Raw genomic sequence first — 57,671 nt, forward strand, 5'->3', positions numbered from 1 at the left:
CAATATAATTGAAAGAGTCATAATAACTCTGGTTAAAGCACTAGCTTTACTTACTTGTTTTTCTTAACATACTGTGTGTTTTGTTCAGTTTTCAAAGATCAATGTAATAATGGTGGGCCTAAGTGGACTCGAACCACCGACCTCACGCTTATCAGGCGTGCGCTCTAACCAGCTGAGCTATAGGCCCATTATGGAGCGGGTGAAGGGAATCGAACCCTCATCATCAGCTTGGAAGGCTGAGGTTTTACCACTAAACTACACCCGCATTATGAAGATGGTGCGCCCGAGAGGACTCGAACCTCTAACCTCTTGATTCGTAGTCAAGTGCTCTATCCAATTGAGCTACGAGCGCTAATTGAGCGACATCTATTAATGTAACATATTCTATCATGTGTTGTCAATAAGGTTTTTGGTGCGGTCGAGAGGACTTGAACCTCCACGGGTTATTCACCCACTAGGCCCTCAACCTAGCGCGTCTGCCATTCCGCCACGACCGCTTTATTAGTAAACTAATAAAGCAATAATAAAAGTGAGCCATGAAGGATTCGAACCTTCGACCCTCTGATTAAAAGTCAGATGCTCTACCAACTGAGCTAATGGCTCCTATTATAAGTGAGCGCATTTCATTTAAAGAATAGAAAACCTTCAAAACATAGGAGTTTTAAAGGATTTAAAACGCTATAATACGCAAGAAATAAAAATGGCTGGGCTAGCTGGATTCGAACCAGCGCATGACGGTACCAAAAACCGTTGCCTTACCGCTTGGCTATAGCCCATTAAAAATGGCGGTCCGGACGGGACTCGAACCCGCGACCTCCTGCGTGACAGGCAGGCATTCTAACCAACTGAACTACCGGACCAATATAAAATTGTAATGGTGACCCGTACGGGATTCGAACCCGTGTTACCGCCGTGAAAGGGCGGTGTCTTAACCGCTTGACCAACGGGCCATTGTTTTTAAAAAAATGGCGGAGAAGGAGGGATTTGAACCCTCGCGCCGCTTACACGACCTACACCCTTAGCAGGGGCGCCTCTTCAGCCACTTGAGTACTTCTCCGTAATGGCTCCACAGGTAGGACTCGAACCTACGACCGATCGGTTAACAGCCGATTGCTCTACCACTGAGCTACTGTGGAATAATGTTTTGTCGCATTAGCGACGTTAAATAATATACTATATAAGAGGTAGGATGTCAACTCTCTTTTCTAAAGTTTAACCGAAGCATGTAACCGCTTCATCACCCTAATAGCTCTATTTTACAGAATCGTTTTTGTTCCTGCAAATCTTTTGGACAACAATCAAACGACCTAAATAAATTTACCATGAAAAGGTGATGTTCGTCAACACTTTTCTATAAATTTATCTGTTTAATTTCCCCTTGACACTTCCCGCATCGGTAACGCTTAGGATCCATTCGCTTTTTGCGCTTATATTGAACCCCACAAACGCTACAGCTGTATAGATAGCGCTTCGTACTCTTCCGTTTTCTACTGCCCTGTCTTGCTGAAGGCAACGTTTGACAATGACGTGGGGATGCCGTAGCCTGCATCAGCTTCTTAAAGTCTTGATCACCATGACGGTAGCCCTTTCCCTCTAAATGCAAATGATAATGACAGAGTTCATGCTTAATAATCCCGATCAATTCCTTTTCTCCCAGTTCGATCACATATTTCGGATTGATTTCAATCGCATGCGTTGCTAATAAGTATCGTCCACCTGTTGTTCGTAACCGTGAATTAAAATAAGCTTTATGACGAAATGGACGTTTAAAGGTACGCACAGAGATAACTTCAACCCATCTTTGCAATTCATCTTCATTGATCATATCACTCACCCTCTCTTCATTTCTTCATTCTTATTATACATGCTCAGCCCATTTCCTAACGAAACCAAAAATAAGCAGCGCGTTTATCACATCACGTACGCTGCTTACTTTCACTGGGAGTTAAAATCAATTATTGTTTATCTGGCTTGATCATGGTTAAAGCGATTCGTTGTTTTTGAACGTCAACTTGATCGACCCAAACCGTTACAACATCGCCAACAGCAGCAATGTCCATCGGATGTTTCACAAAACGATTGGCCATTTTTGAGATGTGGACCAAACCGTCTTGTTTCACACCAATGTCAACAAATACTCCAAAGTCAACGACATTACGCACAGTTCCTTCTAATTCAAGGCCTGGTTTTAAATCTTCCATTGATAAGACATTCTTCTTCAGTAACGGTTGTGCATAATCGTCACGTGGGTCCCGTTCTGGTCTTGAAAGTGCTTCAATAATGTCCTTTAATGTTAACTCACCAATGTTTAACGACTCAGCAGTCAACTTAACGTCGAGTGCTTGTAGCTTTTCTACAAGTTGAGGTGTGCCAACATCATCTGTCGTTTGATTAATCATTTTCAGTACGGCTTTTGCATCTTTATAGCTTTCCGGGTGAATCGGGGTACGGTCTAACACTTCAGCACCGTCCATGATTCTTAAAAAGCCAATACTCTGCTCATACGTTTTTTGACCTAACCGTGGAATATCCTTTAATTGCTTGCGGGAAGTAAATTTACCAACATCATCACGATATTTAACAATATTACCTGCAACCGTCTTGCTTAAGCCTGAAACATACTGAAGCAGCGACACCGAGGCTGTATTCACATTAACACCGACTTTATTCACCGCCGTTTCAACGACAAATTTTAATGATGCATTTAATTCTTTTTGGCTAACATCGTGCTGGTATTGGCCAACGCCAATCGATTTAGGGTCAATTTTCACTAGTTCTGATAGTGGGTCACTGACACGTCTTGCGATTGACACTGCACTTCTTTCCTCTACTTGTAAATCAGGGAATTCTTCTCTAGCTAGTTTAGAAGCTGAGTAAACACTTGCTCCCGCTTCGTTCGCGATAAGATAAGGAATGTCTAACTGCTCTTCTTGAATCAGTTCCGCAATAAATTGTTCCGTTTCGCGTGAGGCAGTTCCATTACCAATCGCAATTAAATCAATCTGATGGCGCTTGATATATGCACTTACAGTTTTTTTCGCCCCCGCAACATCATGTTTAGGTGCGGTTGGGTAAATTACTCCCACTTCCAACATTTTTCCTGTCTCATCGACAGCTGCTAGCTTACACCCTGTCCGAAAGGCTGGATCGACCCCTAAAATATTGCGCCCTTTTAGTGGCGGTTGCAATAAGAGGTTATTTAAGTTCTTACTAAAAATATCAATCGCTTGCGCTTCTGCTTTTTCTGTTAGACCTGAGCGGATTTCTCGCTCAATCGACGGCTGAATAAGGCGCTTGTAACTATCTTGAATTGTCGCCTTCAAAAATTCAGCAACAGCTACACTGGTACGATCTTTAATCACCTTTCGCATAAGGTAATGGACAATCCGGTCCTCCGGCGGTTGAATGCTTGCCCTAATTACCCCTTCTTTTTCAGCGCGATTGACTGCTAACACACGGTGACTCACGAGTGTTTTTACTGATTCTGCGTAGTCGTAATACATCTCATAGACTTTTTTCTCGTCAAGTTCCGCTGCTTTGGCTTTTGTTTCAAGTTTTCCCTCTTTGACGGTCATTTGCCGGATATCTTCTCTAAAGGCTGGCTCATCGCTGACCCATTCGGCAATAATATCATTCGCTCCAAGCAAACAGTCTGCCGCGCTGAATAACTCATGCTCATCTGATTGGTAGTTAGCTGCCTCTCTTTCTAAATCAACGAGCGTTTGCTTAAAGATCGCTTCCGCTAACGGTTCTAATCCTTTTTCTTTCGCAATAGTTGCTTTGGTCCGGCGTTTTTGTTTATAGGGACGGTAAAGGTCTTCAACACGCTGAAGTTTTTCCGCTTTTTCAATGGCTTGTTTTAAGGTATCGGTTAATTTACCTTGTTCATCAATTAAACGTATCACTTCTTCTTTTCTTTCGCTTAGTTGTGTCGCATAGTGCCATTGGTCTTCAATGGTTTTGATTTCTACTTCATCTAAGCCACCGGTCATTTCTTTACGGTAACGCGCAATAAAAGGGACCGTGTTGCCCTCATCTAATAAACCAATCACCGTTTTTACCGTTGTTGGTTTAAGTTTAATCTGTTTTGCTACCTGTTCCATTAAAAAAAGTTGTTCATCTGTCATATGTATTCCTCCACTTCTCCACTCTAATTTTAACAAACTTTTCACCTTTTGCCTAAACGACCACCAAAAAAAGCTAAAGAACACCCCTGAAACGGATATCCTTTAACTTTATCATGTGTGATGCATCGGTTGATATTTCACAACTACCAAGGTCGTATCATCATCACGGTCATTAGCCATTAGCTCTTTAAACGTCTCGGTGATTTCATAGACATCCCTCATCTGAAATAATACGTGTGATAACTCTCGGGCATGAACACCATCAGAAAAGAGCGCAAAAATCATTCCCTCTTCTAAAGGTTCGGTGATTTCTTTCACTTTACGGGGAAAAACACCTAAATAACCTGAAATCGGAATGTTACGTTTTTTGAGCGTATCTTTACTGATCGTCATCAAGCCAATGTTTCCAATTGAACTGTAACGGTAGACACGTTCATCATAACGCAACCTCAAAACCCCTAAGACAACCCCGCGCTTTCCAACCAAGGCCTTATTACATAGGCGCATCAGCTGATCCGTTTGTACATCAGGATTTAATTTCACCACATCGATAACCGCTTGTGAAGACTCTTTCGCTACCTGTCCGCTGCCTAAACCATCTGCGACAACAGCCAAAAAACCAGCTTCTGATTCCACATAGAAATAACTGTCCCCACAATAATAGTTGCCTTGTTTTGATTTTTGGAAGACAGCCACGTCAACATGTCTGAATTCTTCCATTAATCGTTAACTCCAATTCCGTCAGCTTGTAATGCTTCACGTAGCTTCAACAATGCTCGGCGTTGAATTCTCGATACGTGCATTTGCGAAATGTCCAATAAATCACCGGTTTCTTTTTGACTGCGATTTTCGAAGTAAGTATATTGTAAGATTTTTTGTTCGCGCTCCGATAGAATGGGCAAGACTTTCTCAAGCAACATCCGTAAATCGGTTTGATCAAACGCTTCATCTTGTTGACCAATTAAGTCAAGAATCGACACCGTACTTCCGTCTGAGTCTGCTTCGATTTTTTTATCAACCGAAAGCGCCTTGTAACTTTGACCCATTTCCATCGTTTCAAGAATTTCTTCTTCAGTTACTTCTAAGTAATCGGCAATGTCTTTAACAGACGGTGACTTCTGATTAGAGGTTGTTAATTCTTCGGTTGCTTTTTTTATTTTTGGTCCGAGTTCTTTAATGCGACGTGGCACATGGACACTCCATGTTTTATCTCTGATAAAGCGTTTAATTTCCCCAATAATGGTAGGGATCGCAAACGACTCAAAAGATTTACCCATGGTGGCATCGTATCGCCTAATTGCTGCGAGTAAGCCCAACATCCCTACTTGAACGAGATCTTCATGAATCGAACTGTTTTTTGCATACTTACGGGCGATCGAGTGAACAAGATCTCGATAATGCAAGACAATTTTCTCTTGAATTTCTTCATCTTTTGGGTGTTCTTGTAGGTATTCAATCCATTGGTAAACCTCATCCGCACGTCTATTGACTGGTTGAGATTTGGTCGTCATCAAGTCCCACCTCATTTACCGGAAGATTTTTGGTCATTAATACAATCACACCGTAATCACTTTTAATTTGAACATTATCCATTAAGGCGTCAATTAAAAAGAGTCCAAACCCACCTTCACGTAAATTTTCGATTTTTTCGGATTGTTGATAAGGTCCAGTCGTTTTTCTTACTTCTTGTAAATCAAAGCTACCCCCGTGATCAGCTACCATCACTTCTAAACGGTCTTTATAGACGCCAAATCCAACGGTTACTTCTCCATCTTCATCTACTTCATAAGCATGCGTTGTCGCATTTGTCATCGCTTCTGAAATGGCTACTTTTAAATCTTCAATATCTTCATAAGAAAATCCCATTCGGTTAGCGATACCAGATGCACTTAAACGAATCACGCCGACATACTCCGGCTTGGCTGGCAGTTTCATTTCAATAAAATCAAAGTGTTCCATTTAGTTTCCACCCCGTACTGTTGTTTCGATTGTAATAATTGTATCTAAACTTGTGATTTTAAATAGCCGATGCACCCGTTCCTGTAAATTCACTAATTTCAACTGTGCATCATGTTCTTTCGTCGATTTAAGCGCACTAATAAACACGCCCAGTCCCGTCGAATCCATGTAACTAACCTCTGCTAAATCAACAATAATATGATGATCTTGCTTTGCGGTTAATGGCAATAACTTTTCTTTTAAAAGCGGTGCCGTATAAGCATCGATTTCCCCTTTTAAATGCAAGGTTGTTTCGTTTTCCTTTTCGGTCACGTCAACGTCTAAATTAATGTTCATGCAAGTACCTTCCTTTCAATTGCTCAATTGTTGTATGTAATTCCCGTACGAATGCTTCACTAAACATCTTTCCGTATAATGATCAAGGTAAAGTCATCGCGCAAATGAAAATCTTGCAGGCGTTCAAAGTGTTTATAGACATGTTCAACTGCTTCTTGAGCTGGTAAATGCATGTAGCGTTTGATCACATCAAGAACCTCATCGCGCTCAATAAAGCGATCACCTAAATGACATTCCGTTACCCCATCGGTCAGTAAGATAATACAATCGCCTGCTTCAATCTGCGTTACTTCTTGATCATAGGTAGCATTATTGGTCGCGCCTAAGACGAGACCTTTCGCCTCAATTTCTGAGTAGTGATCTGTCTCTTTATGATAATAAAAACCCGGTTCATGCCCGGCTGAGGCATAACTAAATGTTTGATCTTTCGGATTATAAAGCCCATAAAACATCGTTATAAACATACTTGGATCAACGTTTCTTTCAACCACGCGATTTAAGTTCTCAAGAATACGCGAAGGCTGTCTTAAATCTTCCGGAAAACTATCCATCGAATATTTTATCATCGACATCGCCAGCGCTGCTGGAATGCCTTTCCCGATGACATCCGCCAATGCAATCCCTAGCGTATGGTCATTGTCATAAATGAAATGATAGTAATCACCATTCATTCGGTTAGCCGGCACACTAATTGCTCCGATATCTAACCCTGGAATCTCCGGTTTTTTTGTTGATAGCAGTGTCTTCTGCATGTTTGCGGCCACGGATATTTCCGACTCTAAAGCGGACTGTTTTTCACGCAAATGCTGATATTCTTGTAGGGCAAGACCATAAGAAATCATCGCTTCTAATAAGAAATTCAGTGAATCATTTACTTCTTCGGGTAATTCTGGATATAGTTCTTTCAGTGCTTTAATGTGCACGTGTATAATTTCTTCAGGTGAAACATTATGTTGAACCGATAGTTTACTGAGTTGTTCCGCTTGGTATAAAGCAGTCTCATCGTGTGTCAATAAATATTCCTTCAACAGCTTACGGTAATTGTCTAAATCTAAAGCTACCGACTCCACCTGGTCACCCCCTAATCATTTATCTAACCCATTTTATCGTTTCGATTTCTGTCCCTTCGCCCCACTCGGTACGAATCTCAAAGAAATCCATTAAGCGCTTCACCCCAGGTAGTCCTGCACCTAAACCGCCGGACGTTGAATAGCCATCCTGCATCACTTGACTTACATCGCGAATACCAGGACCTTCGTCAATAGCTATAATTTTCAATCCTTTTTTATCAAGTTGGTCAACGATTTCAAATCGCACTTTCCCTGTACCTGCGTACAGATAAATATTACGAGCAAGTTCTGAGATCGCAGTCGCAATCCGTGCTTGGTCAACAGTGCCAAACCCTAATTCTTTAGCTTTTTCTCGGCCAAGTTGTCTTGCCCCTACGATATCCCATTCTTGACGAATGTTTACACAGGATTTGAAGTCCATAGTCAGCCCTCCAGTTCCTGGCGAAGTTTAATCAACCCTTGTTCTAAATCTAGCGCCGTTTGCACATCTTGCATATGAATACCAAGTTCAATTAGCGTCATCGCCACCGCAGGTTGAATACCGGTTAATACGACTCTCGCTCCCATCAAATCAGACATGGTCACAACATCACCAAGTACTTTAGCGATAAAAGAATCAATGATATCAACAGAGGTTAAATCGATGACTACGCCTGTTGCACCGCTTTTATGGATTTTATTTAATAAATCTTCTTGAAATTGAATCGCCGATTGATCATCCAAATCAATTTGGATCGAAATCAGTAAATAGTTCTGTAGTTTTAAAATTGGAATTCGCATTGTCTCACTCCTTCTCTAGAGATGCCATGATGTTTTCAACGATTTTTTCTTTCTTTTTTTCACGATGAATCGTGCGACCAGTTAATTCAAGTGCTGTTTCAAACCCTTTTCTCAAGCTTGATTTCGTTGGGAATTTCCCTAAATCAATGCCTAAGTTAACAATTGTTTGAGCAATCTCTGGTCGAATACCGACTAGAATACAGGTTGACCCAATCAAGCGAACCGCTTCAGCTGCTTGAATAATGTGGTGTGCGACCATCGTATCCACTACCGGTACACCCGTAATATCAATTAACACGACTTCGGCGTTATGCTTAATCACACCATCTAATAAGTTTTCCATAATTAATTTCGCTCGCTCTGTATCGATTGTACCAATTAACGGCATGATGGTAATGTTGCGCATCACCGGAATAAGCGGGGCAGATAATTCTTGCAAGGCAACGCGTTGTAAGGAAACGGTATGTTCCCAGTTTCCTGAATATTCATTCACAAGTTTATTAATAATCGGATCAACCCAACTGTCAACCCGGTCAAGAATAACCGAAAAGAAGTCCGTATCGATTTGGTCATGTTGACTTAAAACAAAATCAATCGTTACCCGACGGAACGTCTGCAAACCATCGGTCAAATAAGATAACGGCCATCCAAGGTTGACCAAGCGTTCTGAGAAAGCTTCAAGTTCATCCGTTAGGCCCTTCGTTTCTAAACTATCAAAAATAACATTAACAAATTCACGGTTTGTGCTTTGAAATAATTCCTCTGAAATTGATGAAGTATAATCATTTTTTCTTCGTTCTGAGACAATCTCTAGCCAATGTTTTATAATAACATCGCTATTTTCCATAATGATTTTATCGACACGCTTTGGCAATAGAATAACCACCTTTTCTGTATTGATTATAAGTGATCCTTTTTATGTAACACCTTATAATTATTGATTTAAAAAAGCACTTGTCATTTTACTTAAGAGACAAGCGCTTCATCTGAGCTATTACATTAAATATTAGCCAACCCCATACTAATCGTTAAGGCCTGATCTATTTTTTCCATCATCGGTGCATCTAAGTGCGTGATTTTATCAGTTAAGCGTTGCTTATCAATCGTCCGAATCTGTTCTAATAGTATCACAGAATCACGTTCAAACCCGTATTTATCAGCTTTTATCTCGACGTGAGTTGGTAATTTTGCTTTTTGGATTTGCGCAGTAATCGCAGCGACAATAACAGTAGGGCTAAAGCGATTTCCAATGTTGTTTTGAATAATCAACACTGGTCGGACGCCCCCTTGTTCTGACCCTACCACCGGCGATAAATCAGCGAAATATACATCGCCGCGTTTTACAATCAAAGTCAATAGATTACACCCCGCTCACTTGGCGTTCGCAGGTAATGACTGCCTCCTGTTCAGCTAGGAAAGACTCTGAAGCAATGTTCAGATTGATTTTCGCCATTTCAATATAACCTTGACGCATGGCTTCTTGGATATGTTGTTCTTTTTTCTCTTCGACATAACACTTTGTTGCTTCATAGATAACTTCATCTAAACTACACTGTGACGCTTCCACTAACCCGTCCACCTCTTCTAATAGGCTTGTAGGTAATTTGACAACAACTTCCTGCATGTGCATTGACAAAACCGACACCTCCACCATGAATACATATGTTTTCTAGTCCTTTCCATCATATCATTGCCAGCCATTATTGGAAAGGTCCTCATCGCATTTTTTTGAAGTTTTCCGAATATTTTCATCGTTTCTCGATAAATGATCCACTTATCGATCTCTCCCCTCAAACTATGTACCCTTAGCGGTTACGGTAATGCCTTGGTAGGCGTTCTGTAAAGAGACAACTCACTTCATAGTTGATCGTTTTTAAATGCTCGGCGACCGCTTCTAAGCTAATCGACTGTTCACCATTCTTGCCGACAAACGTGACCGTTTCACCTACGGGGTACTGTTTATCTAGGCGTACCATGCATTGATCCATACAAACCCTGCCAACAAGCGGCATCCGTTTTCCATCAATTAGCACCTCGAAATCTTGCCATGCACGTTGGATGCCATCGGCATAACCAACCGGAATCGTGCCAATCCATTCTTCACCGCTTGTTTCATACGTTAATCCGTAGCTGATTTTCTCACCTTTGGCTAACTGTTTGACATGAATCAATGTCGCTTCAACAGTCAGTGCTGGTTTTAAAGTGACAGGTTTGCTTTCTGCTAAATAGTGTGATGGGTAGAGCCCATACATCCCGATCCCAAACCGAACGGCATCATACATAGCGTCCGGATATTGCATCGCCGCCGCACTGTTTCCAGTATGATACGTAATGGTATCATTAAATCGCGCTTTAACTGGCTCGATTAGCGTCCGGTACCCGTCGTTTTGGTAACGAAAATAACTAGCGTCAGAAGCATCCGCTTGAGCGAAGTGAGTAAAACAACCTTTAACTTCTACTTGTTGCGACAGATTCGCTAAAAAACGTTCAACTGCTTGCGTCGTTTTTAAGCCCACTCGCCCCATTCCTGTATCGAGCTTTATGTGGATCCCAACGGGTGCAGGCAGCGTTTGTGTCTTGACAGATGCTAACCAATCCGATTGCCAGACGGTCAACTCAACTCCAAGCTCCGCCGCCACCCGTGCATACTGCGGGTCAGTATAACCCATCACTAAAATCGGTGCCTCAATCCCTGCTTGCCGTAAGGTTACAGCTTCTTCCAAAATAGCGACACATAACTTTTCTGCACCACTCGCCAAAGCCTTTCGTGCAACCTCTACCGCACCGTGTCCATAGCCATCCGCTTTAACAACCGCAAAGACTTTAACACCTGCTGGCAATTGTCGTTTGATTGTTTCGATATTGACTTGAATTGCTTCAAGATCAATGATACGCTGCGCCTGTCGATATTGCATAAACGGTCATTCCTTTCTCTGTTCATTACTCGCGATCATCAACGATCTATTTTATATTTATGCTTGCTTGAATATTTTTCCTTAAAACAGCTTGAAAACTCCGTCCCAAATAATCACTGACCTCGGTAGCGGTTAAATCATAGCTACTATGCCGATCAGATACTGCCAAGTCAGCGGCAAGCCCATGTAGAAATACTGCATTACTTATACCAGCTAGTGGTGTGTCATCGCTCAATACACGTGATGCCACCATCCCTGTTAGTAAGTCTCCACTTCCCCCTTTACTTAATCCGCTGTTACCTGTCGTGTTAATATTTATCTCACCACTTGGACTAGCACTTAAGGTCATCGCGCCTTTCAAGACAAGGTACACCTGATGCGCTTTCGCAAAGTCTGCAACCACACGAAACGGTTGGCGCTTAATCGCGGCGACTGACAAACCACTTAGCCGCGCCATTTCTTTCGGATGTGGCGTAAGCACAGTTAGCGCTTGGCGCCGTTCTAAACGGGATAGGTCTTCACTTAACAGATTTAAACCACTTGCATCGATTACGAGTGGCTTCTTAGTTTCAAGCACCCGACTTAGTAACGCTCTACCAGCAGCTGTTTCACTTAGGCCCATACCACATGCAATCACATCATACTTAGCTAGTGCCTCGTCCGTTAACGCTTCAGGTTCAAGTGGCTGATACATCACTTCATTTAAGCCATTCGCTAGCATCGGTAATGCTTCTTCACTGGTCATAACCGTTACGAGCCCTGCACCTGTCCGATAGGCACCTGTGCTCGTCAACTTAACAGAGCCTGGCATAAATGCACTTCCACCAATCACTAAAAGATGAACATAGTTACCTTTATGACTAAACGGTTCCCGTTTTTGAAGGGTCTGTTTTACATCTTCCTGCTGCCAAACGGTCAATGATGACTGCAATAATTCTTTTTTAGGCAGCCCAATTGAAACAACGGTCACTTCCCCATAAAAGGGACGGGTGGCTTCAATGAATAAACTCGGCTTAGGTGCTTCAATGATGAAGGTGTGATTGGCTCTAATTGCCAGTAAATCGTCTGCAGCGACCGACGAAACACCGCTCGGAACATCTAAACTAATCACGCATTTACCGCTCTGGTTGATCGTTTCAATCCACTGATCAAATGGCGCCCGCACCCTTCCGGTTAAACCAATCCCAAACAACGCATCTACAATGATATCTTTATCCACTAAATAGGCTGCAACGTCAACGTCATCAACCTTAGTCAGAGTGCCCTGGTATTTTAAATAGATTTGACGATATAACTGTTCGTCCGTGCTCATCTCCGCTTCTGTTACGGTTTCTAACACCTCAACAGCGTACCCTTCATTTAAAAGCGTGCGCGCAAGTACATAACCATCGCCACCATTGTTACCAGGTCCAGTGACTACGCAAATACGCATCTCTTTACTAAGCTTGCTTTTCAAACCATCAGCTAGCGCACGACCCGCATTCTCCATTAAAACAGTCGTTGGTAACAGATAGTCTTCCGCACTTTTCCGATCGACCTCATACATCTCCGACTCCGTCATGCAGCGCAATTAACTCACTCCTTTTAATCGTTCCATTCAATGCCTCACAATTCAGCTAAACAGAGCATTCCTGTCCTTTTAGTAACGGTCACAGCGTTCGAGTATGACCTCCGCTACTGCATAATCATTACTATGCGAGATAGAGAGATGACTGTTTAATCCTTCTTCTGTGCGAAAACGTAACACAGGTTTACCTAAGCCATCATTCGCAATCGTAATATCGCTAAAGCGGAGGGCACCAAGCCCTGTGCCTAGCGCCTTCCCTAGCGCTTCTTTCGCCGCAAACCGTCCGGCTAGAAATTCAACTTGACGTTTTCGACTTTTAAGCGTTAGATAATTTACCCGTTCTGTTTCAGAAAGTATTTTTTCTTCAAAGCGCGGGTTGCGTTCAAGCGCTAAACGAATGCGTTTTAATTCAATAATATCAATACCAATACCAACAATCATAGCCTTCTCCTTTATTTTCTTGTTATTTCTAGTATAATATATATACCATCGAATGTGTAATTTTCTCGTGACAGTTCTTCACACTCCTCCGTGTTAAACGAAGGATCACGCGAATACCTAGCAAGTAATCTCACTAAGTTCTTCTCAGTCTTTAATGGAAACTGACTATTTGCTAAGGTTTATTCACAAGGATGGCCATCTTTTATTTCATTTTGACAGAAGGGGTTTAATTATGTTTTTTAGAGGCGAATCTTTTAAAGATTTTTTGCGTTTTTATCCAATCGTATCAGCAATTATCGCACTACAGGTCGTTATCTGGGCGTTTATGTATTTCAACTTACCTTATTGGCTCGAGATGTACTACTATGGTATCGGCCAAAACTTAGCGATTCAACAAGGGGACTACTGGCGTTTAGTTACCCCAATCTTCATGCACGACATCAACGGAATTACTCATATCTTATTTAACTCATTTGCCCTTGTCTTATTCGGCCCTGCGCTTGAGACGATGCTTGGTAAAATGAAATTCATTTTACTATACCTTGGAAGTGGTGTTTTCGCTAACCTATTCACCTATCTCATTGACATGGAATCAACCACCCTGCATTTAGGCGCGAGTGGTGCTATCTATGCTTTACTTGGGTTTATTATCTATCTTGTTTTCTTCGTACCCGGTATGCTTGACCCAGCCAGTCGTCAAATCGCATTAACGTATACGTTTATTGGTGTTGTGATGACGTTTATCCAACCGGGTGTCAGCATTCCTGGCCACGTGTTCGGCCTTGTTGGTGGTTTTGCATTCGGTCCCATCTTAGCTAATAACTTAAATGTTTACCGGCCGCAATATACGCGGCGGCGCAAGACAAGTCCCGACGGCGTAAACTTTGATCCGAATCGTTGGAACAAACGACGGCGCCGCCTCCGAATCAACCCCAATCTAAGTGCCATTCTCTGGTGGGTTGTCATTATCTTGGCTGCGCTTGGCTTTATCGCTTCGATCATTTTTTAAGCATCCCAGTGCCTGGAAATACTTATTACCTTACTCAAAACCTATCGCTAACCATTCAATCGTAAAAGCACTGCCGCTTCACCAAACAAAAATAACCCCTATCTGTGCGTGATTATCCGACAGATAGGGGTTATTTAATATGTTATCACAAAGAGTGATTAAGAATCAGATTTGTTTGATCCACGTTTGTTGTTAAATTTACGATTACGTCCTTGAGGTTTACCTTTGCCACCACGGTTAAAGTTATGGCCTTTGTCGCCACCTTTACCACGGAAGTTCTTACGTCCATCGCCACTCTTACCTTTTGAACGTTTCCCGCCTAAAGGTTGTACAGACGATAGTGTAACAGGTGTTTGACGTTTAGATTTTGACATTAAACGCAGCGCTGCTGCCACGATAGTCACAGAATCATGCTCATCAAGTAACTCACTTGCTGTTTCACGGTAATCTTCTAAGTTTGATTTTTCAATCGTACGCATTAATTTGCTAACAGCGAGTTGTTGCTGACCGCGTTTCGCATCGTCCGGTTTAGGCACTTGCATACGGTTCATTTTTGATTTCGTCATTTTTTCAATCAGGTGTAAGTGTGACATTTCTCTCGGTGTGATGAAAGAAATCGCTACTCCTGTTTTACCAGCACGGCCAGTACGACCAATACGGTGTACGTAGCTCTCTGGATCTTGAGGAATATCAAAGTTATAAACGTGCGTCACGTTAGAAATATCTAAACCACGTGCAGCAACATCAGTCGCAACTAAGATTTCGACGTTTCCATTTTTAAATTTATTTAAGACACTCATACGTTTCCCTTGCGTTAAGTCGCCGTGAATCCCTTCAGCTTTAAAACCACGTGCCTGTAGTCCTTCACTTACTTCATCAACGCGTTTTTTCGTCCGACCAAAGATGATCGCTAATTCAGGTACATGAATATCTAACAGATTTGTTAATGCATCAAATTTTTGCTTTTCATGCAATTCAACGTAATGTTGTTCAATGTTAGAAACGGTCATTTCTTTTGATTTCACTTTAACTTCAACCGGACTCTTCATCAAGGTTGAGGCAATCTGGCGAATTTCTTTCGGCATTGTTGCTGAGAACAGCAATGTTTGACGTTCTTCAGGAATCGCTTTAAGAATATCACGGATATCTTCAATGAATCCCATGTTTAACATTTCATCAGCCTCATCTAAAACAGCTGTGTGCACGTTTGAAATGTTAATTGTTTTACGACGAATATGGTCAAGTAAACGACCTGGTGTGGCAACAACGATATGTGGACCTTCTTTAAGCCCACGGATCTGACGATCCATTTGTTGTCCACCATAGATTGGCAATGTTTTAATGCCAGCGAATTTCCCTAAACGGTGTAATTCTTCTGAAACTTGAATCGCTAACTCACGTGTCGGGGCAACAACTAAACCTTGGATTTTACGGTCATTCTTTGTGATCTTGTCGATCATTGGAATACCAAAGGCAGCTGTTTTACCTGTACCTGTTTGCGCTTGTCCAATAACATCTTTACCAGCGTTACCTAAAGGAATGGTTTCCTCTTGAATTGGTGTTGCTTCTTCGAAGCCCATCTTGTCTAATGCTTTCATAATTGAATCTGAAATACCTAATGATTGAAATGTTGTCAATGTCTTTTCATTCTCCTTTTTTCTTGTAAAATTCTCATCGCTTGAACGTGACGACACGTTAACAATTTTATCTAGGCTAATAGGAAATAGATGCCTTGTTGTCAAGCAGTTGTTAAAACGATCAAGTTTTAAGCGTGTGATAAAGCGTCTATTTATATTAAGTCATGGTCCGGAAAAACCGAGCGCCTCAATGACTTCTTTGGTGTGATTTGGTAACTTATCGTTTACTAGCTGGAAACGATACACCTTCTTATTAACGTGAAAAAAAGCCGACTCTTTTCAACGAAGCGGCTTTGTTACGAGCATTCAATGGATAAACATAGCTTATCACAAATTCTTGATTAATTCTAGCAAGAAACACCACGTATTTCTAGTCACGACGCGAGCTGTATCTTTTACCGGTAACAATTCTAACCTTATGTAAAAGCTTACATCGTGATGGTCATTCATTTACTTGCAATATTACTATAGACCGATTACTATTAAAGTCAGAATATTTTTATTTTAAAAGAAAAGGGTTGATCACATGAAACTACAATTAATGACTGATAGTGGCGCTGATTTAACAAAGGCATTACAAGAAAAATGGGATGTTAACATCATTTCTTTATTCGTCTTGTTTGGCTCTGAACAATTTAAATCCGAGTCCTTAACCACCCATGATTTTTTAGCACGCATTACTAACACAAAAACATTCCCAAGTTCATCTGCACCATCTCCACAAGATTATTATGATGCCTTTGTAGCTACTCCAGCTGATACACCGATCGTTCTCGTCAGTGTCTCAAGTGGCGTAAGCGCTTCGTATAACCATGCACTGATGGGGAAGACAATGTTGCTAGAAAAAGAGCCGAATCGAATCATCCATATAATTGACTCAAAGGCAGCTTCGTCAGGGATGATGTTATTACTCGAACTTGCCCACGAACTGAAAGAAAAAGACACGCCCCTTGAGAAAATAGTTGAAACACTCAATAACCGCGTCCCTTACTTACGGACCATTTTCGTACTAGAAACCCTAGATAATCTAATTCGCGGCGGCCGCTTAGATAAAGTGAAAGGAACGGTTGCTAAAACACTCAACGTCAAACTAATTCTTCACGCCAGTCATGAAGGTAAAATTGAAGTGCTAGAGAAAGTAAGAGGGACAAAAAAAGCGACTCGCCGATTTGTTGAAACCATTGGTGAGTATATTCAAGATACCAAAGATAAAACATTTGGCTTAACTCATGGAAATGATCCGAGCCGTTGTGAACAATTCTTATCTCTGATTAAAGAGCGGTATCAATTCAAAAAAATCATTACTGCTGAGACAGGACCAGTTATCTCAGCCCACGCCGGTCAAGGTGCGATTGTGATGTCGTTTTTCAGTGATAAAGCCAGATAAATACACCTTTCACCAACGTTGCTTTACGATCACTTTTATTAACTAACTAATAAATAGCGTGACCTCACCTAAAGACATATTGCTGGTGGGGTCACGCTATTTAAATCGTGATCGAAATAACCGATTCAATGGGTGCGCTTTACTACTGACGATGTTACGTTCATTCGGCCTCGTCAAAAATGTATAAACCGCATGGATGACACGTTTTTTATCATCACCGAGAATAATCATATGGGTACTATCTGAGTAATAAATGACTTCAATATCTCCGGGGATTTCTCTATCGAGTTCGTGACTCGACTGGTAAGGAACAAGTCCATCTTGAATGCCTTGTAAAACGAGCACTTCGGCATCAATCTTTTTCAAATAGCTTTTGGTGACTTCCATGCACTTCATAAACTCAATGTATGATTTAACCGGAATTTTCCCACGTTTGTGTTGATACATCTTATAGGTAAAGTTCTCCTCTAATTCGCCAACCAAACTATCCTTTAATAACTGCGAAGCTTTTTCGGTCATTTGTTTCAAATCCAAGTATTTTCTTGAGGGTGACAACATAATTAATTTATCGACATGATACTTCCCTGCTAGATAGCCAGCAATCATCCCCCCCATCGAAAAGCCAACCAGAAATATCTTATCAACCCTATCTTGAAGGGCCAAAAATGCTTCTTCCGCTGTTTCTATCCATTCTTCATAACTGTGCCCCGCTAATTGAAGATCTAATCCGTGTCCGGGCAAGGTTGGTACGACTACATCCCAATCGGTTGTATCTTGAAAAAATGTTGTAAGTGGTTCAAGCTCGTGCGGACCACCAGTAAATCCATGCAAAAGTAAGACGCCAATCACGACGTCACCTTCTTTCTTTTTTTAACGTCGACAGTTTTTTCTTCAAACGGAAGAATAGCCTTACCTTTTGCCGGGTAAGGCTTTCCTTTACGCATGTTTTAAAATAGATTTAATTCGTTTTTCTTGATAACCTAACACTTTCTTATCTTTCAATAATACTGCTGGTGTCGCATATATATGTTGCTTTTGAAGATCACTTAAATATGCTTTATTTTCACTGATGTTTCGCACATGATGCGAAACATTCATATCTTCCAATAATTTCACAACGCGATCGCATTCATGACAATTATCACTCACATAAACAATAACTTCTCTACCATCCATAACCTATTCCTCCTACGCTTTTGATGTCTGTTCTAGGTGTGTACTCAATGACTCCCGTACTTATCTCGACTACTAACTATATAGCCGATGTTAGGTCTTTATAAACATCTAAGTTTGAATATCTATCACGAATATATGACAAAAAGATGAACTTTCCAACAATTATTGACTAAATGTCGGAAGATTCATCTTTATTTTTTACACTTATCTGGCTTTTCAGCTAAATTTTAGTTGGGATTCATACCACTGTCTAATGCATGTTGATCCGCATAGCGACCAAGTTTTTTTAATAATTGAATCGCTTCTCGTTTCTCATCATCGGTTAATCCATCCGTAATTGCCTCAATTTGTTTCCAGTGGTCAGGGAAAATACGATTTAACAACTCCACCCCAGCCTCTGTAATCGATGCATAAGTGATGCGCCGATCTTTTTCTGATTGTGTCCGTTTTAATAACCCTTTTTTCTCAAGCTTATCAACCACATAAGTGATGCTACCACTTGCTAGTAAAATTTTATCGCCAATCTTTTGTAAGGGTTGGTCACCCGAGTGGTACAATAATTCTAACACACCAAAATCAGTCGTATTTAGTCCCTTATTTCTAATGTCAGCAGCGACTTGGTCAGATACCGACCGGTACGCCTTTGACAAGACAACAAATAACTTCAAAGACGGATCTTCTTTTTTAATGCGGTATTCGTTCTTCTCGTTTTCCATCATTCGCTCGCTCCTCGCTTCATCTTCAAGCTATCCCATATATAACTGATCCACACTACACCGGCAAATCCAGCAATTATCGTGTGATATCTATAAACGATAATATATCCAATTAACCATAGGATACTGAAAATCATCGTCGTTGACAATGGTTTTTGTTTATTTAATGATTCTTCTACCCGGTACCGTAACCATTCGTTGGTAAATACATACGCTACGATAAGAATCATCACCCCATCAACTAATTCCACTTGATACATCAATTGCATCATCGCAAGCCCTACAGCTACAACCGCTAACGTGATTAAGTTCATCACAAATTGGTAAGGTACGACATAGCGTTTAATCCGCAGCGGGATACTTTTTAAGAGTGGTGCTTGATACATTAAGCGAAACAACAAACTGAATAGACGGGCATGTAACACTAACCCTAAAACAAGACCCATTCTTAGGAAAATAAAGCCTTGCGTGCTAAGAAAGACAATGAGCCCTAATACACTGAAATACGTCTGCAAAATTAACGCCTGTTCTTTCACCGCCTCACTCCACATCACTCGGCGGTAAAGGCGGGAAGTTTTACCCATCGGCGCTGGTTTTGCTCGCGCTTTATTTCTTAACGATAGTCTCGGGAATTTCGGTGTTTCTAACGGCAGAACCTTCCCGACGACTGCTTTAACAAAAAATGTCCGAAATTGAAAATGATCGTTCATCGCAACAACACGATCAAAATCGCTGACCGCTTCAATCATGAAAAAGCCTATCACCTGCGCGCTCATTAGGGTGAGTAAAATTAGACCGATCAAATTGATCCGATCTATACCTGTAGAGATGCTAAGCGCGATAACAGCGATGATGATCGCACCACTCGCTAAAAAGCGAAAAATATAGCCACGCACACCATGCCAACAAAAGATAGACCAGCGTATAATAAGCATTAAACCACGAAAAAGACTAACCCAGAAAAAGAAAGCAAGTGCTGTTGTTAGCGGTAGTGGCAACAAGAGGTAGAGAAGCGCAAAGACAACCGCATGGACGATAAGCAGCGTTCCCCCCTTCAATAACCAAAAATAACGTAAGATGACTTGACGTTGATGTGGCAAATGAATCAAAAGCTGTTCGCTTGAACTGTAACCAAAGACTGGTTTTTTCTGAAACAAACCTAGCTGTATCGTTAAGAAACTAATAACGATGACGTTAGCTGAGAGATCGTTTACAACAGCAGTCAGCAGCTCATTATGCGCTTGTAGAAGATCACGCACAACGAGGAGCCCGATGATCAGAAACGGAATTAAATAAAATAACGTCACTTTATCCACTAAAATTTCCATCGACTGCTTATTCAACTCACGCCGTTTTCTATGTTTGGCACGCTGAAGCCGCCACCATAAAGAGCCTGTTCCCATCTGCATCAGTCAAACCGCCTTTTTAGTGCATCTAATTGATAATCGCTACCCTCTTCAATCACTTTCCCTTCATGTAACATGACGTAGCGATCCATGATGGTGTCAAGTTGATCAAATTGATGTGTCGTCAACAAAATCGTTTGCCCACACGCTTTTTTATCGGTTAAGACGTTAACCAGTGTGCGCTGTGCGTAGACATCAAGACCAATGAACGGTTCGTCTATAATTAATAAATCAGCATCTATCAATAGTCCACAAATCAGTTGAACTTTTTGGCGCATTCCTTTTGATAAGCTAAGCGGAAAAGCATCGCGTTTATCTTGAATTTCAAATTGTTGCAAATAATGCTCAATCACAGGTGTTAATACCTGCTCATCCCTTTGATAACTATCTATGTAGAGTTGAAAATGCTGATATACCGTTAATTCAGTCAGCAGAAACGGCTGTTCTGGTATGTAGACGACCCGACGTTTATAGTTCAGCGGATCTTCCGATAAATTATAATTTTTGAGGACAATCTCACCTTTACTAAAATCAAGTAAGCCCATCATTGTTTTCATTAAGGTTGATTTACCCGCGCCATTGTGACCGATTAACGCAACGAGTTCACCCTCGTTAATCGCTAAATTCAGTCCATCTAAGGCAAGTGTTTCGCCTTGTTTAACGGATAAATCACGTATTGATAATAATGCCATCTCATTCCCTCCTAATTAAAGAGTGGTTTCTCATAGTAAATCAGTGCCGTTGATTCGCTCGGGTTTTGGCGCTTTTCGACAAAACTAAAATTCAACGATTGAAAGAACACTTGCGCGGCCAGGTTATTTGAAAAGGTATCCGTTGTCAAAGCATCACACTTCTTTTCATTTGCTTCCGCTTCCGCAAATTGTATCAACCGTAACGCAACACCTTGTTTACGTGCTTTTGGGTCAACAGCTAGACGTTTCAATGTGAGGTAATGAAGCGAATGAAAGGCAATGTCATCATACTCTTCATGTCCTGTCACACTGATTGTACAGATGCCTCTAATCTGATCATCCTCTTCTTCCACATACAGTTCACCATGGTTTAGATCCGTTTCGAATGTAGCAATTGTCGGATAACGCTCATCCCACTGACTACTCCCACGTGCCTTCATTTCTGACTTAACACGGCTAACAATCTCCATCACAGCTGGTAAATCTTCTTTAGTGGCTAACCGAATCACTTATGTCACTCCCTTCACTTTAGCATTTCTTTTCACTGATTTGCGCTTTTTATTTAATTTCAATCCAATAGCGTTCCATCTGTTGATCATCAATCCATCGTCGATCTTCTAATACACCGCCATTTTTAAGAATGGTCCGTCTTGACGCCTCATTATTTACATCACACGTAACAAGTACACGTTGAAGACCGAGACGACGACACGCGTCCAGTGTCAAGGCAAGCATTTGTGCGCCGTAACCTTGACGCCGTTTGTCTTTAGCTACACTGTAACCGATATGTCCACCATAATTGCGGAGATCGTCATTTAATTCGTGGCGCAGGTTCACCATGCCTATGAGTGCTTCCGTGCTTGGTTCAAATACCAAGTACGTAGTCGCAGGCACAAAACCAGGTGTTTTATTTTCCGTTAGTTTACTCGCTTTTACAGCACGTAACCAACGTTCATAATCAGCCTCATCACGAAGACCAGCAGAACCATGGAGTGTGCTGAGATTAGCCTTGAAACTGTCGCGATAGGCTAACACCTTCTGTTTATCCTGCTGTTCCGGCTCCCTAAGGATTAGCTTCTCATGATGTACGGTCATCTTAATCACTCCTATGCATAGATTTTTTTACTGCGAAACATATGGATCAATCCGCACGCTACCCGATAATCTTTTTAGAAGTGTGCCTTACCTTCTGCAAAAATCCAAATGCCCTACCTGATACAGGAAAAGACATAATCAACCGTGTGATTATGTCTTCATAAAATTTAGTTTTTACGAGGTACGTTTACTTTATTGACGACGTATCGGTCGTAATGGTTTCTTTGAATTCCATTTGACCAAGCATGTAGGCAACTGCCAGACCCAGTAAGAAGGTTAACCCACTCAACAACCAGCCCGTCAAATCAATAGGAAGGCCAGGATAAATCACGTAAATTGAACCAATCACTAGCCCAATCACTACCGCATACGTTGCATACGTGTAATGGGTAAGAAAGAATTTAATCACTTTACTCATTGTAATAATTCCAAATGCTATCCCGATTGCTACAACAATTAATATATCCAATTTCATTTCATTAACCGCATTAATGATGGTTCCATAAGCGCCTATAATAATAAGGACCAATGAACCACTAATCCCCGGTAAAATCATTGCAGTACTAGCAATAAAGCCAGACAACATTAAATACCCATAAATGGCTGGGGTAATCTCAGCAATAATAAAACGTTCGTCTCCATTTAAGAAGCCTAACGATGCTGCAAGAAGAACACCGATCACTAACAAAATATAATGATAGGTTTTAAAAGTGACTTTCGCTTCTGCCTTGTTAAACAAGTATGGAAGCACCCCGATAATTAAACCTAAAAAAGCAAATTGCGTCGGCCCTGGTTGATGTTCAAAAAGCCACTCAATGGCTTGTGCCAACAATAAAATTGCTGCCACGACACCAATACCCAAAGGAACTAAAAACCCTAAATGCCTTCTCCATTCTTTTGTGAATAGTCCATTGACTGATAAAATCAGTTGGTCATAGATGCCGAGAACAAGTGCAATCGTTCCCCCACTCACGCCAGGGATCACATCACTTGCGCCCATCAACATGCCACGATAAATATTTTTCCATTCCATTTTAACGTCTCCTCAATCTTATACTCTTTTACTTTTAAATAACTTGTCATTGATTATAGCAAAAGATAGGCAGATTGCCTATCTTTTTCCTAATCGCTATTCTTCTTCAATAAAACTTAGCTCATCCATCCGTTTTGACATGTGCGCCTTCATCTCTTCATATAAGGCTTGATGATTTGGTAACGTCGCTTCATCAAGGGCATAAAACGGATGAACTCGGTAATTCCGGGGTGGAGATGGGTTCATTGATACATAGGTTAGCAATAGCCGGGGATCTTTTAAATGAATGGACTCCCCTTGTTTTTCAATAGTAATTTCCTGCATCGCCCCTACTTGACGGCGGTATCGATCTTGACCACTTAAAAAGTTCCCCAATGAATAAATGACAAACGTGCGTGAGCCGTCGTCACGCTCAATCCATTCCGGGGGCTGTAAGACGTGCGGGTGGTGACCGAATATAATATCCACCCCTAAGTCAGCAGCATACGTGGCCCAGTCACGCTGGACTTGATTTGGATCTGTTTGATACTCTAAACCAAAGTGAAGATGCATAACAACCACATCGGCTTCAGCTTTTGCTCTAGTAACATCTTCTCTCATTTGTTCCCGGTCCAGTAAATTAATCAAATAATCTTTCCCACTCGGCACCGGGATACCATTGGTCCCGTAACTATAACCTAAGAAAGCAAATGATATGTCATTCTTCTCCACAATACGTGGTTCATTCTGATCGGCTTCACTACGATAACTACCAACATAAGGAATCTCGAGTTGATCCCAGTAATTGAGCGCTGATTGAATAACGGCTTCTCCCCGGTCTAACGTATGGTTATTCGCTAGAGTGACCACATCAGCACCTAGAGCTTTTACCATGTCACCGACCTGTTGCGGGCTATTAAATGCCGGATATGTTGATAACCCGTGTTCAACACCACCTATCATCGTTTCTTGATTAGCTGTCATCAAGTCTAATGATTCAAAGTAAGGGGTAACAGGGGCAACCATCGGTAAAAAATCATAACCTGTTGCTGTTTTAGCATCATTGTAGACACGAGAGTGGATTAACAAATCACCAATCGCACCAATTGTCACCTCGCGTACCCACAAATGATCCAGCCTTGTTTTTGCTTGTTGGTTGACTAGCGATGCGCTTGGACTCACGCTTGCTTCTTTTACTTCGGGTGGTTCTTGACACCCAAACAATAACACCAATCCCAGTAGTCCCGTTAATAACTTTTGAACGTTTTTGACCATGTCAACACATCCTTAATTTTTAACTTGATTATGGTTATAGTGACGCTTCTCGTTATGCTTCTATCTTTTTTTCTTCCTTAACTTCTCTATAACCGTTATACTAGAAAGAGAAACTACTTTTCTTTTATTTAAAATCATCTTGTGCTACCCACACGCAAATAGATAACGTATGAAGTGAATAATAATGACACAAGCACCAACCAACTGCATCTTTTAAGGAGTGAGAGCTAATGATTAGAAGTGGATTAATGCGCGCGATTACTTACGCTTCAACAAAACACCGCAATCAAGTACGTAAAGTCGACCATACCCCTTTTATTGCCCATCCTTATCGCGTCTGCATGTTACTGAAAGAACATCAGGTAAATGAAGACATAGCTGTCGCTGCCTTACTCCATGATGTTGTCGAGGATACCGACGCAACACTGGAAGAGATTGAACAAATATTTGGGGACACCGTCCGTTACTTAGTCAGTGAAGTGACTGAAACAGATAAAGAAATCGCCTGGGTTGATCGCAAGAAGCAAAGCATAAAAAAGGTCAGTCATTGTGATTATGCCGTTAAATTGTTAGTCGCTGCTGATAAAATTGATAATTTACAATCAATGATTGATGCAGAAATGGTTCATGGACCTAGCATGTGGGAAAGTTTTGTCGGCTCCCGAGAAGAACAGGTCTGGTATTATCAAAGCATGTTTGAAAGCATTACCCATGATTTAGCCGACGACCAATGGCATCCCCTCTTTTATTTATTCCAAGCCTTACTCGATAAATTTACAGAAGGCACGTATGACTTTGATTAATGACTCAGAAAACAATCGCTAGCGGTTGTTTTCTTTTTTATTGCCTTTCTTTTTTAACCACCGTTATTATGAAAGTATCCGTTTCTAATATCTCCCATATCGTATAGCGATCATTTTCATCTAATGAATGTCTGAAAATTCAAATTTAAGTAAATGAAACCCCCTATTTTTTGGATGTTGGTAAGGAAAACGCCATATTCTTGACGATTTAAAACGATATCGGACGTCTTATTGCGAGAAGCTGACTGGTGGCGATATATCGCTAATTATCGTGATTATCGCCATTTGATAACTTTACGTACTCACGATAACATTATTGACGTGCCTGTTCGGAACAAAAAAGTAAGACGTAGTCAAATAGAGAGAAGCTACGAAAAAATAACAGGGTTTTTAAAAAATGAGGAGGATACTTAACTTGAAGAATTTAATTAAAATTTTAGCGCTTGTTACAATCCTTACAATACTTGCCGCTTGTGGCAACGATGAGGATGCAACTGAAGATCAAACAAGTTTAGAAGCTTTACAAGAACAAGGGTCTGTTACCGTTGGTTTTGCTAACGAGGCGCCTTATGCATATGAAGAAGATGGTGAACTAAAAGGCGCTGCATACGATATTGCTGCTGCCGTATTTAGTGAACTAGGCATCGATGAAGTTGAAGGCTCACTGCAAGACTGGGGTCAACTCGTACCTGGTGTACAAGCTGGACAGTTCGACGCCATCACAGCGGGTATGGCGATTACGCCAGACCGTTCTGAAAACGTCCTATTCGGTGAACCAGAAATGATGTATGGTGAAGGTTTAGTTGTTGAAGCGGGCAATCCGTATGACATCCAAAGCTTTGAAGATATTGCAAATAATGAAGAAATTACTGTGATTGTTATGGAAGGTGCAACAGGGGTTGAATTCTTACGTCAATCTGGTGTAAGCGATGATCAAATTCAATATGCCGCAAGTATTCCTGATACGTTCGCTGCTGTACAAGCTGGACGTGCCGATGCGACAACAGGAACAGAAATGACGATGCGTATGGCTTTTGAATCCGCAAATACTGACGATTTAGAAATTGTTGAAACGTTTGAACAACCAGATGTTGAAGGGGTACCAAGTTATGGTGCTGCTGCTTTTAGTTTAGAAAACGAAGCACTTCGCGATGCTTATAACGAAGCTTTACAAACACTAAAAGACGACGGAACCGTACAAGAATTACTTGAACAAAACGGTTTCCACCCAGAAACAAACTATCCACCTGAAGATATAACGACAGAAAGTATTATCAGTGGTGAAAACTACTAAGGACGGATGAACGTATTTGTTTGGGTCCAGTTCCCTTAGGTTGGGAACTGGGCTTTCTTTTTGGAAACTAATAAAAATAAAGGAGTGACGAACTTGGAAGCTATCTTAAACATTTCCCAAGAACTCGGACGCGGGCTTTGGGTAACCATTTCTATCTTAATCGCTTCAGCATTACTTGCCTATCTTATAGGTTTTATTGCCGGGCTTTCACGTCTATCGAAAAACATCTTTATTCAAAAGTTTACCGGTCTCTATATTGAAATCTTTCGGGGCACCTCATTAATTGTTCAATTATTTTGGCTTTATTATGCCATTCCGATGCTATTCGGAATTAACCTCGGTTCAAATTGGGTGATTGGTGTGATAGCCATTGGTTTAAACTACGGGGCTTATCTGTCAGAGGTGGTCCGCGGTTCAGTTGAAGCCGTTGATTCTGGTCAAACCGAAGCAGCTGTTGCCTTAAATATGTCTAGTTATCAAAAAATGCGCTATATCATTTTACCGCAAGCCGTACGCATGATGCTCCCAGAGTTTGGTAACTATACGATTCAAATGTTAAAAGGGACTGCACTTGTCTCCTTAATTAGTTTAAGCGATATTCTTTATTACGGAAACATTTTACGTAGTTCAAATCTCTCTCAAGCACCACTAATTTACTTAGTTGTTCTTGGCTTTTACTTTATTCTTGCTTTACCACTAATCTTCCTCACGCGAAAAGCAGAAGATGTGTCTAAGAAAGGGGTGGCTAATTAATGAACTATTGGAGTTTTGAACGCTTCTTCGAAGCGTGGCCCTATATTCTAAAAGGGTTGCATATTACTGTTGGTGTCACAATTAGTGCCTTTTTATTCGCAGCTGTTTTTGGTTTAGTTTGGGCCATATTGCGCCGCGTTGAAAATAAGCAACTAAACTTTATTATTACTTGGGTGATGGAATTCATTCGCTCTACCCCACCACTTGTCCAACTCTTCTTTATCTACTATGCTTGGCCCGTCATTCCTGTTGTAGGCGTCACGTTAAGTCCCTTCGTCAGTGCTGTCGTCGGCCTCGGATTACACTTTAGTACTTACATTGGTGAAATCTACCGGTCAGGAATCGAAAGTGTTGGAAAAGGACAGTGGGAAGCAGCGACTGCTCTTAACTTTTCTACGTTAGATAAATGGCGGAAAATTATTTTACCACAAGCATTCCCGCCAACTATTCCGATGCTTGGGAATTACTTTATTATCATGTTTAAAGAAGTACCACTCGCTTCTACCATTGGTGTAACTGGTATTTTACACATGGCGAACAGTTTCGGTTCAACGCACTTTAACTTAATTGAAGCGTTAACCATTGTCGGGATTATCTTCCTAGCCTTAAGCTATCCTGCTGCTGTCTTAATTAAAAAACTTGAAGTTAAATTGAATACCCGCTTTGATAAAAACGCTGATATTAAACCTATTGAATAAGGAGTGAACGATTTATGACAAAACCAATTGTAGAATATAAAGATGTCCACAAATCATTTGGTGAGACTGAAGTATTAAAAGGCATCGACTTAGATATTTTCCCAGCTGAAAAAATCGCCATTATTGGACCGAGTGGTTCTGGTAAAACGACGATTATTCGTATGTTGATGACCTTAGAAGAACCAACAGCTGGCGATATCATTGTTGACGGTAGAAATCTCTGGAAAATGAAAAAACACGGAAAAATGGTGGAAGCTGATGAGAAACATCTACGCAGCATTCGTGGTGACATTGGAATGGTTTTTCAACACTTCAATCTTTTCCCACACATGACTATTTTAGAAAACTGCATGACCGCACCGATCAATGTCAAAGGTGAAAACAAAAAAGAAGTTGAGCAACGTTCGATCGAAATGTTGGAACGGGTCGGCCTCGGCGATAAAATCCATAACTTCCCGAGTCAATTATCCGGCGGACAGAAGCAACGGGTTGCGATGGCTCGTGCGCTTGTGATGCGTCCTAAAATCATGTTGTTTGATGAGGTTACCTCTGCCCTTGACCCGGAACTTGTTGGTGAGGTTCTTGAAGTCATTCGTGACATTGCCAAAAACGATGATATGGCGATGGTTCTCGTGACACATGAAATGGATTTCGCCCTCGATATCGCAGATAAAGTCCTCTTCCTCGATGACGGCGTTATTGCTGAAGAAGGTACGGCAAGTGATGTCATTGAACATTCCGAAAATCCAAGGGTTCAAGAATTCTTAAGTCGTTTCCGCAGCTAATTACACAGTAACTATAAATAATCCCCCCGCTCGTTATCACGTGATAACAAGCGGGGGGATTTGTTTTATCATAGCCATTATTACCTAAATTCATGCTTTTTGCTACTTTCTTTGCATCTTTTTTGCCTAAGCTCACGTCATAAGACCTGTAAGCGAAAAATGGAGGTAGTAAACATGATTGAAGTTAAAGATTTATCCCATCAGTTCGAACTGGGGAAAAAGGGAAAGAAGACGACGATTCCGGTCTTAAAAACGGTTAGCTTTATGATTAACAAAGGGGAAATTGTCACCTTGGTTGGTCGCAGTGGTTCGGGGAAATCAACATTATTGCATTTAATTAGTGGCTTTCTTCCTCGTCAAACAGGAACGATTATTTTAAATGGACAAGATGTAACAGGGTTAACTGAGACTGCATTTAGCCAATTCCGGCTGGGAACCATCGGTTTTATTTTTCAAAATTTCCAGTTGATTCAGTCCATGACTGCCTATCAAAATGTCGAGTTACCTTTAATTTTAAACGGTGTCAGTGAAACGGCTCGTCACGTGCAAACCCTAAATACCCTTGCTAAAGTTGGTCTTGAAGGTTTTGAGCATCATTACCCGAGTGAGTTAAGTGGTGGTCAGCAACAGCGCGTTAGCGTTGCCCGTGCCCTTGTCTTAAACCCATTAATTATCTTAGCCGATGAACCCACTGGGAGTTTAGATTCTGAAACGGAACGTGATCTCCTTGATTTAATTTTAGAATTAAATGCGACGCTTCACATCACCTTCTTAATTATTACACACGACGAAGAAGTTGCAGCAATTGGCCATCGTTCGTTAGCAATGCACGACGGTCAACTGATTGACGGGGAGGTAAACTAATGCGCTTTAAAGATCAAGTCTACTTTGTCAGAGAGAATATGAAAAAAAATAAAATGCGTATCTTTATGACCGTACTTGCAACGGCGATGGGGACTGCTTTTTTAATTGTTCTTGCTTCTGTTGCTTTTGGTTTGCATGGCACACTCATTAAAGAAATCCTCCAACAAGAGACGATAAATCAAGTCAACATTTATGGTAAAGAGGATGCAGAAGGTTCCGGCATTACCGATCAAGATATTACCTATTTTGAATCACTTGATAACGTCCGCGCTGTTAAAAAAAGCAATCGTTTAGATCAGGCACCACAAGTCGTTATCAATGACTACGCTGCAACTGCTGATGTTGTTGCTGTAGACTTTGAGGCACTAGAAAAAGGTGGGACAACCTTACAATCTGGTCGATACCCACGTGCAGCAAATGAAGTAGTAGTTGGTGTCGATTTCGACCAAACATTAGTTGAGATTGGTGCGGATGATAATGCAATTTATGATGAAGAAAATGAGCGACGAGCAACTAGTTACTATCAAGGGAAGCTTGTCGACCAAACCCTCACGATGACCATCGAGCGTCAAATTGATCCTGATACATTTGAAGAAAAGGCATTTCCACTTACCATTGTTGGCGTAAAAGAAGAGCCAGCCGAAGAGTGGCAACGAGATCAGAGTGTTACGATTTCTTATGCTTTGTTGCAACAGTTTAGTGATTATACACAAACACAAAACGCTGCGCTCTATCCACCCGATGAGAATATGACTTTTTCATATCAGGAAATTGCACTGCAGTCCGATAATTTAGAGCACGTCACAGCCCTTTCAGAAACATTGAACGATGAAGGTTACTTTGCCTATTCCGTTGCCGCGGAACTGAAACAGATTAATTTATTATTCACTATCGCCAAAGCTGGGTTAGTGTTCATCGGTACCATCGCTATCATTATCGCATCGATTGGAATCTTTAATACGATGACAATGGCTGTCACTGAACGCGCACCTGATATTGGCATCATGAAAGCAATTGGTGCAAGTCCTAAGACAATCAAACAAATCTTTTTACTTGAAAGTAGTTTTATTGGGATACTCGGTGCCCTCATTGGTACGGCAGTTAGTTATTTAATCAGCATGTTAGTAAACGTTGGGTTACCACTTATTTTAGGTACAGTCTTTGAAGACACAGTGCCTGAGGGCTTTAAGTTCTCAAGTATCCCTCCATCATTAGTATTAATTGCTTTTCTTATTTGTTTAATTGTCACCTTAGTATCCGGCTCGCGTCCAGCAAAGAAAGCAACGCGAATTGATGTACTTAGTGCACTGCGACGCGAACTATAAATAAAGGAGTAGAGCTATGATAAAAAGTCAACGACGAATATTTCTCTTAATACTTGGCAGTATCCTCCTTATACTTCTTATACTTATTATACTTATTCTTTCTGCTTGTCAAACGCAAGCAGAAAGTGTTACTTCTGTACTTGATTATAAAGGAAGTTATGTTGGAGATAATACTGCCATTTCAGCAATCAGTCGAACCGTATCAAGTACCGATACAATCGATCACTTTAAATTGCAAACTAAAGAAGAACCCTACGGGGTTCATATCTATTATCTAACTGAAGATCGTTCATATACAATGACGACGATTAATCAAGAAAGTCATCGCCAATCACTTTATCTTTATTATTTAATTGATAATGTCGATTATCTCGTTCTTCATTTCAATGACCACATTATTCGGACCGAGCGCACAATGTATGCCAATGACTTAAAGATCTTCGCCAAAGAAGCGAATCTCTCAGAAAAGTTTATCAATAATTATATTGTGACAACCTATTTAAATGATTGATTTAATCCTACGTAATATCATTTGGTGTCAGTGAAGAGTTTATAAGGTGTTTATAGCCTCGTTCACGTCCATCTTCACTGACAGTAAATTTTGCTTCATATCTATTTTTCAGAAATATCATCGATAAAAAAAACACACACGCCTCGGTAACATACATGTACCGAAAACGTGTGAGCTATCCGCTAAAAATATTCCTTCTAACATTTAAAGCAACTTAGTGTTTAATGTATAACTTTTCATAGTAATCTTCAAGCATCCGTTTAACTGCATAACGATCACGTGTGGATTCAATACTACGGTCCATCATTTGTACCCATTTATCATGGTTTTTATAGAAGGTCGGTAGGACTTCTTCTCTTAAAACTTTGTAAAGTGCGTTTAAGTCATGCTTATCTAACGCTTCAATATCTTCAGATTCAAAGCCATCACCGAATTGCCAACCATTCTCACCATGTTCACATGCTTCTGGCCACCAGCCATCTAAGGTACTTAAGTTTAAGACACCATTCATGGCAGCCTTCATCCCTGATGTACCACTTGCTTCTTTTGGACGGCGGGGGTTATTTAGCCATACATCCGAGCCACGTGTTAACATCGCCCCAATCGTCATGTCATAATTTTCTAAGAAAATAACGGACTCGGGATACTTACGGGCCATTTTCACCAGTGAGGTTACAATCCCCTTACCTGTGTCATCAAGCGGGTGCGCTTTACCAGAAAAGACAATTTGCACATCACCTGACTCAAGTAATGGACCAATAATTGATTCATCTGTGAAGATAAAATCACTACGTTTGTAAGGTGCTGCTCGACGAGAAAAACCAATGATTAATTTATCTTCTCTTAAGCGAACACCATTGCGTTCCGCAATAAAGTCAATTAATGCTCGCTTGTTTTTCATGTGCTCAGCCCACAAGTCGCCACCTTTTTCTTGAATATCGAGCATTTTTTCATCAACCCAAGTTGGACGGTGAATACAGTTCGTGATTGGCACAATTTCTGAACGATTTTCAACATGCGACCACATTTTATTCGCTGTTTCCCCATGTAGTTCAGCAACAGCATTTGACATCCGTGACAGTCTTAGTGCCCCTACTGTCATATTAAATGGCGCACCACCTATTTCAACAAGTTGTTCAACCGTCAAACCATTTGCTGCACCCATGTACAATAACCGCTCAATTGGATGCGATTCATTACCTTCAACAATCGGGGTATGCGTCGTAAAGACTGTTTCATCTCGTGTCGCTTCCCACGCTGCCTTAAAGTCTAATCCTTCATCCATACGTTCCCGCATTAATTCAAAGCCTGCAAACAACGCATGACCTTCGTTAAAGTGATAAACATCAACATCGTGGCCTAGCGCACGTAAAGCACGTACACCACCAATACCAAGTACCATTTCTTGTGCAATCCGCTCTTCACCAAACCAACCATACAATTGACCCGTAATCCAGCTATCTGGGTTGCCTGGTACATCAGTATCTAGTAAATACAACGGCACGTTACCAAATTGTTCAACTTTCCATACTTTACACTGAATCTCTTGTTTACGAATCGTTACCGAAACGGTAACACCCGTATCTTCTAAGAAATCATAGTCATAATTATGGTACGCATCAAACGGTTTACCATCTTCTCCAATACGTTGGTCCGTGTACCCTTGTTTCCATTTAATACCAATACCTACCATAGGGTAATCATGATCTTTTGCACCCTTCAAGTAATCACCAGCTAAAATCCCTAAACCACCTGCATACGTTTTCATACTTGTGTCTAATCCGTATTCCATACAAAAATAAGCGACACGTGGATCTTTATTCGTCATTAAAATTCCTCCTTAGTATGATCTTGTCCCATGTTGTCGATTCTTCGTTGATGAAAGCGTAATCACTCCCTTAATTACTATCTTACAAGAAAACTTTTCATTTGACTAGCGAAAAAGCGAAATCGGTTGCATTATTTTTTCGGAAGATTATAAATGTTCCGCTTTTCGCTTACTTTATTCTTATTTCCCTTTATTATCACTTATGAAACAGGTAGAGGTTTAATGATCAGGTCGTCTTTTGTTCTAGACACCTCCATCACACACGCATGCGTATGTGTTACAAGGAGGCCTCGCTAAAGGCTGAACCAATAAAAACCTTTAATCGTCTAAAAACCGTCAGATGACTAAGGTCTGACGGTTTTTCTATACTAAAGTCATAACAACGTTCGCGCTAACCTTGAAACAGCTCCAACCGGACAAATTGGTTTTGACAAGAGAAAGAAAAGAAAAAAACAGGCCCAATTGGACCTGTCATAAACACATTATCGTTTAGCCTTTTTTCGATGCTTTTTCACGTTCGTTTTTATTTAAGATTTTTTTACGTAAACGAATTGATTCTGGCGTTACTTCACAGTACTCATCATCGTTTAAGTATTCAATTGACTCTTCTAGTGACATTTGGTGTGTTTTACGAATCGTTGCTGTTTGATCTTTGTTAGATGAACGCACGTTAGTTAAGTGCTTTTCTTTGGTAATATTAACCGTTAAGTCATTGTCACGGTTGTGTTGACCAACAATCATACCTGCATAAACTTCTGTACCTGGGTCAACAAAGATAATGCCGCGATCTTCTAAGTTCATGATACCGTAAGTCGATGCTTTACCGTTTTCAAGAGCTACAAGAACACCTTGACGACGACCGCCGACTTTACCTGCTACAACTGGTTGATAACTATCAAATGTATGGTTAATAATACCGTAACCACGCGTTTGAGTCATAAACTCTGTTGAGTAACCAATCAAACCACGCGAAGGCACTTTAAACTCAAGGCGGACTTGACCATTTCCTTGGTTAACCATGTCTACCATTTCACCTTTACGTGAACCAAGTGATTCCATAACGGCACCTGTATGTTCTTCTGGAACATCGACTTGCACGTGCTCAATTGGTTCGCATTTTTTTCCATCAATTTCTTTGATGATAACTTGCGGCTTAGACAGTTGTAATTCGTAACCTTCACGACGCATGTTTTCAACAAGGATTGACAAGTGAAGCTCCCCGCGTCCAGAAACAACCCATGCGTCTGGTGATGCGGTTGGGTCAACACGTAAACTGACATCCGTTTCAAGTTGCATCATTAAGCGTTCTTCAATTTTACGTGACGTGATATATTTACCTTCACGACCTGCGAATGGACTGTTGTTGACAACAAACGTCATCTGCAATGTTGGTTCATCAATGTGTAAAATTGGTAATGGATCAAGATGATCTGCTGGACATACGGTTTCACCAACATTAATATCTTCAAGACCTGATAAAGCAATAATGTCCCCACTATTTGCTTGTTCAATTTCGATCCGTTTGAGTCCTAAGAAACCAAACATTTTCGATACTCGGAAACTTTTCGTTGTTCCGTCTTTTTTAATTAAAGTTACTTGTTGGCCAACTTTAATTGAACCACGTGAAACACGACCAATTCCGATCCGACCTAAGTAATCATTGTAATCAAGCAACGTTACTTGGAACTGAAGGGGATCACTTGAGTTATCCTCAGGTGCTGGAATGTTTTCCATGATTGTATTAAAGATAGGGTCCATTGTTTCAAGTTGTTCATCAGCAGAATTACTAGATGTTCCGTTTAATGCTGAAGCAAAAACAACGGGGAATTCTAACTGATCATCATCAGCACCTAATTCGATAAACAAGTCAAGTACCTCATCAACAACTTGTTGCGGGCGTGCATTTGGACGGTCAATTTTGTTTAATACAACAACGGGTCTAAGTTTTTGTTCTAAAGCTTTCTTTAGTACAAAACGTGTTTGTGGCATACACCCTTCATAGGCATCAACCACTAACAATACACCATCGACCATCTGTAAAATACGCTCAACTTCTCCACCAAAGTCAGCGTGACCTGGTGTGTCTAAAATGTTGATACGTGTATCCTTATAATTAATCGCAGTATTTTTAGCTAAGATGGTAATACCACGCTCTTTCTCTATGTCATTTGAATCCATCATACGATCGTCTACGTGTTCGTTCTCTCTGAAAGTACCTGAGTAACGGAGTAACTGATCGACTAAAGTCGTTTTCCCATGGTCTACGTGGGCAATAATAGCAATATTACGAATATCTTCTCTTAATTGCATGCTTTTTTACATCTCCTCTTTTATAGCAAACGCTCATTTGACGCTTTAACTGAGTAAGTATAGCACATTCCCTACCCTATCGTATACACTTTCACACCAAAAAAGCAAGAAAAGTCGCAATTTTATTGATTAAAACGCTTACTTTGTTAAGTGCTTTTTAATTTCCTTTGTAAGGAGGGGGCGTTGCTTACTCGTCAGTCCATTCTTTTAATGACTGCCCTCAATCAAAAACGTTACCGACCATCTACCTTGCGTTTAAGCACGCAAGATGCGGGCCACTAAAGTGACGAGGCGTTCGCTTTCCATTTCTTTTGTAAGACAAACAGCCCCGATTGCTCAACAACGCAACAGGGGCCGCTCCTTCTACATATGGTGCTACCTATAACACAATCGTAAACCGTGCACCACCAAGTGGTGAACGTTCAACCTTAATCTGACCATGTGAGCGTTCCACAATGGCTCGTGAAATAGCCAGACCTAAACCTGTTTCGCCGCCTTTGCCTTTAATAAAGCGATCAAATAATTGCGGCATCAATGCTTCATCAATGCCTTCACCATCATCATCGACGGTAATGTATAGCCGACCTTGGTGATGGGTGACTTCAACGTATACTTTGGCTCTCGCATGACGAATTGCGTTCGTTACAATGTTCATCATAGCCTGTAACATTTTCTCCTGGTCAACATGAACCGTTGCTTCATCAACCACGTGGTGATTGAGTGCAATTTGCTGATCGGTCGCTAGCGGAATCGCCCGGTCAATCGTTTGTTGCACAAGGGTACTGATTTGAATCGTTTCTTCTTTATAGACCGTTTCATCACTGTCTAACTTGGCTAATAAAATCATCTCATTAATAATTTTCTTTAAACGAACAATTTCCTGGACCATCACTTCTAAGCCGCGGTCCTTTTCTTCGCCCTCAAATACACCGTCTTTAATTCCCTCAGCGTAACCTTGGATGGTCATCAATGGCGTTTTAAGCTCATGACTCGCATTTTGGAAAAACTGCTGTTGCGACTTCATATAGCGTTCAAGCTCTGTTGCCATATCTAAGACACTTTCTTCCACTTCTTTGATTTCACCCGTTGCTTTGACACGTTCCATTTGATCAAATTGACGTTTTTCCACCTTCTTCAGTTGATATTTCAACTGGGTTAAAGGTGTGACTAACCGGTGCGTTAACGTGTGCGTTAAGAAAATAATCACCAACATACCAATTAAGAAAACAATCATCAATCGATTAAAGAACGTTGCTTGCACTGCCTCAATATCATCAAGTGGTGTAATTAAGACCAGCTCTTGACGCAAGAGCTCAGGATACATTGGTAAAATCGATACCACATATTGCGTCTGATTATCCACCCATAAAGGCTGATCTGTTTCTGTTAAATCATAGCGGTTTACCCAGCCATCAATTGTATCTAACGGTAGTGAGGTCGAATGCAACATCACTTGTTCACTATCTCGATTATAAACAAATAAATATACTTCCTCATCACTTAACCAACTAGAAAAGTTACGTGGCGCTACCTCACTATAGAGAAACTGCGACAAGAGGACACCTTTTTCTTGCAATTGATCTTTTTCATTTTGGATTAAGACATCTAAAAGTAAAGAATGGATCATTACCGCAACGAACGTCATAATAAAAACCAATAGCGTCGTAAACGCTAAGGTAAGCTGTGTCTGTAACCTCATTGGTTCCCCTCTTGCCTTAAACGATAGCCATAACCCCAGACCGTTTCAACCGGTAAGCCTTCCATCTTCTTACGCAGGCGTTTTACTAAATCATCAACAGCCCGGTCACTACCAAAGTAATCATCGCCCCAAATCAACGTTAGCAATTCTTCACGTGAAAAGGCACGGTTTTGGTGTTGGATCAAATGATAGATCAAATCATATTCCTTTTGTGTCACATCAACCTCTTCTTTGTGCCAAAACACACGACGGTCTTCATGTTTCACTTCAAGTGGTCCCATCGTTAAAACTTCCGCCGCTTCTTTCTCAGGTTTAAGATTGACCCGTTTGAACAACCGCTTCACACGCGCCACTAATTCTCTAGGACTAAACGGCTTCGTTAAGTAATCATCTCCGCCTAACTCAAGGCCAAGGATCTTATCAACTTCTTCGTCTTTAGCTGAAATAATAATAATTGGCACATCACTTTTTTCTCGTATACGTTTACACAGTTCATAGCCATCCATCCCCGGTAACATAATATCTAAAATCCACATCTCCGGTTGTTCTTGCTCTTGATAGGCCCAAGCCGCTTCTGCATCACCTAACACCGTGACTTGATAGCCTTCTTTCGTTAAATAAGCTTTAACAATATCACGAATATTCGGATCGTCTTCTACAATATAGATACGTTCATGCATGGTTTCACTCCTCACTCATTCTATAACATGTGCTAGTCATCTTTTTCTTCATTTTCATTTCAGCGTACTACAACTCATCATACCTGTTAAGCGCTAGTTATATTTTCTCACAAAAATGTGCTTTGTGCTACATTGACTGTTTCCATACTTTTTCTACACCTGTTTCATAATCCTGCCTAACCTCGACGGTATACTAAAGGTGTAAGATGATTCAGTATTTAAAAATCATGCCCAGACTAACTATTTGAAAGGAGTTTTTATGATGGATGAGCACAACACTCACGATTATGAAAATGATCATAAAGAAACAGATCAACGAACACACACATTTGAAAAGGAAACGGTTGAAGCACCCGCTTCGCCTTCAGAAACAACCACAAAATCTTCAGATGTACCAAAAAGGAAAAACAGCTTATTCGCTATTTGGATGAGTGGAATTACCGGTGGATTAACTGTCGCAATTATTGGCTTTTTACTGCTATTCACAGGTGTCATTCCGCTTAATCAACAACTAACGACGACTAATGAAAATCAAACAGCAACAGAAAACGTGATTAATATGAGTGATAACTCTGATGTTGATACCAATATGTTGAGTAACGTTGGTGAAGCGGTTGTGGGGATTGCGAATATCCAACAAGGAAATCTATGGGCAGATTCAGCAGATGCAGGGACCGGTTCAGGTGTCATCTACAAAGTAGAAGATGACCGTGCTTACGTTGTCACCAACCACCATGTTGTTGATGGAGCATCTGATATTGAAGTGATTTTAACGAGCGGTGACCGTGTGACGGCTCAGCTCCATGGTAGCGATGAGTTAACAGATTTAGCTGTTCTTTCAATTGATGCCGAACATGTCACCACGGTTGCAACTTTTGGTTCCTCTGAAGACTTAACAGTGGGCGACACAGCGATTGCGATTGGAAATCCACTCGGTACTGAATTTGCTGGTACGGTAACGAAAGGCATCATCAGTGGGCTAAACCGTGAACTATCAATTGACAGCAATCAAGATGGACAATCTGACTGGACTGTCGATGTCTTACAAACAGATGCTGCGATTAACCCAGGTAATAGCGGAGGGGCCTTGATTAACAGTAGCGGCGAAGTGATTGGCATTAACTCGATGAAGATTGCCTTAGAAGCTGTTGAAGGCATTGGTTTTGCTATCCCAATTGATGAGGCTCAACCCATCATTGAACAACTTGAAGTATCCGGTACTGTTACGCGGCCATTTATGGGGATTAGTGCCGTCGACTTTTCAACCGTTCCCCGTCAGCACATCAGTGAAACATTAAATCTTGATCCAAATGATGTTTCTAGCGGGATTGTCATTGCTGAAGTCCACCCTAATTCTGCCGCTCAAGATGCGGGTCTTGCTGTTTATGATGTCATTACTGATATTGATGGCACCGCGATCGAGTCAATGATGGACTTACGTCAATATTTATATCAAGAAACAGAAGTTGGCGAATCGATTACAGTAACTTTCTATCGTAACGGTGAACAACAAACATCTGAGGTCACCCTAACCGGTGAATAAGTAAGAGTTAATGATAGCAAAACACCACAGTCGCTCGGAAATTTTCTGAGCCTGTGGTGTTTTTTGATTGTAATTACCCTTTACCTTGTGGTTGGCGTAGCATATCGCGGTGCAGGATCCCATCTTCTAAATAAGCTTCCGTGATCGCTTCAAATCCTAGAGATTGATAAAAACTAAGTAAGTATACTTGTGCATGAATTATTATTGGATCCTTTGTTTCTGTTTCAAGAACACGAATGGCTTCTTGAACAAGCTTACGGCCATAGTTGGATTTCCGGTGATTCGGATGGACTAAAATTCGACCAATTGAAGGGTATTGATAGCGTAGATTTTTTGGAATCAAGCGGCAATAACTAAGTATCTCCCCGTCTTGTTCTTGAAACAGATGTAAACAATCAGGATCGAGTCCATCCACTTCTGGATAAGGACACGTCTGTTCGACCACAAAAACTTCAACACGGCTCTTTAAAATAGCATACAGCTCATCAAGCGTTAACTGCTCAAAACGTTTCAATTTATAAGTCATCGGTCTCTTCCTCCCTTAGCATATCAACATGCGATATTCCACAATCAAGATATGGTTCTGAAATGACTCGAAAACCAAAACGCCGATAGAAGTCCGTTAAATACTGCTCCGCTTGAATTTTTATGGCCGATTCCTTCATAACTTGGCTGACATAATCAACAGCTTGCTGTAACAACTGCCCCGCATAGCCTTCTCCGCGATGGTTTTCACTAACAATAACACGACTGATTGATGCTTCCTTGTACATAACGCCACCTGGCATCAAGCGGCTGTAGCTAAGTATCTCACCGTCATCTTCTAAGAAAAGATGCAAACTTGGTTGATCACGTTGATCAAACTCATCATAAACACATGCCTGTTCAACAATAAATACATCTGACCGTAACTTGGCGATTTTATACCATTCCGTCGTGGTCAATGCATGAAATTTTTTAATCTTCCATTCGATAACAACCATCCCCTTTATTATTCGTCTCTATATCTAGCAATCAAATACCGGATTCTATCCATCTTCTGACCAGAAGCTCATGCCTTTGATTTACATACCCCTACCCTTTAAGCTAAAATAATCATAACAAAACTTTGAAGGATGTGGTAGTTTGAAAACCATCGGATTTATCGGTACAGGTGTCATGGGTAGAAGCATGGCTATGCATTTTATCGACGCAGGCTATACGTTACATATTTTTAACCGAACCAAAGAAAAAGCAGCAGAGCTTTTGGAAAAAGGCGCAATCTGGCATGACCACGTTGCTGATGTTGCAAAAGAAAGTGACATCATTATGACCATGGTCGGCTTCCCCAGTGATGTTGAGACGATTTATTTTGGTAAAGACGGCCTGATAAATCACGCTAAACCCGGAAGTTTATTGATTGATTTCACCACTTCAAAACCCGACCTGGCTGAGCGGATTGAACATGAAGCATTTAAACATCAGCTTAAAAGTTTAGATGCGCCCGTTTCTGGCGGAGATATTGGTGCAAAGAACAAGACGCTAACGATCATGGTTGGTGGCGATAAAGCGGCCTTTGAAGAAGCACATGAATACCTCAATATTATTGGCCAAAACATTGTCCACCAAGGAACAAGTGGCGCTGGTCAGCATACAAAAATGTGCAATCAAATCACGATTGCTTCTAATATGATCGGTGTTTCTGAAGCAATCATGTATGCCAAAAAGGCCGGACTCGATCCTGAGCGTGTATTAGAAAGTATCTCAGCAGGCGCAGCAGGGAGCTGGTCGTTAAACAACTTAGCCCCTCGTATGATTCGGCATGACGATGAACCGGGCTTTTATATTAAACACTTTATCAAAGACATGCGCATTGCCTATGAATCAGCGCAAGCAATGGGCCTTGATACCCCGGGATTGGCGCTCGCTTTATCAATGTATGACACATTAGCCGAACAAGGCTTGAGCGATAAAGGGACACAAGCATTAATTAACTACTATCAATCATTTGAATAATTAACAACAAAAAGCACCGAGCAACAAGGTAGTTAACTGCCTCACTGCTCGGTGCTTGAGTGTTTAATAGACCACTTTAACGCCGTTATTTTCCCACACTTGCAAAGAAAGAATGGTTACGTTCTTTTTAATTCTGCCGCCGCAAATTCACTGACCACAAACGCTAAATCATCATTACCGAACTGCTGCAAAACTTCTAAGACAATCTCCGTATCAATCTCGATTGCATCTGCTTCAGGTGTCGTTTCTTCAATAAGTTCTAACAATAACGCCGGTGTCATTTGCGCTGGGTAAGCTTCACGATAGAGTTGCACCGGATCAAGCTCATGATTTTGACACCACTGACAGAAGATCAAAATCATTGTTTGTTCTTGTTGTTTATATTGATCAATGATGTATTGTTCACGTTCACTTTTCGTTTGATCTTCCACGATACTCACCTCTTCTTTCTCTAGTTTAATCGAGACAGACGGTACTAGCAACTATAACGTCACCTTATTTATTATACTTAAAGGTTGAAAAACTCCGGAAGGTTATCTATAATAAATAAAGCAAGAGACTCGTTGATTTACCCCTACATCCGTATCTTGCAAATACGAACTTTAGGTGGTTACAAAATGGAAAATTATCAAGTATTACTGTATTATCACTACGTGAACATTGAAGATCCTGAGAGCTTCGCCAAAGAACATAAAGCTGTGTGCGAATCTTTTAATCTTCTTGGTCGTATCCTTTTCTCTCACGAAGGCGTTAATGGCACCTGTTCCGGTACAAAAGAAGACACGGCACGTTACATCAATTATATGAATAATCATCCACTTTTTCATGAGATGCCGTTTAAAATTGACCCTAGTGATGGTCATGCTTTTCAGAAACTAAAAGTCAAACCGCGGCCTGAACTTGTCACACTACGCTTAGGTGCAGAAGATGTTGATCCTCATGAAATTACGGGTAACTATTTAGAACCAGAAGATTTTTATCAAGCTATGCAAGATGAAAACACTGTGGTTATTGATGCCCGAAACGATTATGAATTTGATTTGGGTCATTTCCGCAATGCGATTCGTCCGGATATTCGCACATTTCGCGAGTTACCGCAATGGATTGATGAACACAAAGAGAAATTCAAAGATAAACGCATATTGACTTATTGTACAGGCGGCATTCGGTGCGAGAAATTCTCTGGCTGGTTACTACAAAAAGGATTTGAAAATGTCAACCAACTCCATGGTGGCATTGCGACATATGCCAAACACCCTGCAACGAAAGGGCAACTGTGGGATGGTAAAATGTATGTATTCGATGAACGCATCAGTGTACCGATTAATCAAGTTGAACATGTCATTGTTGGCCGTGATCATTTTGACGGGACACCTTGTGAACGTTACGTTAACTGTGGCAACCCCGATTGCAACGAACAAATTCTATGTTCGGAAGAAAACGAAGCCAAGTATTTACGGGGATGTACGCACGCTTGCCGCACACATCCACGCAATCGATATAATGAAGAACATAACTTATCTACAGACGAAATTAATCGTCGTCTTTTAGCCCTTGAAACGGAGACCATCGATACCACGATGTAACCTTTCACTATATGTGTTTGATTAGCTAACTTATATAAAAAAACTCGTAAGTGGACGTTCACTTACGAGTTTTTTTATTTTAATGACGCCAATCGGCATCAAATAGACTCATAAAATAGGTATCATAATATTTACCATCGACATAACAATGGTCTTTAAATGTCCCTTCTAAGTGGAACCCTAATTTCTCATAGAGCGCTTTTGCTTTTTCATTAACCCCACGCGTGGTTAAGTAAACCTTATTAAGACGTAACTGATTAAAGGCAATATTCAACATTTGAAGCATGGCTGCTTCACCATGACCCTTTCCTTGATGCGCCGTATCTAAGACGATACCAATTTCAGCACGTCCATGTTTGTAGTGAATTGATGTTAAATGAATCCAGCCTAGCTTTTCCCCTTGACGTGTTTCAATCACAAGAATGACGGCTTCTGTCTGCCGCATCGCTGTAACCATTGCTTCTAGTTCAGTTGTATTCTTTGGTGTGTGGCCAATCATTTGGAGGGTAACAGGGTCGTTATACCAAGCTTTTAGATCTTCGATATCTTCACTTTCAAACGGTCGTAAATTTACCTGTACTGCCATTTAAACCACCTCTTTTTTTATTGTTTGTTCACCTTCATTATAGCATAATCTTTGACAAGTTTGAAAACGGTTGCTATGTTTAAAAGAAAAGGAGCTACGCCCTATGAGTATTTATCAGTTTACTGCGACAACGATTGATCATAAAGAAAAATCATTAAAGGACTATGAAGGCTATTGTGTCCTCATCGTCAATACGGCTACAAAATGCGGCCTCAAAAATCAATTCAATGGATTAGAAGCACTTTATCAAAAATACAAGGATCAGAAATTTATTGTTTTAGGTTTTCCAAGTAATCAGTTTTTAAATCAAGAACCTGGAACCGATGAAGAAGTCAGCCAAACATGTCAATTGAATTTCGGGGTTACGTTCCCGTTATTCAGTAAAGTAGCCGTTAATGGTAAAAACCAGCACCCGCTCTTTCACTATTTAACCAAGGAAACCTCTGGGCTTCTCGGTGGCGCCGTAAAGTGGAACTTCACTAAATTCTTAATCGACCGCAACGGTAACGTGGTTGAACGCTTTGCACCAAAAACCGAACCAAAAGATTTAACGACAGCAATTGAAAAGCTGTTATAAAACCACTGATGTGCTCACTTTTCAAACGCTAAATGGCTACCTGCTTGTGTGTTAAGCAGGTAGCCATTTTTGTCTTTACGTCTTTCACTTATTTATTTTTCTTATTCATGAGGTATCTACGCATAACATTAATCACCGATGCAAAAAAGAAAATGGAGACAACAATGATAAATAGATAACTCACAACAGTAACCCAAATGTTTTTTTCTTCAAATCGACCATATTGATAAAAGAGAATAATGCCTAAAATCATATTAAAGGTAGCCATTGGTAAAGCGGTCACTTTAGCCCAGTAATTCTTCATTTAAATCTCCTCCTTTTTAACACGTCTCGCTCGTGTTTTACAACACGTTTCTCTTTTTCAGGTATCACGCTGCTGTTTTCATTTGTTTCAGATTATGTTCAACTCGTTTTGACGGCCTAACACTTAATCTAAACCGCGTTTCATCCCAGTCAAAGCTCGTAAAGGTTGAATGTCTTGCACATATTCTAAGATACCCATATAGGAACCATCATCATCTCTTACCGCCACATAGGTCACATGAATAAACTGGCCATTCTGGCGTTCAAACCACATCTGTTCTTTATCTTTGACGCCATTTCGTAAGTCTTCAATTAATTGTAACACCATTGCTAAACTTTTTGGCGGATGACAATTTTTTACCTCTCTCCCAATCGCACTTGGCGCCCGCAAAAACGCTTTCTCTTCGTCAGGTATGCTGTCATTGAAGTATTTAAAGACATCGTTTTTATTAATGAAGGTCAACTCTAATGGTAGTAAGTCTAATATTTTCCCTACCTCATTAAGGGTTAAATACCCTTGACCAAAAGGCAATTCCTTATCTCGTGGTAATTGATCGATCGTTAATGTTTCTGCTTTATCTTGGACTTGCTTATCTTCTTTTAGCTTATCGCTCGTTACGGATTCACTAAAATCCACCCGATTCGGAATCCATTCTTCTTCTGGTTCAACAATTGCGTAGCCATATTGTTTACTGTCTAGAGCAATTGCAATCCAATCATCTTCATTAAAGACCTCTAAAACAAGCGGAATCAAAATCGACTCCTCTTTAAAGATCATTTCATTAAATTCATGTTGAAAAGCTGTAAAACTTTCTTTTACGGCAGCTACACCTTTTGTTTCCACCTGAGCTAACTCATCCAAAACAACTTGGAATAATCCACGAATTTGATCATCTACTCCCCACATTACTTTCGGAGGTGCGAGGTGACCATATTTCTCCATCACAGGAAAGATTATTTCTTCTTTTCGTTGATAATGCTGCTCAAACTGTCCTAGTAAACGTAATTGGTTACCTAGACCTTTAATGATTCCAGATTCCACATCAGCCCCGTCTAGCTTTTGCAATAAGCGATTAATCCGCATCATTGCCGCTCGCATCGCTTGATTTTCCGACTTTAACACATGTACCGGATGCCCATGTTTCTCAAATTCACTCGTCCCACCCGCTTCTGTCACTCGATTTTTAAACAAATTCGCATGGACGTTGCAGAGTTTCATAACATCTTCAAAGGTAATATCATTGTCATCATTTTCAATCAGTTGGTGTTCCATCAATGAAATTTCAATGGCACTAATGCCTTGAAAATGTTGATCAAATTCTGTTTGAACAGACTCAGGTGTCGCACCACGATGCAATCGTGTTAAGATATCCGTCAATACAACCACCCGTTGGCGTTCTTTTTCAGTCAAGTGCTCGGCTGAACTCATACATTTTCTACCCCCTTTACGTCATAACCATTCCATTCAAGTTGTTGTGCCAATACATTGACATCTGCCTTGATTTTTTTAGCGCCCTGATTCAAGTTAACTAATCGACCAGCTGTATTTAACATCGCTGGATCCGTTAAAGGCTTAAAGCCAAATTCAACTAGAATACCCTTCAACTCAGGATGCTCCTTTATTACGGTGTAAACTGGAACCGTAAAATCTATTGTATTATTCACTTTACATTCGACTCCTTTTCTTTAGAACATTAAATAGCAAAGCTACCGTCAATGGCTTTTCTAGCATGAATACCCTTGCCTTTAATAACCATTACCCCATTGCTTTACTATCTCCCTATTCTAACACGAATGTAAGCAGAGAGGTATTAATCCCTGGCACACCTTTGTATCCATCCCGTCCCTTTATCCCGTCAACCGATGGTCAGACGAGCCCTCAAAAACATCCTTCACAATGGACATTTAGTGGATGGAGGTAATGATTCACAAAAAAAGACTAAAATCCAATTGATCGATTTTAGTCTTAATTTTTAAATTGTTTGATTAAAATTGCTTCATTAACTGTGCCATTTCAATTGCTGAGACGGCTGCGTCTGCTCCTTTATTGCCAGCTTTAGTGCCGGCACGTTCAATTGCTTGTTCAATTGAATCGGTTGTTAATACCCCAAAGATTGTCGGTACATCAGTTGACATGTTTACACTAGCTACCCCTTTAGCTACTTCATTACATACATAGTCAAAGTGCGGCGTTGAACCACGAATAACGGTTCCTAAAGTGATCACTGCATCATACTTTTTCGATGCCGCCATTTGTTTAGCGATTAGTGGAATTTCAAATGCACCCGGTACCCAGGCAACGGTAATATCATCCGCATCAACACCATGACGCACCAACGTATCTTCTGCGCCTGCCAGTAATTTCCCCGTAATAAATTCATTAAATCGACCGACAACAATACCTATTTTTAAATCCGTCCCTACTAACGTTGTTTGAATTGTGTTTGACATGTTTGTTTCCTCCTATTATTTAAATAAATGACCCAGCTTTGATGCTTTTGTTTTTAAATACTGTTTATTGCTTGCATTCGCTTCAACTTCAATCGCTTGTCGTGCTTTTACTGTTACACCATAAGTCTCTAACCCTTCAACTTTACGTGGGTTATTTGTTAACAAAGTTACTGTTTCTGCGCCTAAATCTTTTAAAATACGTGCACTCATTGCATAATCTCTTAAATCCGCATCAAAGCCTAACTGGTGGTTCGCTTCAACCGTATCATAACCTTGTTCTTGAAGTTCATACGCTTTTAGCTTGTTAATTAAACCAATGCCACGGCCTTCTTGTCGCATATAAATAATAGCACCCACCCCACGCGCTTCAATTTCAGCAATGGCCAGATCGAGCTGCGGTCCACAGTCACAACGTTCCGAATGGAAAACGTCACCTGTTAAACATTCCGAATGAACCCGCACCAGTGGTGCATCTACACTTGATAAATCACCCTTCACCAATGCCACATGCTCTTTCCCAGTGATTTCCTCACTATAACCAACCATGCGAAAGTCTCCCGCTGCTGTTGGTAAAAATATATCTGCTTCACGTTTAACAATTGCATCATGTTGCTTCCGGTAATGAACCAATTGTTCAATCGTCACCATCTTTAACTGCTCGCTTGCTGCGAAGGCTGTTAATTCATCAAAACGCATCATGTCACCGTCTTCTCGCATGATTTCACAAATGACACCGACCGGTTTTGCACCCGCTAAACGCGCCAAATCAATGGCTGCTTCGGTGTGCCCCGGACGATTAAGCACACCGTGCTTATCAGCAATCAGTGGAAAAACATGACCGGGACGATTAAAATCGGTCGCTTTTACGTCATCATCAAGGAGTGCTTTAATCGTTAGTGAACGCTCAAAGGCACTAATCCCTGTCGTCGTCTTAACATGGTCAATGCTGACCGAAAAGTTAGTCCCATGTTCATCAGTATTGCGACTGACCATTTCTGTTAATAAAAGCTGGTCAGCAAGCGTCTTTTCAATCGGTGTACAAATTAATCCTTTACCTTTTGTCGCCATGTAGTTAATGACCGCAGGTGTGGCATGTTCGGCTAAGGCAATAAAGTCACCTTCATTTTCGCGGTTCTCATCATCAACAACAATAATGACTTCACCATTCTTCAATGCACGAAGTGCTTCATCAATCGTATGCATGTTATTGTCCCTCCTTCTAACTAGAAGCCGAACTCGGCTAATTTTTCTTTGGTTAATGTATTGGGGTGTTCGGGTATAGCTTTCGTAGTTAATAAACGTTCCATATACTTCATTAAGACATCAAATTCAAGATTGACAGTGTCTCCCGCAACTTTAGGACCGAGGACTGTTCGTGCTTGTGTTTCAGGAATCAAAGAAATCACAAACCCATCATCAAACACTTCAAAAATGGTTAACGACGTGCCATCAACTGTGACTGATCCTTTCTCAACGAGGTATTTCGCATCAGCTGGGGTCGTTTTAATACGAATATATTTCGCATTATCATCCTTCCACGTCTGCGCAATTGTCGCAACCGCATCAACATGACCTGAAACGAAGTGACCACCAAAGCGTCCCATCGCAGACATCGCCCGCTCCAAGTTAACTTCTGCCTGTGTCGATAAATCTTTTAAATTTGTTCCTTTAAAGGTCTCTGGCATCACATCAACAGAAAATGACTGTGTATCAAAAGCCGTCACTGTTAAACATACACCATTCACACTAATTGAGTCGCCAATTGAAACATCACTCAATACGGTGCTTGCATTTACACTAAGCACTAAGCTCTTGCCTTGTTGCTTCACCTGTTTTAACGTCCCTTTTTCTTCGACAATGCCTGTAAACATTTAGATCACCTCTCGTTTTGGTTTTGCGACTATTTTTAAATCGTCGCCTAATTGTTCGATTGTTTCAAAGGTAAGATCGACCGCATCATTCATCCAAGTTGGCGATGATCCGCCTACAACACTGACGGCATCTTTACCGGTTAATAATTTCGGTGCAATGTACATGTGAACTTGATCAATATGCTTTCCTTCAATAAAACTCGCATGTACCGTGCTGCCTCCTTCAACATAGACCGATTGAATATTAAGTGCACTCAATTGATCAAGCAAAAAAGGAATCTCAACAGTTGGCGTCGGCGCTTGAATAACGCCTATATCTGGATGTTTCAGAGTGAACGCTTCAACCGGTGCATTTTGACCGCAAACAACATAAGTTTTTACAGCCGTATCAAAAACATGTAGATCATCTGGTAAATCGAGATCGGTCGCTAAAACAATTCGAATAGGGTTTCTACCGTTCTCTGGATAACGCACAGTTAATTGGGGGTTATCATGAATCACCGTACCGCGACCTACAATAATCGCATCATGACGTGCACGTTCGTTATGGACATCCCTTCGCGCAAGCTCAGAGGTGATCCATTTGCTGTCACCGGTTTTGGTGGCTATTTTTCCGTCCAAGGTCATCGCCGCTTTCAAGGTGACATATGGACGTTTATGTTTCATAAAGTGAAAAAATGTATGATTTAATTGTTTAGCCTCAGCTTCTAACAGACCTACTTCTACTTGAATCCCGGCATTTCTAAGTCGTGTAATGCCTTCGCCTGACACTTTCGGATTCGGATCAACTGAAGCGACAATGACGCGTTTTACCGCTGAGGCGATTAACAAATCCGCACACGGTGGTGTTTTCCCTGTATACGAGCACGGTTCTAGGGTCACATACACATCTGCCTGCTTTGCTTTCGCACCAGCTTGCGTCAGCGCTAGTACTTCTGCATGGCCTTCTCCAGGTACGAGATGACTACCTAATCCGACAATAATGCCTTCTTTGACAACGACACACCCAACACTCGGGTTCGGACTCGTTTGGCCAACTGTTTTCCTAGCTAACTCAATGGCTAATGCCATATAATCTCGATCATTCATCTCTATTCTCCTCCCAAGCAAGAAAACCCCCAAAACAGTTACGTCTTGGGGGTTAATAATTACGTTCAGGAAATAGACATACCTATTGCGTATGCCATCTCTTCTTTTTCTCATCCAGACTTTAACTGTCGGTTTTGGTCTTTCACCAAATCCACCTTCTCAACGCACGTTGATCCGGGTCACGGACTTAAGGTATAGCGACTACCTCTTACCGTCGGTCGGGAATTACACCCTGCCCCAAAAGAATTCCTATTCAATTGCTCACATTTTAACATACTCAAAAACCAAATGCACGGAAAAAGTTTTACACATCAAAAAATCGTAAAAACATTAGAAATGCTCTATGCTTCACCAATGATGCGTACTTCACGTTCAAGTTCAACACCAAATTTTTCTTTCACTTCACGTTGCACCATTTTAATTACGTTAATATAGTCCGCTGCAGTTGCATCAGCTTTATTCACAATAAAGCCTGCATGCTTTGTCGATACCTCAGCACCACCGATGCCTTTGCCTTGCAAACCACTTTCCTGGATTAACTGCCCCGCAAAGTGACCGGGCGGCCGTTTAAACACACTGCCACAAGATGGGTATTCAAGTGGCTGCTTCGATTCACGACGTAACGTTAAGTCATCCATCTTAGCTTTGATTTCGTTTGAGTTAGCTGCTTCTAGTTGAAAACGAGCAGCCAGTACAATGTAACCTTCGTCTTTAATATTACTTGTTCGGTAACCGAGCGCTAAATCTTCAGACGAAATGGTTTTAACCTTAGCATCTGCTGTCACAACAACAGCATCTAGCAAACAATCCTTAACTTCACCACCGTAGGCGCCCGCATTCATAAATAGCGCCCCACCGACTGTTCCAGGAATACCGCAAGCAAACTCTAAGCCACTAAGCGATTGATCATGCGCATAAATAGACGCATCAATAATTCTTGCACCAGCTTCTGCTGTGACCAGCATGCCCGTATGATTGATTTTATCTAAATGTTTTAAACTCATGACGACACCGCGAATCCCACCGTCTCTGACAATCACGTTTGAGCCGTTGCCAAGTAAGGTGAACGGAAGCGATTCTTTGCTACAGTAAGAAATAACTGCTTTTACCTCTTCAATCGTACGTGGAAACACAAATACATCTGCATCTCCACCGAGTTTTGTGTAGGTATGATGTGCGATCGGTTCATTCATTAAAATATCTGTTTCATTTAACCAAGCCACTAACGCTTGTTTTATTTGTTGTTGCTTTATCATGTCATTTCATCCTCTTATTAAGTGAGTTCTCTTTCCTCATTTTATTATAACAGTCGCCTTCTGTTGCGCCAAGCTAAAAACTTGCCAAGAAGGGTGCATACTCACGTCAACAAAGATTACCCTTTATCAACTTTTTACCATTCGTTCACAAAAATTTACATGACTTTAACAGCTACTTTACATTGATTCGTTAAACTGAGTCAGAAGAACGAGGAGGGATTTCATGAAAAAAAACCAAAAATTATCCATGGGCAAACAATTAATTTTAGTTATGATTTGTATTTTAAGCCTAACAACCTTAGTCGTAGGTGGCGTTAGCTATTCACAAAGTAAAAATCAAATCATTACCTCAACTAAACATCGTTTGGTGAGAGAGACTGATTTAATAAAAGAAATTGCCGCCAACTTAAATTTTGTCTATGTAAGCGACTTTGATTATTTCAAGTCCCAGCTTGAACGCACGATCACGCTTCAACAACAAGAACTTGAAAATGACGGCTTAAACACTTATTACTATCAGCTTGATGACAGTGGAATGGAACCCTTTCAAGTCAGCGCGGATCAAGCATTTTCTTTAACTGAAGATGAACAAGCCGCATTAAGAGACAAAGAAAATGGTGTTTATTCGCTAAAGCTAAACGGTATCAATTATTTAGTTGCTTTACGCGATTTACCAGAGATCGAGAAGCGGTATGCCATGTTTCTTCCCGAGGATAGCTACCTTCAACCCATTGAACAGATGAAAGCCATTACGCTCGTCGTAGGGCTAGTTAGTCTATTTCTCGCAATGGTAATCACTGTTATTTTCATAAGGCAGATAACAGGTCCGATTAAACAGTTAGAACAAGCAATGGCACATGTTCAGAGCGGAAAATTCGAACGCTTAACGCTTGAAAAATCAGCACCGAAAGAAATCGTTTCTCTCACAAACAGTTTCAATATCATGACAGAAGCACTCGGTGCCATTGTTCATTCGCTTCGCGCAACAATTCTTGATTTATCTGATACAGGTCAACACTTAAACGATGAGTCAAACGCAATGATTGAGCGTTCCCACGATTTACATCAGGCAATTCAAAACGTAGAGCAAGGCGCCCACGACACTAATCAACAGATCGATTTTTCTAAGCAGTTGAGCCATACCATTGATAAAAACCTTGATACGATAGGGGCACACATTCATGAAACCCGCCAACACACTGCTGCGATGAATAGTGCCTCCGAAACAGGAAATCAGGAACTTCAGTTATTAATTAACGACTTGGAATACTTTAAGGCTGACCTTGAGTCAACACAACAGCAATTACATAATGTCTTAAAACAAGTTGAAATGACTTATCATTTCACCACCGATATCGAGACCATTTCAGAACAAACAAAATTACTTGCGCTTAATGCTTCTATCGAAGCCGCTCGAGCAGGTGAGGAGGGGCGTGGTTTTATGGTCGTCGCCCAAGAAGTCAGCAAGTTAGCGGAAGCAACAAAAATAACAACGCAGAAAATGTTCCAGACGATGACTGAAACGAAAACAATTACAACAACCGCCGTTGAAACTGGTGATGCACTGCTAAGTACACATCTATCTCATATTAAAACCATGCACGCGACAACAGCTGCCTTTCAATCTCTACTCAACACCATTGAACAGTCGACAACATCGATTGAAACCATTGAAGTCGACATCAAACAATTAGCAGATGCCTTTCAACAGTCTACACAGACATTTGATGCACTTGAAACCATTGCAAAAGCGACCCATCAGCATGCAAAAACAATCGAATCCCTAGGGGAGGCACATAAGTCAGAAACAGCTCTCATTTATGAAGAGGGGCAGCGCGTGCTTCAGCACGCTTATGCCTTAAAAGAAATGACCGCAACCTTTAATAGTTAAACAAAAACCAGCTGCCTTCATTTTAAGAGAAGGTGGCTGGTTCAGGCTACATTTCTTTTCAATTGGATGTGTTATTAATTGATTCATGTCCTCATTCACCTCGCTATCCTCACAATCAAGAGAACGTCTTCCTCGAAATTTCGTTAGAAATTAAATAACAGGTACATTAATCTAGGTCATTATGTTTAAACCGGGCTTATTTCGGGGAATTTTATACAGAGAGGGTGAAAGCGGTTAAATTTAGCGAGTGAGCATCTTTCTCCTACTTTTAAGTCATCACCTTTAAAAAACGACAAACGTTGAGGTGGTTAAATTGAGTCAACAAAGAAAAGAAGTATCGGCAACTGAAGATTTTAACACGTCCACATCCGTAAGCTTTATCAACAGCATCACGACAAAAATTGTTTTAGTCGTTACCCTAACTTTCTTATTCAGCGCACCGATCGCTCAAATATTGAGCAACTTAATCAATGACGTTGAATTTATTGCTGGAAACATTGGTGCCTATGTGAACACATTGATGAACATCATTGTCATCAATGCGATCATTATTTTCTTCATGCACCGCATGATTATTCGCCCGTTAAAAAGTCATATGAAACAGTTACATGAAATCAGTCAAGGGAACGTTAGTCAAGAAATTCCTATCAAAGGTAAAAATGAATTTTCAAAACTTGCTGAAATAACCAATGTGACCATTCAAAATTTAAATCGTCTCATTAATAACATTCACAAAAGTATCCTTAAAACCAACGAGACAGCCGAAAGTCTTTCTGCGCATTTACACGCGGTAGAAGACAGTTCCGGGGAAATTGTCACCACTGTTGATTCGATCGCCGAGGGGGCACTTAGTCAAGCTGAAAAAGTTGAAACAGGATCAGAGAAAGTTGCAGAGCTGGGTGAAATGATTGAACTAAATCAAAGCTACATGACTGAATTAAATACATCGTCCCAGAATGTCAACAAACTTGTTAATGATGGATTAACAGAGATGGAGCACCTATCGAAAGTAAATAAAGTCACTAGTGACGCGATTAAAGACTTTAACGCCGTCATTGAAGAAACAAATAAAAGCACAGAAAAAATCGTTGAAGCAAGTAATATGATTACCTCCATTGCCGATCAAACCAATTTGTTAGCTTTAAATGCAGCGATTGAAGCTGCACGCGCTGGTGAAGCCGGCAAGGGTTTTGCTGTTGTAGCCGAAGAAATCAGGAAGCTTGCTGATCAATCAACTCAATCTACTGCTGAGATCAATGATATCGTTAACCTCTTAAGAACCAATACCGAAACAGTTGTTGAAACAATGGAAAAAGTCTCAAACGTTTCGAGTGAACAAACAGAAAATGTTGAGAACAGTCGCAACATGTTTAAAGAGATTGCCCGTTCCATTGGTGATTCTGAACGAGCTGTTGAAAAACTTAATGCATCTGGGACACAGATGCATACTAAGAAAGATGATATTATTGCTACCTTACAAAACTTATCAGCCATTGCCGAAACGAATGCTTCTTCTACAGAAGAAGTGATTGCTTCGATTGAAGAACAAAACAATTCAATCAAACAAATGACCGAAGTAGGGCAAGAAATCGTTGTCGCTGCAGATGATTTATCGTCAACGGTCAAAGTTTTCATTATTAAAGAATAATCTGATAACTTTTTAATCACCCCAGATACGTAGCAAAATTACTGATGTCCCGTGACTTATCTGGGGTTAACTTCTCCTCACTGTTATGACTCAATCCATCCTGTCTACCGCTGTATTGCATCAAGTAAAAACATTGAACGCTCCGGGGCAACGAAATCAAGTTTGTGCATCGCCCGCGTAATCGCTACATATAGTAATTTCAAATCTTGATCAGTCGCTTCGTATTGTTCATCAAATTGAACTAAGATCGCCGCATCAAACTCTAATCCCTTTGCTGAGTGAACCGGCACAATCACAATATCCGCTTCAATCTTATCTGTTTCTCCGAGTAATTGACTCTCCATTGCTAGCCCATTAAGAATCGTTTTAATGTTTTTTGTCCCAGCTGTTGTTTTAGAAATTAAAGCAATCCGTGCATGGCCTTTATTAAGATAACCTTCAATAAGTTCCTTCAACACCAATTGATAGTCCTTCGTTTCATTCGCTTGATAAAATGCTGGTGCATCCCCATGTCTTACTACCGGTTCAGCTACTGGATAGACCTTATCGCCAAGACTAACAATAGCACTGGCTAAATTCATAATTTCAATGGTTGTTCGGTAACTTTTCTTCAGGTATAAATCTTGTGCACTTGGCAACGCTTGATTCATTAACTGATCCCAGTCACTAATGCCGCGGTAGCTATAAATCCCTTGGGTGACGTCCCCTAAAACATTAAATAGTTTCGTACCCGTCGCTCGAATTAATGCCCGGATCTGAAAAACACTATAATCTTGACCTTCATCAATCACTACATATTTCATTTTAAGATCCGGATCAATCCCATCAATCTTTGCTTTTAGGACAAGAAGTGCTGGCAAGTCATCTAATGAATACGTCTTTTTCTTTCGCATGCTTTCTGCTTCTTCAAACAACCAATCCAATTGTTGTGGGGTTAGCGGTGTTTCTAAATAAGAAATAAAGCGTACTCTATCACTAAATAGCGCGTCATAATGTTGAACTACACTTCGTTTTTCTGCTTCCTTCATGAATTTGGTCACTTCTGAAACGGTTAGCTTCTTTACACGTTCGCGTAAAAATGCTTTGTTATCAAGTAAATCTGAGACCGTTTCTTTTCTGAGCAACGGGTCCTTAACACGATGGGCAATCTTATCATATTGTGCTTCAAACTGTTCTTCAATATGTTTAAGTACCTCGTCTTTTTTGGTCCGGAATGACTTCTTTAATAATTGAACAATTTTTTCTTTTCGTTTTTCAAACGGTAAGTAGCGATATTCTTTAATAAACAATTGTTTCAAACGCTTCTCACTCATAATTTTAAATTGCTCAAGCTTGAATGGCCGATCTGGCAAATAATGATTGCGTACCTCCGTTAAGTAATTCAAGACTACTTTCTCAAAAGCTACCGAACCTTTAAAACCAGCAATAAATGCTTGTTTCTCTTTATCAACTTTTGTCCCATTAATCATCGTTTCTAATTCTTTTACCGCGGGATAAATCTTCAATGATTTTCCCAACACCTGTTCAGCATAAACGGCAAAGGTGGCTTGGGTGATTCGGTCCACCCCAAGCTCTGGTAAGCTTTCACTTATATAATCAATAAACATTCGGTTGGGCGCTAAAATCATCATTTGTTCCGGTTTAATTTGATCTTGATAATGATAAATAAAATAAGACAAACGGTGCAAAGCAATTGTTGTTTTCCCACTTCCCGCTACCCCTTGTACAATCATTGGCTTCGTCAAATCAGCCCGAATAACCTCGTTTTGTTCCGCTTGAATCGTCGCAACAATTTCGTTTAGACGTTTATCAGATGTTTCCTGCAAAGACTTTTGTAACAATTCATCACGGGTGGTCATATCAATGTCTCTAATGTCAGCCAATTCGCCTGACTCAATCATGTATTGACGTTTTTTAGTGAGCTTTCCGTGATAAGTCGTTTCACCACTTTGATAAGAGACATCACCTAGCCGGCCATCATAATACAAGTTACTGACCGGAGATCGCCAATCAACAATGATCGGCTCTTGGGTATCTTTTCGGTAAAGGGATACTTTCCCAATATAATAGGTTGCCGGTGTATGGGTATGATCTTTAAGGAAATCTACCCGACCGAAGTAAGGTTTGTCTTTAACTTTGATTAAGCTAGCTAAATCATTTTTGAGCATATCAAGTAAGCGAGCATTCGTTAAAATATTAATATAACTTAGACTGCTATCGAGATAATCGAGATTTATAAATGCTTCTTTCATGCTATCTTCGTAGTTTTCTTGTTCTTTCTCAGAAATTTCAAGGATAGATTTTATGTAGTCCTTGGTATACATTAAATAGTCATGTTCTATTTGGAAATCTGGGTGGTTACATACCATAAGTTTCTCAAACCTTTCCGTTTCTCGTATCCACTGACGCTTCATATCTTATCACAGCTCGGTCTCTTCTTGTAGTAAAACAAGCACAGGCGGACACACGTTCGAAAAACACAGCAACTTTTCTTTTCATCACACGCAAAATACGTTATACTTTCAGGAGATTAAAACTTTAAAAAAGCGGTGAAATGTCATGTTAGAAGATACAGGTGAACGCGTCATTCCTGAAAATATGTCAATTACAAATGAATTGTTAATTGAGCACATTGCACGTTATCATTTTGCACTCCCCTTTATTACAGAAGGTCGCGTCCTTGATATGGCTTCAGGTTCAGGATTTGGTACGCATATTATTGCAA

Annotated in this window: 59 protein-coding genes, 10 tRNA genes and 1 riboswitch (1 of these 70 running past the window's edge); of the genes, 17 read left to right on the top strand and 52 right to left on the bottom strand. The window is 40.7% G+C overall.

Translation table 11 applies throughout. The features are described from left to right. Positions 1 to 110: 110 nt before the first annotated feature. The 25 genes from DES38_RS08595 to acpS all read right to left on the bottom strand — a co-directional run bounded on the left by DES38_RS08595 (position 111) and on the right by acpS (position 13,195). Positions 111 to 187, bottom strand: a tRNA-Ile gene (locus DES38_RS08595). Positions 188 to 191: 4 nt separating this feature from the next. Continuing rightward, positions 192 to 265: transfer RNA gene (locus tag DES38_RS08600), tRNA-Gly, on the bottom strand. 10 nt (positions 266 to 275) lie between these two features. Next, a tRNA-Arg gene (locus tag DES38_RS08605) sits at positions 276 to 352 on the bottom strand. A gap of 58 nt (positions 353 to 410) precedes the next feature. Continuing rightward, a tRNA-Leu gene (locus tag DES38_RS08610) sits at positions 411 to 497 on the bottom strand. A 33-nt stretch (positions 498 to 530) separates the two neighbouring features. Further along, a tRNA-Lys gene (locus tag DES38_RS08615) sits at positions 531 to 603 on the bottom strand. Between the two features lie 98 nt (positions 604 to 701). Continuing rightward, a tRNA-Gln gene (locus DES38_RS08620) sits at positions 702 to 776 on the bottom strand. 7 nt (positions 777 to 783) lie between these two features. After that, positions 784 to 860 (bottom strand) — tRNA-Asp (locus tag DES38_RS08625). Between the two features lie 15 nt (positions 861 to 875). After that, a tRNA-Glu gene (locus DES38_RS08630) sits at positions 876 to 950 on the bottom strand. A 16-nt stretch (positions 951 to 966) separates the two neighbouring features. Further along, positions 967 to 1,057, bottom strand: a tRNA-Ser gene (locus tag DES38_RS08635). 4 nt (positions 1,058 to 1,061) lie between these two features. Further along, a tRNA-Asn gene (locus DES38_RS08640) sits at positions 1,062 to 1,136 on the bottom strand. A gap of 215 nt (positions 1,137 to 1,351) precedes the next feature. Beyond that, entirely contained in the window at positions 1,352 to 1,822 is a 471-nt protein-coding gene (locus DES38_RS08645; protein ID WP_110251778.1) for a SprT family protein, read from the bottom strand. Between the two features lie 133 nt (positions 1,823 to 1,955). After that, complete coding sequence (locus tag DES38_RS08650; protein WP_110251708.1) at positions 1,956 to 4,127, bottom strand: Tex family protein; 2,172 nt, start codon at positions 4,125 to 4,127, stop codon at positions 1,956 to 1,958. A gap of 111 nt (positions 4,128 to 4,238) precedes the next feature. Beyond that, positions 4,239 to 4,847: a SpoIIE family protein phosphatase gene (locus tag DES38_RS08655; RefSeq protein WP_110251709.1), complete on the bottom strand. Its 609-nt coding sequence runs from the start codon at positions 4,845 to 4,847 to the stop codon at positions 4,239 to 4,241. Further along, on the bottom strand, positions 4,847 to 5,638 hold the full coding sequence (gene sigB, locus DES38_RS08660; RefSeq protein WP_110251710.1) for an RNA polymerase sigma factor SigB: 792 nt from the start codon (positions 5,636 to 5,638) through the stop codon (positions 4,847 to 4,849). Before sigB ends, DES38_RS08655 begins: the two co-directional genes overlap by 1 nt. Then, on the bottom strand, positions 5,610 to 6,086 hold the full coding sequence (gene rsbW / locus DES38_RS08665; protein ID WP_110251711.1) for an anti-sigma B factor RsbW: 477 nt from the start codon (positions 6,084 to 6,086) through the stop codon (positions 5,610 to 5,612). Before rsbW ends, sigB begins: the two co-directional genes overlap by 29 nt. After that, positions 6,087 to 6,422, bottom strand: a complete 336-nt coding sequence (locus tag DES38_RS08670; RefSeq protein WP_110251712.1) for an STAS domain-containing protein — start codon at positions 6,420 to 6,422, stop codon at positions 6,087 to 6,089. Positions 6,423 to 6,481: 59 nt separating this feature from the next. Then, positions 6,482 to 7,492 carry a PP2C family protein-serine/threonine phosphatase gene (locus tag DES38_RS08675; RefSeq protein WP_110251713.1) on the bottom strand — a complete coding sequence of 337 codons (1,011 nt, stop codon included), beginning with the start codon at positions 7,490 to 7,492 and terminating at the stop codon, positions 6,482 to 6,484. A gap of 19 nt (positions 7,493 to 7,511) precedes the next feature. Beyond that, complete coding sequence (locus tag DES38_RS08680) at positions 7,512 to 7,913, bottom strand: anti-sigma regulatory factor (protein WP_110251714.1); 402 nt, start codon at positions 7,911 to 7,913, stop codon at positions 7,512 to 7,514. A 2-nt stretch (positions 7,914 to 7,915) separates the two neighbouring features. Next, complete coding sequence (locus DES38_RS08685) at positions 7,916 to 8,272, bottom strand: STAS domain-containing protein (RefSeq protein WP_110251715.1); 357 nt, start codon at positions 8,270 to 8,272, stop codon at positions 7,916 to 7,918. A gap of 4 nt (positions 8,273 to 8,276) precedes the next feature. Then, the gene (locus DES38_RS08690; protein WP_245881992.1) at positions 8,277 to 9,146 is read right to left on the bottom strand and encodes an RsbT co-antagonist protein RsbRA; all 870 of its coding nucleotides are present in this window, start codon (positions 9,144 to 9,146) and stop codon (positions 8,277 to 8,279) included. A 125-nt stretch (positions 9,147 to 9,271) separates the two neighbouring features. Beyond that, positions 9,272 to 9,622, bottom strand: a complete 351-nt coding sequence (locus DES38_RS08695) for a type II toxin-antitoxin system PemK/MazF family toxin (RefSeq protein WP_110251780.1) — start codon at positions 9,620 to 9,622, stop codon at positions 9,272 to 9,274. A gap of 10 nt (positions 9,623 to 9,632) precedes the next feature. Next, positions 9,633 to 9,902, bottom strand: a complete 270-nt coding sequence (locus DES38_RS08700) for an antitoxin (RefSeq protein ID WP_245881997.1) — start codon at positions 9,900 to 9,902, stop codon at positions 9,633 to 9,635. 175 nt (positions 9,903 to 10,077) lie between these two features. Continuing rightward, entirely contained in the window at positions 10,078 to 11,187 is a 1,110-nt protein-coding gene (alr, locus tag DES38_RS08705) for an alanine racemase (protein ID WP_110251717.1), read from the bottom strand. Between the two features lie 46 nt (positions 11,188 to 11,233). Continuing rightward, the gene (locus DES38_RS08710) at positions 11,234 to 12,748 is read right to left on the bottom strand and encodes an NAD(P)H-hydrate dehydratase (RefSeq protein ID WP_245881998.1); all 1,515 of its coding nucleotides are present in this window, start codon (positions 12,746 to 12,748) and stop codon (positions 11,234 to 11,236) included. Positions 12,749 to 12,826: 78 nt separating this feature from the next. Next, complete coding sequence (acpS, locus tag DES38_RS08715) at positions 12,827 to 13,195, bottom strand: holo-ACP synthase (protein ID WP_110251719.1); 369 nt, start codon at positions 13,193 to 13,195, stop codon at positions 12,827 to 12,829. 232 nt (positions 13,196 to 13,427) lie between these two features. Between acpS and DES38_RS08720 the strand changes: the two genes are divergently transcribed. Further along, positions 13,428 to 14,204, top strand: a complete 777-nt coding sequence (locus DES38_RS08720) for a rhomboid family intramembrane serine protease (RefSeq protein ID WP_110251720.1) — start codon at positions 13,428 to 13,430, stop codon at positions 14,202 to 14,204. A gap of 158 nt (positions 14,205 to 14,362) precedes the next feature. Here the strand turns inward: DES38_RS08720 and cshA are convergent, their stop codons facing one another. Next, positions 14,363 to 15,841: a degradosome RNA helicase CshA gene (cshA, locus tag DES38_RS08725; protein ID WP_110251721.1), complete on the bottom strand. Its 1,479-nt coding sequence runs from the start codon at positions 15,839 to 15,841 to the stop codon at positions 14,363 to 14,365. A 526-nt stretch (positions 15,842 to 16,367) separates the two neighbouring features. Between cshA and DES38_RS08730 the strand changes: the two genes are divergently transcribed. Continuing rightward, positions 16,368 to 17,228 (top strand): DegV family protein, encoded by an 861-nt coding sequence (locus DES38_RS08730; protein ID WP_110251722.1) that lies wholly within the window; start codon positions 16,368 to 16,370, stop codon positions 17,226 to 17,228. 96 nt (positions 17,229 to 17,324) lie between these two features. Here the strand turns inward: DES38_RS08730 and DES38_RS08735 are convergent, their stop codons facing one another. From DES38_RS08735 to DES38_RS08775, 9 genes are all read right to left on the bottom strand, one after another. Continuing rightward, complete coding sequence (locus DES38_RS08735) at positions 17,325 to 18,077, bottom strand: alpha/beta hydrolase (RefSeq protein WP_110251723.1); 753 nt, start codon at positions 18,075 to 18,077, stop codon at positions 17,325 to 17,327. 87 nt (positions 18,078 to 18,164) lie between these two features. After that, a complete protein-coding gene (locus DES38_RS08740; RefSeq protein ID WP_110251724.1) occupies positions 18,165 to 18,404 on the bottom strand; it encodes a glutaredoxin family protein in 240 nt (79 codons plus the stop codon). 227 nt (positions 18,405 to 18,631) lie between these two features. Next, entirely contained in the window at positions 18,632 to 19,120 is a 489-nt protein-coding gene (locus DES38_RS08745) for a MarR family winged helix-turn-helix transcriptional regulator (RefSeq protein ID WP_110251725.1), read from the bottom strand. After that, positions 19,120 to 20,529 carry a hypothetical protein gene (locus DES38_RS08750; RefSeq protein ID WP_110251726.1) on the bottom strand — a complete coding sequence of 470 codons (1,410 nt, stop codon included), beginning with the start codon at positions 20,527 to 20,529 and terminating at the stop codon, positions 19,120 to 19,122. Before DES38_RS08750 ends, DES38_RS08745 begins: the two co-directional genes overlap by 1 nt. Then, on the bottom strand, positions 20,529 to 21,218 hold the full coding sequence (locus DES38_RS08755) for an ABC transporter ATP-binding protein (protein ID WP_110251727.1): 690 nt from the start codon (positions 21,216 to 21,218) through the stop codon (positions 20,529 to 20,531). The genes DES38_RS08750 and DES38_RS08755 overlap by 1 nt, the downstream gene beginning before the upstream one ends. An 11-nt stretch (positions 21,219 to 21,229) precedes the next feature. Beyond that, entirely contained in the window at positions 21,230 to 21,727 is a 498-nt protein-coding gene (locus tag DES38_RS08760) for a GNAT family N-acetyltransferase (protein WP_110251728.1), read from the bottom strand. Between the two features lie 49 nt (positions 21,728 to 21,776). After that, positions 21,777 to 22,313 carry a GNAT family N-acetyltransferase gene (locus DES38_RS08765; protein ID WP_110251729.1) on the bottom strand — a complete coding sequence of 179 codons (537 nt, stop codon included), beginning with the start codon at positions 22,311 to 22,313 and terminating at the stop codon, positions 21,777 to 21,779. A gap of 187 nt (positions 22,314 to 22,500) precedes the next feature. Next, positions 22,501 to 23,346, bottom strand: a complete 846-nt coding sequence (locus DES38_RS08770) for a DUF368 domain-containing protein (protein WP_110251730.1) — start codon at positions 23,344 to 23,346, stop codon at positions 22,501 to 22,503. A 96-nt stretch (positions 23,347 to 23,442) separates the two neighbouring features. After that, a complete protein-coding gene (locus DES38_RS08775) occupies positions 23,443 to 24,600 on the bottom strand; it encodes a CapA family protein (protein WP_110251731.1) in 1,158 nt (385 codons plus the stop codon). A 230-nt stretch (positions 24,601 to 24,830) separates the two neighbouring features. On the opposite strand from DES38_RS08775, the gene DES38_RS08780 reads away from it, so the two are divergent. From DES38_RS08780 to DES38_RS08815, 8 genes are all read left to right on the top strand, one after another. Continuing rightward, positions 24,831 to 25,403: an HD domain-containing protein gene (locus tag DES38_RS08780; protein WP_110251732.1), complete on the top strand. Its 573-nt coding sequence runs from the start codon at positions 24,831 to 24,833 to the stop codon at positions 25,401 to 25,403. Positions 25,404 to 25,818: 415 nt separating this feature from the next. Continuing rightward, positions 25,819 to 26,697 (top strand): ectoine/hydroxyectoine ABC transporter substrate-binding protein EhuB, encoded by an 879-nt coding sequence (gene ehuB, locus DES38_RS08785; protein ID WP_245881993.1) that lies wholly within the window; start codon positions 25,819 to 25,821, stop codon positions 26,695 to 26,697. 93 nt (positions 26,698 to 26,790) lie between these two features. After that, the gene (locus DES38_RS08790; RefSeq protein WP_110251734.1) at positions 26,791 to 27,450 is read left to right on the top strand and encodes an amino acid ABC transporter permease; all 660 of its coding nucleotides are present in this window, start codon (positions 26,791 to 26,793) and stop codon (positions 27,448 to 27,450) included. Next, positions 27,450 to 28,148 carry an ectoine/hydroxyectoine ABC transporter permease subunit EhuD gene (gene ehuD, locus DES38_RS08795; protein ID WP_110251735.1) on the top strand — a complete coding sequence of 233 codons (699 nt, stop codon included), beginning with the start codon at positions 27,450 to 27,452 and terminating at the stop codon, positions 28,146 to 28,148. The genes DES38_RS08790 and ehuD overlap by 1 nt, the downstream gene beginning before the upstream one ends. Before the next feature lie 14 nt (positions 28,149 to 28,162). Further along, complete coding sequence (gene ehuA, locus DES38_RS08800) at positions 28,163 to 28,933, top strand: ectoine/hydroxyectoine ABC transporter ATP-binding protein EhuA (protein ID WP_110251736.1); 771 nt, start codon at positions 28,163 to 28,165, stop codon at positions 28,931 to 28,933. Positions 28,934 to 29,107: 174 nt separating this feature from the next. Next, positions 29,108 to 29,797, top strand: coding sequence for an ABC transporter ATP-binding protein (locus DES38_RS08805; RefSeq protein WP_110251737.1), 690 nt, complete (start codon positions 29,108 to 29,110; stop codon positions 29,795 to 29,797). After that, on the top strand, positions 29,797 to 31,122 hold the full coding sequence (locus DES38_RS08810; RefSeq protein WP_110251738.1) for an ABC transporter permease: 1,326 nt from the start codon (positions 29,797 to 29,799) through the stop codon (positions 31,120 to 31,122). The genes DES38_RS08805 and DES38_RS08810 overlap by 1 nt, the downstream gene beginning before the upstream one ends. A gap of 16 nt (positions 31,123 to 31,138) precedes the next feature. After that, entirely contained in the window at positions 31,139 to 31,633 is a 495-nt protein-coding gene (locus DES38_RS08815; protein WP_110251739.1) for a DUF4825 domain-containing protein, read from the top strand. 214 nt (positions 31,634 to 31,847) lie between these two features. Here DES38_RS08815 and glgP read toward each other — a convergent pair whose 3' ends face one another. The 4 genes from glgP to DES38_RS08835 all read right to left on the bottom strand — a co-directional run bounded on the left by glgP (position 31,848) and on the right by DES38_RS08835 (position 38,150). Further along, on the bottom strand, positions 31,848 to 33,461 hold the full coding sequence (glgP, locus tag DES38_RS08820; protein ID WP_110251740.1) for an alpha-glucan family phosphorylase: 1,614 nt from the start codon (positions 33,459 to 33,461) through the stop codon (positions 31,848 to 31,850). Between the two features lie 489 nt (positions 33,462 to 33,950). Continuing rightward, a complete protein-coding gene (gene typA / locus DES38_RS08825) occupies positions 33,951 to 35,771 on the bottom strand; it encodes a translational GTPase TypA (protein WP_110251741.1) in 1,821 nt (606 codons plus the stop codon). Positions 35,772 to 36,150: 379 nt separating this feature from the next. Then, the gene (locus tag DES38_RS08830; RefSeq protein WP_110251742.1) at positions 36,151 to 37,470 is read right to left on the bottom strand and encodes a sensor histidine kinase; all 1,320 of its coding nucleotides are present in this window, start codon (positions 37,468 to 37,470) and stop codon (positions 36,151 to 36,153) included. Continuing rightward, positions 37,467 to 38,150: a response regulator transcription factor gene (locus tag DES38_RS08835; protein ID WP_110251743.1), complete on the bottom strand. Its 684-nt coding sequence runs from the start codon at positions 38,148 to 38,150 to the stop codon at positions 37,467 to 37,469. Before DES38_RS08835 ends, DES38_RS08830 begins: the two co-directional genes overlap by 4 nt. Positions 38,151 to 38,409: 259 nt before the next feature. On the opposite strand from DES38_RS08835, the gene DES38_RS08840 reads away from it, so the two are divergent. After that, positions 38,410 to 39,693 (top strand): S1C family serine protease, encoded by a 1,284-nt coding sequence (locus DES38_RS08840; protein WP_245881994.1) that lies wholly within the window; start codon positions 38,410 to 38,412, stop codon positions 39,691 to 39,693. Between the two features lie 73 nt (positions 39,694 to 39,766). Here DES38_RS08840 and DES38_RS08845 read toward each other — a convergent pair whose 3' ends face one another. Together DES38_RS08845 and DES38_RS08850 are read right to left on the bottom strand one after the other, a co-directional pair. Then, positions 39,767 to 40,219 (bottom strand): GNAT family N-acetyltransferase, encoded by a 453-nt coding sequence (locus tag DES38_RS08845; RefSeq protein WP_110251745.1) that lies wholly within the window; start codon positions 40,217 to 40,219, stop codon positions 39,767 to 39,769. Next, positions 40,209 to 40,676, bottom strand: a complete 468-nt coding sequence (locus DES38_RS08850; RefSeq protein WP_342767373.1) for a GNAT family N-acetyltransferase — start codon at positions 40,674 to 40,676, stop codon at positions 40,209 to 40,211. The genes DES38_RS08845 and DES38_RS08850 overlap by 11 nt, the downstream gene beginning before the upstream one ends. A 142-nt stretch (positions 40,677 to 40,818) precedes the next feature. Here DES38_RS08850 and DES38_RS08855 point away from each other — a divergent pair, with 142 nt between their 5' ends. Further along, positions 40,819 to 41,688, top strand: coding sequence for an NAD(P)-dependent oxidoreductase (locus DES38_RS08855; protein ID WP_110251746.1), 870 nt, complete (start codon positions 40,819 to 40,821; stop codon positions 41,686 to 41,688). A 116-nt stretch (positions 41,689 to 41,804) separates the two neighbouring features. Here the strand turns inward: DES38_RS08855 and DES38_RS08860 are convergent, their stop codons facing one another. Then, positions 41,805 to 42,170 carry a hypothetical protein gene (locus DES38_RS08860; RefSeq protein WP_245881995.1) on the bottom strand — a complete coding sequence of 122 codons (366 nt, stop codon included), beginning with the start codon at positions 42,168 to 42,170 and terminating at the stop codon, positions 41,805 to 41,807. Positions 42,171 to 42,305: 135 nt separating this feature from the next. On the opposite strand from DES38_RS08860, the gene trhO reads away from it, so the two are divergent. After that, positions 42,306 to 43,274 (top strand): oxygen-dependent tRNA uridine(34) hydroxylase TrhO, encoded by a 969-nt coding sequence (gene trhO / locus DES38_RS08865; protein WP_110251747.1) that lies wholly within the window; start codon positions 42,306 to 42,308, stop codon positions 43,272 to 43,274. 79 nt (positions 43,275 to 43,353) lie between these two features. Here trhO and DES38_RS08870 read toward each other — a convergent pair whose 3' ends face one another. Next, positions 43,354 to 43,860, bottom strand: coding sequence for a GNAT family N-acetyltransferase (locus tag DES38_RS08870; protein WP_110251748.1), 507 nt, complete (start codon positions 43,858 to 43,860; stop codon positions 43,354 to 43,356). 103 nt (positions 43,861 to 43,963) lie between these two features. Between DES38_RS08870 and DES38_RS08875 the strand changes: the two genes are divergently transcribed. After that, the gene (locus DES38_RS08875; protein WP_110251749.1) at positions 43,964 to 44,437 is read left to right on the top strand and encodes a glutathione peroxidase; all 474 of its coding nucleotides are present in this window, start codon (positions 43,964 to 43,966) and stop codon (positions 44,435 to 44,437) included. A gap of 88 nt (positions 44,438 to 44,525) precedes the next feature. Here the strand turns inward: DES38_RS08875 and DES38_RS08880 are convergent, their stop codons facing one another. The 8 genes from DES38_RS08880 to murB all read right to left on the bottom strand — a co-directional run bounded on the left by DES38_RS08880 (position 44,526) and on the right by murB (position 51,407). After that, entirely contained in the window at positions 44,526 to 44,741 is a 216-nt protein-coding gene (locus tag DES38_RS08880) for a hypothetical protein (protein WP_110251750.1), read from the bottom strand. Positions 44,742 to 44,864: 123 nt separating this feature from the next. Beyond that, positions 44,865 to 46,169 carry a DUF438 domain-containing protein gene (locus DES38_RS08885; RefSeq protein ID WP_110251751.1) on the bottom strand — a complete coding sequence of 435 codons (1,305 nt, stop codon included), beginning with the start codon at positions 46,167 to 46,169 and terminating at the stop codon, positions 44,865 to 44,867. Next, positions 46,166 to 46,405 carry a DUF1858 domain-containing protein gene (locus DES38_RS08890; protein WP_110251752.1) on the bottom strand — a complete coding sequence of 80 codons (240 nt, stop codon included), beginning with the start codon at positions 46,403 to 46,405 and terminating at the stop codon, positions 46,166 to 46,168. The genes DES38_RS08885 and DES38_RS08890 overlap by 4 nt, the downstream gene beginning before the upstream one ends. A 321-nt stretch (positions 46,406 to 46,726) precedes the next feature. After that, positions 46,727 to 47,191 carry a 6,7-dimethyl-8-ribityllumazine synthase gene (gene ribH / locus DES38_RS08895; protein WP_110251753.1) on the bottom strand — a complete coding sequence of 155 codons (465 nt, stop codon included), beginning with the start codon at positions 47,189 to 47,191 and terminating at the stop codon, positions 46,727 to 46,729. A gap of 15 nt (positions 47,192 to 47,206) precedes the next feature. Beyond that, positions 47,207 to 48,394 (bottom strand): bifunctional 3,4-dihydroxy-2-butanone-4-phosphate synthase/GTP cyclohydrolase II, encoded by a 1,188-nt coding sequence (locus DES38_RS08900; protein WP_110251754.1) that lies wholly within the window; start codon positions 48,392 to 48,394, stop codon positions 47,207 to 47,209. A 20-nt stretch (positions 48,395 to 48,414) separates the two neighbouring features. Further along, positions 48,415 to 49,062, bottom strand: a complete 648-nt coding sequence (ribE, locus tag DES38_RS08905; RefSeq protein WP_110251755.1) for a riboflavin synthase — start codon at positions 49,060 to 49,062, stop codon at positions 48,415 to 48,417. After that, positions 49,063 to 50,151 carry a bifunctional diaminohydroxyphosphoribosylaminopyrimidine deaminase/5-amino-6-(5-phosphoribosylamino)uracil reductase RibD gene (ribD, locus tag DES38_RS08910; RefSeq protein ID WP_110251756.1) on the bottom strand — a complete coding sequence of 363 codons (1,089 nt, stop codon included), beginning with the start codon at positions 50,149 to 50,151 and terminating at the stop codon, positions 49,063 to 49,065. It abuts the gene before it with no gap. A 98-nt stretch (positions 50,152 to 50,249) separates the two neighbouring features. After that, positions 50,250 to 50,400: riboswitch (FMN riboswitch) on the bottom strand. A gap of 92 nt (positions 50,401 to 50,492) precedes the next feature. Further along, positions 50,493 to 51,407 (bottom strand): UDP-N-acetylmuramate dehydrogenase, encoded by a 915-nt coding sequence (gene murB, locus DES38_RS08915; RefSeq protein WP_110251757.1) that lies wholly within the window; start codon positions 51,405 to 51,407, stop codon positions 50,493 to 50,495. A gap of 223 nt (positions 51,408 to 51,630) precedes the next feature. Between murB and DES38_RS12065 the strand changes: the two genes are divergently transcribed. Continuing rightward, positions 51,631 to 53,298, top strand: a complete 1,668-nt coding sequence (locus DES38_RS12065; protein WP_110251758.1) for a methyl-accepting chemotaxis protein — start codon at positions 51,631 to 51,633, stop codon at positions 53,296 to 53,298. 313 nt (positions 53,299 to 53,611) lie between these two features. Continuing rightward, positions 53,612 to 54,946, top strand: coding sequence for a methyl-accepting chemotaxis protein (locus tag DES38_RS08925; protein WP_110251759.1), 1,335 nt, complete (start codon positions 53,612 to 53,614; stop codon positions 54,944 to 54,946). Between the two features lie 104 nt (positions 54,947 to 55,050). On the opposite strand, the gene helD is transcribed toward DES38_RS08925, so the two are convergent. Beyond that, on the bottom strand, positions 55,051 to 57,315 hold the full coding sequence (helD, locus tag DES38_RS08930; protein WP_170114376.1) for an RNA polymerase recycling motor HelD: 2,265 nt from the start codon (positions 57,313 to 57,315) through the stop codon (positions 55,051 to 55,053). 190 nt (positions 57,316 to 57,505) lie between these two features. Between helD and DES38_RS08935 the strand changes: the two genes are divergently transcribed. After that, on the top strand, positions 57,506 to 57,671 hold the 5' portion of the coding sequence (locus DES38_RS08935; protein ID WP_110251761.1) for a class I SAM-dependent methyltransferase. 461 nt of this gene lie beyond the right edge of the window; only the first 166 of its 627 coding nucleotides appear in the window; it begins with the start codon at positions 57,506 to 57,508; its stop codon lies off the right edge, out of view.

It is taken from the genome of Streptohalobacillus salinus (assembly GCF_003201605.1).
GTDB classification, from domain to species: domain Bacteria; phylum Bacillota; class Bacilli; order Bacillales; family Amphibacillaceae; genus Streptohalobacillus; species Streptohalobacillus salinus.

Bases quoted from the DNA above. Each gene is read 5' to 3' on its own strand.
- DES38_RS08650 (WP_110251708.1), bottom strand. From the start codon at position 4,127: ATGACAGATGAACAACTTTTTTTAATGGAACAGGTAGCAAAACAGATT.
- DES38_RS08655 (WP_110251709.1), bottom strand. From the start codon at position 4,847: ATGGAAGAATTCAGACATGTTGACGTGGCTGTCTTCCAAAAATCAAAA.
- sigB (WP_110251710.1), bottom strand. From the start codon at position 5,638: ATGACGACCAAATCTCAACCAGTCAATAGACGTGCGGATGAGGTTTAC.
- rsbW (WP_110251711.1), bottom strand. From the start codon at position 6,086: ATGGAACACTTTGATTTTATTGAAATGAAACTGCCAGCCAAGCCGGAG.
- DES38_RS08670 (WP_110251712.1), bottom strand. From the start codon at position 6,422: ATGAACATTAATTTAGACGTTGACGTGACCGAAAAGGAAAACGAAACA.
- DES38_RS08680 (WP_110251714.1), bottom strand. From the start codon at position 7,913: ATGGACTTCAAATCCTGTGTAAACATTCGTCAAGAATGGGATATCGTA.
- DES38_RS08685 (WP_110251715.1), bottom strand. From the start codon at position 8,272: ATGCGAATTCCAATTTTAAAACTACAGAACTATTTACTGATTTCGATC.
- DES38_RS08700 (WP_245881997.1), bottom strand. From the start codon at position 9,902: ATGCACATGCAGGAAGTTGTTGTCAAATTACCTACAAGCCTATTAGAA.
- alr (WP_110251717.1), bottom strand. From the start codon at position 11,187: ATGCAATATCGACAGGCGCAGCGTATCATTGATCTTGAAGCAATTCAA.
- DES38_RS08710 (WP_245881998.1), bottom strand. From the start codon at position 12,748: ATGACGGAGTCGGAGATGTATGAGGTCGATCGGAAAAGTGCGGAAGAC.
- acpS (WP_110251719.1), bottom strand. From the start codon at position 13,195: ATGATTGTTGGTATTGGTATTGATATTATTGAATTAAAACGCATTCGT.
- DES38_RS08720 (WP_110251720.1), top strand. From the start codon at position 13,428: ATGTTTTTTAGAGGCGAATCTTTTAAAGATTTTTTGCGTTTTTATCCA.
- DES38_RS08730 (WP_110251722.1), top strand. From the start codon at position 16,368: ATGAAACTACAATTAATGACTGATAGTGGCGCTGATTTAACAAAGGCA.
- DES38_RS08740 (WP_110251724.1), bottom strand. From the start codon at position 18,404: ATGGATGGTAGAGAAGTTATTGTTTATGTGAGTGATAATTGTCATGAA.
- DES38_RS08745 (WP_110251725.1), bottom strand. From the start codon at position 19,120: ATGGAAAACGAGAAGAACGAATACCGCATTAAAAAAGAAGATCCGTCT.
- DES38_RS08750 (WP_110251726.1), bottom strand. From the start codon at position 20,529: ATGCAGATGGGAACAGGCTCTTTATGGTGGCGGCTTCAGCGTGCCAAA.
- DES38_RS08755 (WP_110251727.1), bottom strand. From the start codon at position 21,218: ATGGCATTATTATCAATACGTGATTTATCCGTTAAACAAGGCGAAACA.
- DES38_RS08765 (WP_110251729.1), bottom strand. From the start codon at position 22,313: ATGACCGTACATCATGAGAAGCTAATCCTTAGGGAGCCGGAACAGCAG.
- DES38_RS08770 (WP_110251730.1), bottom strand. From the start codon at position 23,346: ATGGAATGGAAAAATATTTATCGTGGCATGTTGATGGGCGCAAGTGAT.
- DES38_RS08775 (WP_110251731.1), bottom strand. From the start codon at position 24,600: ATGGTCAAAAACGTTCAAAAGTTATTAACGGGACTACTGGGATTGGTG.
- DES38_RS08780 (WP_110251732.1), top strand. From the start codon at position 24,831: ATGATTAGAAGTGGATTAATGCGCGCGATTACTTACGCTTCAACAAAA.
- ehuD (WP_110251735.1), top strand. From the start codon at position 27,450: ATGAACTATTGGAGTTTTGAACGCTTCTTCGAAGCGTGGCCCTATATT.
- ehuA (WP_110251736.1), top strand. From the start codon at position 28,163: ATGACAAAACCAATTGTAGAATATAAAGATGTCCACAAATCATTTGGT.
- DES38_RS08805 (WP_110251737.1), top strand. From the start codon at position 29,108: ATGATTGAAGTTAAAGATTTATCCCATCAGTTCGAACTGGGGAAAAAG.
- DES38_RS08810 (WP_110251738.1), top strand. From the start codon at position 29,797: ATGCGCTTTAAAGATCAAGTCTACTTTGTCAGAGAGAATATGAAAAAA.
- DES38_RS08815 (WP_110251739.1), top strand. From the start codon at position 31,139: ATGATAAAAAGTCAACGACGAATATTTCTCTTAATACTTGGCAGTATC.
- glgP (WP_110251740.1), bottom strand. From the start codon at position 33,461: ATGACGAATAAAGATCCACGTGTCGCTTATTTTTGTATGGAATACGGA.
- typA (WP_110251741.1), bottom strand. From the start codon at position 35,771: ATGCAATTAAGAGAAGATATTCGTAATATTGCTATTATTGCCCACGTA.
- DES38_RS08830 (WP_110251742.1), bottom strand. From the start codon at position 37,470: ATGAGGTTACAGACACAGCTTACCTTAGCGTTTACGACGCTATTGGTT.
- DES38_RS08835 (WP_110251743.1), bottom strand. From the start codon at position 38,150: ATGCATGAACGTATCTATATTGTAGAAGACGATCCGAATATTCGTGAT.
- DES38_RS08840 (WP_245881994.1), top strand. From the start codon at position 38,410: ATGATGGATGAGCACAACACTCACGATTATGAAAATGATCATAAAGAA.
- DES38_RS08845 (WP_110251745.1), bottom strand. From the start codon at position 40,219: ATGACTTATAAATTGAAACGTTTTGAGCAGTTAACGCTTGATGAGCTG.
- DES38_RS08850 (WP_342767373.1), bottom strand. From the start codon at position 40,676: ATGGTTGTTATCGAATGGAAGATTAAAAAATTTCATGCATTGACCACG.
- trhO (WP_110251747.1), top strand. From the start codon at position 42,306: ATGGAAAATTATCAAGTATTACTGTATTATCACTACGTGAACATTGAA.
- DES38_RS08870 (WP_110251748.1), bottom strand. From the start codon at position 43,860: ATGGCAGTACAGGTAAATTTACGACCGTTTGAAAGTGAAGATATCGAA.
- DES38_RS08875 (WP_110251749.1), top strand. From the start codon at position 43,964: ATGAGTATTTATCAGTTTACTGCGACAACGATTGATCATAAAGAAAAA.
- DES38_RS08880 (WP_110251750.1), bottom strand. From the start codon at position 44,741: ATGAAGAATTACTGGGCTAAAGTGACCGCTTTACCAATGGCTACCTTT.
- DES38_RS08885 (WP_110251751.1), bottom strand. From the start codon at position 46,169: ATGAGTTCAGCCGAGCACTTGACTGAAAAAGAACGCCAACGGGTGGTT.
- ribH (WP_110251753.1), bottom strand. From the start codon at position 47,191: ATGTCAAACACAATTCAAACAACGTTAGTAGGGACGGATTTAAAAATA.
- DES38_RS08900 (WP_110251754.1), bottom strand. From the start codon at position 48,394: ATGCATACGATTGATGAAGCACTTCGTGCATTGAAGAATGGTGAAGTC.
- ribE (WP_110251755.1), bottom strand. From the start codon at position 49,062: ATGTTTACAGGCATTGTCGAAGAAAAAGGGACGTTAAAACAGGTGAAG.
- ribD (WP_110251756.1), bottom strand. From the start codon at position 50,151: ATGAATGATCGAGATTATATGGCATTAGCCATTGAGTTAGCTAGGAAA.
- murB (WP_110251757.1), bottom strand. From the start codon at position 51,407: ATGATAAAGCAACAACAAATAAAACAAGCGTTAGTGGCTTGGTTAAAT.
- DES38_RS12065 (WP_110251758.1), top strand. From the start codon at position 51,631: ATGAAAAAAAACCAAAAATTATCCATGGGCAAACAATTAATTTTAGTT.
- helD (WP_170114376.1), bottom strand. From the start codon at position 57,315: ATGGTATGTAACCACCCAGATTTCCAAATAGAACATGACTATTTAATG.